56 protein-coding genes (1 of these 56 running past the window's edge) are annotated in these 57,671 nt (G+C 43.4%); 33 read left to right on the top strand and 23 right to left on the bottom strand.

Annotated elements, in window-relative coordinates; all coding sequences use genetic code 11:
* The 3 genes from F6J99_RS01060 to F6J99_RS01050 form a co-directional block, all read left to right on the top strand.
* Positions 1–412, top strand: partial view of a phage baseplate assembly protein V gene (locus F6J99_RS01060; protein WP_293111334.1) — the 3' portion only. 404 nt of this gene lie to the left of the window's left edge; 412 of the gene's 816 nt are visible here — the last part of the coding sequence; its start codon lies beyond the left edge, outside the window; it ends in the stop codon at positions 410–412.
* Positions 413–888: 476 nt separating this feature from the next.
* Positions 889–1,323 (top strand): hypothetical protein, encoded by a 435-nt coding sequence (locus F6J99_RS01055; protein WP_293111333.1) that lies wholly within the window; start codon positions 889–891, stop codon positions 1,321–1,323.
* The gene (locus tag F6J99_RS01050) at positions 1,323–2,054 is read left to right on the top strand and encodes a Uma2 family endonuclease (protein ID WP_365972382.1); all 732 of its coding nucleotides are present in this window, start codon (positions 1,323–1,325) and stop codon (positions 2,052–2,054) included. The genes F6J99_RS01055 and F6J99_RS01050 overlap by 1 nt, the downstream gene beginning before the upstream one ends.
* Before the next feature lie 328 nt (positions 2,055–2,382).
* On the opposite strand, the gene F6J99_RS01045 is transcribed toward F6J99_RS01050, so the two are convergent.
* Positions 2,383–4,380, bottom strand: a complete 1,998-nt coding sequence (locus tag F6J99_RS01045) for a DUF4157 domain-containing protein (protein ID WP_293111332.1) — start codon at positions 4,378–4,380, stop codon at positions 2,383–2,385.
* A 238-nt stretch (positions 4,381–4,618) separates the two neighbouring features.
* Here F6J99_RS01045 and F6J99_RS01040 point away from each other — a divergent pair, with 238 nt between their 5' ends.
* From F6J99_RS01040 to F6J99_RS01025, 4 genes are all read left to right on the top strand, one after another.
* Positions 4,619–6,040, top strand: a complete 1,422-nt coding sequence (locus F6J99_RS01040; RefSeq protein WP_293111331.1) for a DUF2252 family protein — start codon at positions 4,619–4,621, stop codon at positions 6,038–6,040.
* A 141-nt stretch (positions 6,041–6,181) separates the two neighbouring features.
* Entirely contained in the window at positions 6,182–6,499 is a 318-nt protein-coding gene (locus tag F6J99_RS01035; RefSeq protein ID WP_293111330.1) for a hypothetical protein, read from the top strand.
* A gap of 120 nt (positions 6,500–6,619) precedes the next feature.
* On the top strand, positions 6,620–7,465 hold the full coding sequence (locus F6J99_RS01030) for a YdcF family protein (protein WP_293111329.1): 846 nt from the start codon (positions 6,620–6,622) through the stop codon (positions 7,463–7,465).
* 43 nt (positions 7,466–7,508) lie between these two features.
* Complete coding sequence (locus F6J99_RS01025; protein ID WP_293111328.1) at positions 7,509–7,733, top strand: hypothetical protein; 225 nt, start codon at positions 7,509–7,511, stop codon at positions 7,731–7,733.
* A 166-nt stretch (positions 7,734–7,899) separates the two neighbouring features.
* Here the strand turns inward: F6J99_RS01025 and F6J99_RS01020 are convergent, their stop codons facing one another.
* Positions 7,900–8,127 (bottom strand): ferredoxin-thioredoxin reductase variable chain, encoded by a 228-nt coding sequence (locus tag F6J99_RS01020; RefSeq protein ID WP_070393314.1) that lies wholly within the window; start codon positions 8,125–8,127, stop codon positions 7,900–7,902.
* Positions 8,128–8,356: 229 nt separating this feature from the next.
* The gene (locus tag F6J99_RS01015) at positions 8,357–10,351 is read right to left on the bottom strand and encodes a protein phosphatase 2C domain-containing protein (protein WP_293111327.1); all 1,995 of its coding nucleotides are present in this window, start codon (positions 10,349–10,351) and stop codon (positions 8,357–8,359) included.
* Between the two features lie 230 nt (positions 10,352–10,581).
* Here F6J99_RS01015 and F6J99_RS01010 point away from each other — a divergent pair, with 230 nt between their 5' ends.
* Positions 10,582–11,013, top strand: coding sequence for an NfeD family protein (locus F6J99_RS01010; RefSeq protein ID WP_293111326.1), 432 nt, complete (start codon positions 10,582–10,584; stop codon positions 11,011–11,013).
* 306 nt (positions 11,014–11,319) lie between these two features.
* Positions 11,320–12,315 (top strand): SPFH domain-containing protein, encoded by a 996-nt coding sequence (locus tag F6J99_RS01005; protein WP_293111325.1) that lies wholly within the window; start codon positions 11,320–11,322, stop codon positions 12,313–12,315.
* A gap of 681 nt (positions 12,316–12,996) precedes the next feature.
* On the opposite strand, the gene F6J99_RS01000 is transcribed toward F6J99_RS01005, so the two are convergent.
* The gene (locus tag F6J99_RS01000; RefSeq protein ID WP_070393310.1) at positions 12,997–13,209 is read right to left on the bottom strand and encodes a hypothetical protein; all 213 of its coding nucleotides are present in this window, start codon (positions 13,207–13,209) and stop codon (positions 12,997–12,999) included.
* A 571-nt stretch (positions 13,210–13,780) separates the two neighbouring features.
* On the bottom strand, positions 13,781–14,191 hold the full coding sequence (locus F6J99_RS00995; RefSeq protein ID WP_070393309.1) for a Fur family transcriptional regulator: 411 nt from the start codon (positions 14,189–14,191) through the stop codon (positions 13,781–13,783).
* A 270-nt stretch (positions 14,192–14,461) separates the two neighbouring features.
* Between F6J99_RS00995 and purS the strand changes: the two genes are divergently transcribed.
* The 10 genes from purS (at position 14,462) to F6J99_RS00945 (ending at position 20,613) form a co-directional block, all read left to right on the top strand.
* On the top strand, positions 14,462–14,743 hold the full coding sequence (gene purS / locus F6J99_RS00990; protein ID WP_070393308.1) for a phosphoribosylformylglycinamidine synthase subunit PurS: 282 nt from the start codon (positions 14,462–14,464) through the stop codon (positions 14,741–14,743).
* Positions 14,740–15,435 carry a phosphoribosylformylglycinamidine synthase subunit PurQ gene (purQ, locus tag F6J99_RS00985; RefSeq protein ID WP_293111324.1) on the top strand — a complete coding sequence of 232 codons (696 nt, stop codon included), beginning with the start codon at positions 14,740–14,742 and terminating at the stop codon, positions 15,433–15,435. Before purS ends, purQ begins: the two co-directional genes overlap by 4 nt.
* 291 nt (positions 15,436–15,726) lie before the next feature.
* Positions 15,727–16,044 carry an MSMEG_0570 family nitrogen starvation response protein gene (locus F6J99_RS00980; protein WP_293111323.1) on the top strand — a complete coding sequence of 106 codons (318 nt, stop codon included), beginning with the start codon at positions 15,727–15,729 and terminating at the stop codon, positions 16,042–16,044.
* Positions 16,044–16,370: a metalloregulator ArsR/SmtB family transcription factor gene (locus F6J99_RS00975; RefSeq protein ID WP_008186524.1), complete on the top strand. Its 327-nt coding sequence runs from the start codon at positions 16,044–16,046 to the stop codon at positions 16,368–16,370. The genes F6J99_RS00980 and F6J99_RS00975 overlap by 1 nt, the downstream gene beginning before the upstream one ends.
* A 276-nt stretch (positions 16,371–16,646) precedes the next feature.
* Entirely contained in the window at positions 16,647–17,102 is a 456-nt protein-coding gene (locus F6J99_RS00970) for an ArsI/CadI family heavy metal resistance metalloenzyme (protein ID WP_293111322.1), read from the top strand.
* 16 nt (positions 17,103–17,118) lie between these two features.
* Positions 17,119–17,460: an aquaporin gene (locus F6J99_RS00965; RefSeq protein ID WP_293111321.1), complete on the top strand. Its 342-nt coding sequence runs from the start codon at positions 17,119–17,121 to the stop codon at positions 17,458–17,460.
* Between the two features lie 10 nt (positions 17,461–17,470).
* On the top strand, positions 17,471–17,623 hold the full coding sequence (locus F6J99_RS00960; protein ID WP_293111320.1) for a hypothetical protein: 153 nt from the start codon (positions 17,471–17,473) through the stop codon (positions 17,621–17,623).
* Between the two features lie 49 nt (positions 17,624–17,672).
* Positions 17,673–18,614, top strand: coding sequence for a formylglycine-generating enzyme family protein (locus F6J99_RS00955; protein ID WP_365972375.1), 942 nt, complete (start codon positions 17,673–17,675; stop codon positions 18,612–18,614).
* 458 nt (positions 18,615–19,072) lie between these two features.
* Positions 19,073–20,179 (top strand): exostosin family protein, encoded by a 1,107-nt coding sequence (locus tag F6J99_RS00950; protein ID WP_293111319.1) that lies wholly within the window; start codon positions 19,073–19,075, stop codon positions 20,177–20,179.
* Between the two features lie 101 nt (positions 20,180–20,280).
* A complete protein-coding gene (locus F6J99_RS00945; protein WP_293111318.1) occupies positions 20,281–20,613 on the top strand; it encodes a helix-turn-helix transcriptional regulator in 333 nt (110 codons plus the stop codon).
* Between the two features lie 289 nt (positions 20,614–20,902).
* Here the strand turns inward: F6J99_RS00945 and F6J99_RS00940 are convergent, their stop codons facing one another.
* Entirely contained in the window at positions 20,903–21,490 is a 588-nt protein-coding gene (locus tag F6J99_RS00940) for an NAD(P)H-dependent oxidoreductase (RefSeq protein ID WP_293111317.1), read from the bottom strand.
* Positions 21,491–22,580: 1,090 nt separating this feature from the next.
* Between F6J99_RS00940 and F6J99_RS00935 the strand changes: the two genes are divergently transcribed.
* Both F6J99_RS00935 and F6J99_RS00930 read left to right on the top strand, forming a co-directional pair.
* Positions 22,581–22,754, top strand: a complete 174-nt coding sequence (locus F6J99_RS00935; protein WP_293111316.1) for a helix-turn-helix domain-containing protein — start codon at positions 22,581–22,583, stop codon at positions 22,752–22,754.
* A 119-nt stretch (positions 22,755–22,873) separates the two neighbouring features.
* Positions 22,874–23,071 carry a hypothetical protein gene (locus F6J99_RS00930; RefSeq protein ID WP_293111315.1) on the top strand — a complete coding sequence of 66 codons (198 nt, stop codon included), beginning with the start codon at positions 22,874–22,876 and terminating at the stop codon, positions 23,069–23,071.
* Between the two features lie 12 nt (positions 23,072–23,083).
* Here F6J99_RS00930 and F6J99_RS00925 read toward each other — a convergent pair whose 3' ends face one another.
* From F6J99_RS00925 to F6J99_RS00905, 5 genes are all read right to left on the bottom strand, one after another.
* A complete protein-coding gene (locus tag F6J99_RS00925) occupies positions 23,084–24,988 on the bottom strand; it encodes a hypothetical protein (RefSeq protein ID WP_293111314.1) in 1,905 nt (634 codons plus the stop codon).
* A gap of 223 nt (positions 24,989–25,211) precedes the next feature.
* Positions 25,212–33,260: a LamG-like jellyroll fold domain-containing protein gene (locus F6J99_RS00920; protein ID WP_293111313.1), complete on the bottom strand. Its 8,049-nt coding sequence runs from the start codon at positions 33,258–33,260 to the stop codon at positions 25,212–25,214.
* 850 nt (positions 33,261–34,110) lie between these two features.
* Positions 34,111–34,329, bottom strand: a complete 219-nt coding sequence (locus F6J99_RS00915; RefSeq protein WP_293111312.1) for a hypothetical protein — start codon at positions 34,327–34,329, stop codon at positions 34,111–34,113.
* A gap of 23 nt (positions 34,330–34,352) precedes the next feature.
* Entirely contained in the window at positions 34,353–34,583 is a 231-nt protein-coding gene (locus F6J99_RS00910; RefSeq protein WP_293111311.1) for an addiction module protein, read from the bottom strand.
* A gap of 458 nt (positions 34,584–35,041) precedes the next feature.
* Entirely contained in the window at positions 35,042–35,179 is a 138-nt protein-coding gene (locus F6J99_RS00905) for a hypothetical protein (RefSeq protein ID WP_293111310.1), read from the bottom strand.
* Between the two features lie 30 nt (positions 35,180–35,209).
* Between F6J99_RS00905 and F6J99_RS00900 the strand changes: the two genes are divergently transcribed.
* On the top strand, positions 35,210–35,374 hold the full coding sequence (locus tag F6J99_RS00900; protein ID WP_293111309.1) for a helix-turn-helix transcriptional regulator: 165 nt from the start codon (positions 35,210–35,212) through the stop codon (positions 35,372–35,374).
* Positions 35,358–35,702, top strand: coding sequence for a hypothetical protein (locus tag F6J99_RS00895; protein WP_293111308.1), 345 nt, complete (start codon positions 35,358–35,360; stop codon positions 35,700–35,702). The genes F6J99_RS00900 and F6J99_RS00895 overlap by 17 nt, the downstream gene beginning before the upstream one ends.
* A gap of 123 nt (positions 35,703–35,825) precedes the next feature.
* Here the strand turns inward: F6J99_RS00895 and F6J99_RS00890 are convergent, their stop codons facing one another.
* From F6J99_RS00890 to F6J99_RS00845, 10 genes are all read right to left on the bottom strand, one after another.
* A complete protein-coding gene (locus tag F6J99_RS00890; protein ID WP_293111307.1) occupies positions 35,826–35,987 on the bottom strand; it encodes a hypothetical protein in 162 nt (53 codons plus the stop codon).
* A gap of 26 nt (positions 35,988–36,013) precedes the next feature.
* Positions 36,014–36,175 carry a hypothetical protein gene (locus F6J99_RS00885; protein ID WP_293111306.1) on the bottom strand — a complete coding sequence of 54 codons (162 nt, stop codon included), beginning with the start codon at positions 36,173–36,175 and terminating at the stop codon, positions 36,014–36,016.
* Positions 36,176–36,810: 635 nt separating this feature from the next.
* The gene (locus F6J99_RS00880; RefSeq protein ID WP_293111305.1) at positions 36,811–36,981 is read right to left on the bottom strand and encodes a hypothetical protein; all 171 of its coding nucleotides are present in this window, start codon (positions 36,979–36,981) and stop codon (positions 36,811–36,813) included.
* A 67-nt stretch (positions 36,982–37,048) separates the two neighbouring features.
* Complete coding sequence (locus tag F6J99_RS00875; protein WP_293111304.1) at positions 37,049–37,798, bottom strand: hypothetical protein; 750 nt, start codon at positions 37,796–37,798, stop codon at positions 37,049–37,051.
* Positions 37,799–37,877: 79 nt separating this feature from the next.
* Positions 37,878–38,867, bottom strand: a complete 990-nt coding sequence (locus F6J99_RS00870) for a sugar phosphate isomerase/epimerase family protein (RefSeq protein ID WP_293111303.1) — start codon at positions 38,865–38,867, stop codon at positions 37,878–37,880.
* Positions 38,868–39,069: 202 nt separating this feature from the next.
* Positions 39,070–40,200 (bottom strand): TIM barrel protein, encoded by a 1,131-nt coding sequence (locus F6J99_RS00865; protein WP_293111302.1) that lies wholly within the window; start codon positions 40,198–40,200, stop codon positions 39,070–39,072.
* A gap of 221 nt (positions 40,201–40,421) precedes the next feature.
* On the bottom strand, positions 40,422–41,117 hold the full coding sequence (locus F6J99_RS00860; protein WP_293111301.1) for a pentapeptide repeat-containing protein: 696 nt from the start codon (positions 41,115–41,117) through the stop codon (positions 40,422–40,424).
* Positions 41,118–41,252: 135 nt separating this feature from the next.
* Complete coding sequence (locus tag F6J99_RS00855; protein ID WP_293111300.1) at positions 41,253–41,744, bottom strand: hypothetical protein; 492 nt, start codon at positions 41,742–41,744, stop codon at positions 41,253–41,255.
* Between the two features lie 82 nt (positions 41,745–41,826).
* Complete coding sequence (locus tag F6J99_RS00850) at positions 41,827–42,924, bottom strand: ferritin-like protein (RefSeq protein WP_293111299.1); 1,098 nt, start codon at positions 42,922–42,924, stop codon at positions 41,827–41,829.
* A 59-nt stretch (positions 42,925–42,983) separates the two neighbouring features.
* Positions 42,984–44,867 (bottom strand): GMC family oxidoreductase, encoded by a 1,884-nt coding sequence (locus F6J99_RS00845; protein ID WP_293111298.1) that lies wholly within the window; start codon positions 44,865–44,867, stop codon positions 42,984–42,986.
* Positions 44,868–45,001: 134 nt separating this feature from the next.
* On the opposite strand from F6J99_RS00845, the gene F6J99_RS00840 reads away from it, so the two are divergent.
* Positions 45,002–45,163 carry a hypothetical protein gene (locus tag F6J99_RS00840; RefSeq protein ID WP_293111297.1) on the top strand — a complete coding sequence of 54 codons (162 nt, stop codon included), beginning with the start codon at positions 45,002–45,004 and terminating at the stop codon, positions 45,161–45,163.
* 1,454 nt (positions 45,164–46,617) lie between these two features.
* Here F6J99_RS00840 and F6J99_RS00835 read toward each other — a convergent pair.
* Complete coding sequence (locus F6J99_RS00835; protein WP_293111296.1) at positions 46,618–47,874, bottom strand: ATP-binding protein; 1,257 nt, start codon at positions 47,872–47,874, stop codon at positions 46,618–46,620.
* 203 nt (positions 47,875–48,077) lie between these two features.
* Here F6J99_RS00835 and F6J99_RS00830 point away from each other — a divergent pair, with 203 nt between their 5' ends.
* From F6J99_RS00830 to F6J99_RS00790, 9 genes are all read left to right on the top strand, one after another.
* Positions 48,078–48,413, top strand: coding sequence for a cation:proton antiporter subunit C (locus F6J99_RS00830; RefSeq protein ID WP_070391112.1), 336 nt, complete (start codon positions 48,078–48,080; stop codon positions 48,411–48,413).
* Positions 48,410–49,843: a cation:proton antiporter gene (locus tag F6J99_RS00825; RefSeq protein WP_293111295.1), complete on the top strand. Its 1,434-nt coding sequence runs from the start codon at positions 48,410–48,412 to the stop codon at positions 49,841–49,843. Before F6J99_RS00830 ends, F6J99_RS00825 begins: the two co-directional genes overlap by 4 nt.
* Positions 49,840–51,276, top strand: a complete 1,437-nt coding sequence (locus F6J99_RS00820) for a cation:proton antiporter (protein ID WP_293111294.1) — start codon at positions 49,840–49,842, stop codon at positions 51,274–51,276. The genes F6J99_RS00825 and F6J99_RS00820 overlap by 4 nt, the downstream gene beginning before the upstream one ends.
* On the top strand, positions 51,273–51,662 hold the full coding sequence (locus tag F6J99_RS00815; RefSeq protein ID WP_293040811.1) for a Na+/H+ antiporter subunit E: 390 nt from the start codon (positions 51,273–51,275) through the stop codon (positions 51,660–51,662). Before F6J99_RS00820 ends, F6J99_RS00815 begins: the two co-directional genes overlap by 4 nt.
* Complete coding sequence (locus F6J99_RS00810; RefSeq protein ID WP_070391116.1) at positions 51,659–51,910, top strand: hypothetical protein; 252 nt, start codon at positions 51,659–51,661, stop codon at positions 51,908–51,910. The genes F6J99_RS00815 and F6J99_RS00810 overlap by 4 nt, the downstream gene beginning before the upstream one ends.
* On the top strand, positions 51,907–52,185 hold the full coding sequence (locus F6J99_RS00805) for a monovalent cation/H(+) antiporter subunit G (protein WP_293111293.1): 279 nt from the start codon (positions 51,907–51,909) through the stop codon (positions 52,183–52,185). The genes F6J99_RS00810 and F6J99_RS00805 overlap by 4 nt, the downstream gene beginning before the upstream one ends.
* On the top strand, positions 52,178–52,849 hold the full coding sequence (locus tag F6J99_RS00800; RefSeq protein ID WP_293111292.1) for a DUF4040 domain-containing protein: 672 nt from the start codon (positions 52,178–52,180) through the stop codon (positions 52,847–52,849). The genes F6J99_RS00805 and F6J99_RS00800 overlap by 8 nt, the downstream gene beginning before the upstream one ends.
* The gene (locus tag F6J99_RS00795; RefSeq protein ID WP_293111291.1) at positions 52,850–53,512 is read left to right on the top strand and encodes a Na(+)/H(+) antiporter subunit B; all 663 of its coding nucleotides are present in this window, start codon (positions 52,850–52,852) and stop codon (positions 53,510–53,512) included.
* 469 nt (positions 53,513–53,981) lie between these two features.
* On the top strand, positions 53,982–55,640 hold the full coding sequence (locus F6J99_RS00790; protein WP_293111290.1) for a mucoidy inhibitor MuiA family protein: 1,659 nt from the start codon (positions 53,982–53,984) through the stop codon (positions 55,638–55,640).
* A 296-nt stretch (positions 55,641–55,936) separates the two neighbouring features.
* Here F6J99_RS00790 and iscB read toward each other — a convergent pair whose 3' ends face one another.
* Positions 55,937–57,199 carry an RNA-guided endonuclease IscB gene (gene iscB / locus F6J99_RS00785; protein WP_293111289.1) on the bottom strand — a complete coding sequence of 421 codons (1,263 nt, stop codon included), beginning with the start codon at positions 57,197–57,199 and terminating at the stop codon, positions 55,937–55,939.
* Between the last annotated feature and the right edge of the window lie 472 nt (positions 57,200–57,671).

The following is a 57,671-nucleotide window of genomic DNA, read 5'->3' as shown; positions in this document are numbered from 1 at the left end:
GCCCCTGAAGGTACTATTTGATGAAAATGGTATAGAAATCAACAATAATAATAAGACGACCGCTAAATTGACGGAAAAGGCGATCGAGTTGAAGAATGGAAAGGACTCTATAGTTACAATAACCGAGGAGAGTATTAAGCTGGCGGAAAAGCAGGTAGAAGTAGAACTGAATAAAGATAAGATTAGATTAAAGAAGAGTAAGTCAATTGCGGAGTTAACAGAAAGTGCGTTTAACTTAGAGAAGGATAAATCGAAAGTACAGCTATCAGACTCAGGGGTAAAAATGAGTAAGACCACATCGGCAGTGGTGGAAATAACATCTTCAGCAATTAACTTGAAGAAGGGTTCAGCTAGTGTCGAGTTGTCGGGTAATAAAGTGAATCTGAACAAGGGGAGTCATACGACAATGTGAGGGGAGTTCAAAATTCAAAATTCAAAATTCAAAATGCTTATAGCGTTTTTCGTAGCTATTAGGTACAAATTATTTTTTCCCTCTTGCTTGCCTCTTGCCTCTGGGAGCAGGTCAAATTTGCTGAAACATTAGTACTATTTTCCAGTAGAGCAAGCAATTACCCATGAGGGGGCTATAGATAATGTACAAATATTCATCCAGGACTAGCTCCCCTTCAGACCTATTACCTATTACCTATTACCTATTACCTATTACCTATTACCTATTACCTATTACCTATTACCTTAGTACAAATGTTCTGCATAAGTGACATGCTCCCCTTGCCTCTTGCCTCTTGCCTCTTGCCTCTTGCCTCTTGCCTCTTGCTTGCCTCTTGCCTCTTGCTTGCCTCTTGCCTGCTCCCTGCTCCCTAAAACCCAGAGATTTCTACTTCATAGAAATAAGAATTGCTAGAAATAGTTTTTTTGTAGTGCTTAATGGCTGATTTTATTCTAATTACAGGGGATAAAGCCATGTTTAACCCTACCTTTGGGGCAGCAACTGTGGTGCCCCAACCGGGTACCCTGGTGGGTTCTGGCAAGGACACGATTAATGGCAAGCCTGTGTGTGTGGATGGGGATGAGAAAAAAGTGATAGTACCGGGTTGCATGTATATGACTCCAGTGTACAGTATACCAGGGGTAGGTACTCTCACAATTCAATCCCTGGGAGGCAATCAAAAAGCTAAAAAAAATAAATCTGGTGGCAAACCAGTATTGCTCAAAGGCAGCACGTTCACTGCTAAATTTCAAGTAATGACCCCAGCGCAGCAACCACCAAAAGGTCCAACGCCACCAATTCCCGACGCTACTCCCCAATATTCGGGTACTGGCATGTTTATTACTACTAATCTCAAAGTTAAAGGTGCCTAATGATGTCTTCACAGCCCTTACCATTAAGCTCTGAGTTCCCACCCCCTCGACATTTGCCACCGCTAGAAAATGGCGATCGCTTAACTTCCCGGGAATTCGAGCGTCGTTACAATGCCATGCCAGAACTAAAAAAAGCCGAACTGATAGAAGGAATAGTTTACATGGCATCGCCCCTACGTTTTCAACCTCATGCCCAACCCCACGGACGTTTAATCACCTGGCTGGGAGTTTATCAAGCTGCTACACCCCAGGTACAAATGGGCATTGAACCCACAGTCCGTTTGGATAGGGACAACCAACCGCAACCCGATGGCGTATTGCTAATTAATCCAGAAAGTGGGGGTAACTCTACCCTAAGTGAAGATGGATACTTGGAAGGAGCGCCAGAATTATTGGTGGAAATAGCAGCTAGTAGTGCGGCGATCGATCTGGGAGATAAGAAGCGTGCTTATCGGCGCAATAGCGTACAGGAATACATTGTTTGGCAAGTCTTTGAACAAAAAATTGATTGGTTTAGTTTAAACGATGGTGATTATATTTCCTTGTTACCAGATCCTGATGGCCTGATTTGCTCTCAAGTTTTTCCCGGATTGTGGCTGGATGCGCCAGGGATGCTCCAAGGGGATCTGCAACGGGTTTTGCTTTCCTTGCAATCAGGAATTAATTCCCCAGAGCATCAAGCCTTTGTCCAACAGTTAATGGCACGGCAGCAACAACACGGGAATGGTTAATGAAATAAATCAATAATGTGACTCTAGATAACATCATCAATATCTCGTGGAACAGGAATCTTGCCTGTCATAATCTATTATGTATGTGTTTAAACCCTACAGGCGCACACCTATTCCATTATTTAAAATAATACCACAAAATCCTGATCTTAGGGTGGGCATTCTCGACAATCTTCCTCCGCAGCGATATCTCTCATCATCATGCCCACCATTATCTGTATGGTAAGCTGCTGTGGTGGGCAAAAACATCTCTACATATCTGTTCCTTTGTTGATGCTCGGAATTTTGCCCACCCTACAAACTTTCACCACGGCTATATTGCTTTCTTTCACCACGGCGACCAACCGCCATACCGTTTTCCATCATATATTCCTCCATGAATTACCTGTACATCAGTAGCCCACTTCTGTTGAAACGTCATCGCGACTGCGCTACATGAATTGCACGTTGCTCTATCGGTCTTCAAGCTTATTTTTCCTATTGACTGATAAGTGTTTATGCCTCGCTTTCGTAAATCCTTTGTTATGCTATAGTCTAGATGATTAAATATCGCTACCTCCGAATCATTGGCACGATCATGATGATCTATGAATGTTTGGAAGTTACCACTATACGTTTTCAATGTTGATGCCACTTGATGGATTACTTTTCCGCCGTTGTCTGGGACACTTATTTGATGCTCACTATTATATTCTCCACTCCTTCCTGCATAGCTTCCTTCATATAATAACCACCCTGGATTACGTCGTTTGGTATCAAACACTTTTATTTCGTATTTTAGGGTTGCGTAATTTCTTTTTTTGTCTTGATTATCGTCGTATAGTTTATTCTTTATTTGGTTTTGGTGCTTTCCGGAAACTTCTTCTCCGTAGGATACTGATGCCAAAGGTTGAAGGGTTTTTATATTATTTGCATGATAATATATGAGTTTTGGATCATATCGGTTATAATGCTTAGAATTGTATACGTGTTCCAAATTGTATACGTGTTCCCAGCGTAACTTGTTTTCCACGAGCTTTTGTAGTGCTGAATTATCTAAGGACTCATAAGCTTGTATTAACTTTATCCTCTTGTTTTCCACTGCTTTACGCCCCCTGGTATCCTCGGTCTTATCATATCCTAGATGATTGTACCTTTCGATAAGGTCGACATAATCATAAACTTCTCCAATATATTCCGCGAGCTTCTTTTCGGAGGGAAACTCTTTTTTTAGCTCCATTAGGGGTATTATCACCTCCGTTGCATTCACTAGTTTATTCAATATATTCTTTCCCGTTTCGCTACTCTCTTTGAAGAATCCTTCTAGATCTTCATATTGAATCACATCCTCGACATTACCTTTTGAATAAGTATTTCCTACCACTTGTTTTTGCAGTACCCCTTCATCACCCTTTCTTCTTGATTCTTTGGCTTTTCCCTCCTTAACCTCCTCCTCTACCTTTTTTGGCTTTTCTCCCTCCGCCTCCCTCTTATGCAATCCTCTTTTCCCCATCACTTCCGCCTCCCTCTCCAAACCCCGATCACCATTCACCCCAACCCCATTCACCTCCATCGTCGGTCTCACCCTTCCCTGCATCTGCTGCACCACATGCCACGCCTCGTGAGGCAGATGCCGCTTCTGTCCCGGTGCCACCTCTATCCCCAGACCTTGGGTATAAGCATGGGCATTGAGTTGGGCGGGTTTGGGAGAGTTGTAGTTTACGCGCACCCCTGAGAGGTCATAGCCAGACAGACTTTCTATCCCATCCTTAAGGCGATCGGGCAACCCGGTCTTGTTTTCTGGTTTCTTTTCTTCCTCCTGGCGCTGGATTGGGGTTTCGCGTCCGCTCATCCCTCCTTCTCGTGGGGCTACCGGTATTCCCTTTGTCCGTTGCTGTTGCACCAGCCCATGTCTTCCCATCGTCGGCGGATTCACCACCTTTTCCTCTCCTACTGCTTGTGTTGGGAGTTTCCCATGCAACGTCTGTGATTCGGTTTCCTCTTCTCGTCGATTGGGCTCTTTGGCTTTTGCCTGCCATGGGGAAGGATTAGTTGAGTAATTCCTGACGGGTATCTGCGTCAAGTCGATTTGATTAGTTCGCACTACCCAATCAGGTGTGTTGTTTTGGGGTGTCTTCGGTAATTCGGGTAGCTGTCGCACTCCACTTCTTTGGAGGATCCAGTCATCTTGATTTGTTCGTCGTACCCAATCAGGTGTGTTGTTTTGGGATGTCTTCGGTAATTCGGGTAGCTGTCGCACTCCACTTCTTTGGAGGATCCAGTCATCGGAACCCTTCTTTTGGGGGGACTCATTGCTTCGACGAACATCATATATTTTACGAGTCATTTTTTGTATTATTCTCTTATAATTCTATTTTTAGTGTACTAAGACTTACGGAACTGGAACAATTAATGGTGGGGCTAGACTATGGCGAAGGTATATAGAGGTTTGAAACCTAATGAGGTACACATAATTTTTTCCCTATTGCTAGCATGCCTATTGTCTATTCTCTGTAAAGCAAGTAAGTTCTAAACATAAAGAAATGTAAACGAAGATTAACGTAATTTTCAGTTGATTGAGTTGAATGATGAAGACTTGTAAACAACCAGTATATGTGAGTGCGATCGCAATCCTACTTTTACTGACTAACGTATCCTGTTCCTCCCCCGACCGACCGGAACCCCCAATGAAAACCAAGGATCGTGCAACGGTAGTCGTGAAAACGATTCAGGAGGCAAACACTGACATTTCCAAGCAAGATCGAGAAACTAAATATTGCAAAATGGCTTGTTCTGAATTTGTCTTCTACCGTGGCACTAACCAACTATTTTGGAAAGATTTCGCTGAGAATAGCCGCCTCAAGGATTTTGGAAATGCCAAAACCAAGATTTGGTTATCGGGAGATATGCATGCCGAGAACTTTGGGGCATATGAAAATAATCGAGGGGAAATCGTTTACGCACTCGATGACTTTGATGATGGCATTATCGCCGATTACCAATATGATGTCTGGCGCATGGCAGCTAGTTTAGCATTGGTCGGTCGTCAGAATGGTTTGTCTGCTGAGGAACAAAACAAGGGGATTGATGCCTTCAGTGAGTCCTATCTTGATACTATGGCCTCCTATCGCGGTAATGATCGTGAACTGGAGACTTACTTCACTAAAGACAATACTTATGGGAAGTTGGATGACTTCCTAGAAGAAGTGGAAGCCAGCGAAAGCCGCCAAAAAATGTTGAAAAAATGGACAGAACTGGATGGAAATCAGCGTCGCTTCAATCTATCCAAGGTTAAGTTAGGCAAACCTACTGCTTCCGAGCGACAGGATATTCAGAATGCGATCGCAGATTATAAGAAAACGTTGACAAAAAAGTTTAAATATGATAAAGACTACTTCCGAGTCAAAGATATTGCGCAACGTTTACTGGCTGGCACTGGTTCCTTAGGAATACCCCGGTATTATCTCCTGATTGAAGGCGAGACGTCTTCCCAGAAGGATGACCGGATCTTGGACATTAAATTCCAATCTTCCCCTACTGCCTATGATTACCTGAGTCAGGAGGAACGGGAAAAGTATGATAAAAATTTTAACAATGAGGGTCAACGTCATGCTTTAGCCTATCGAGCCTTAACCAAGCACACCGATAATCACCTGGGCTGGATGAAACTAGGGGATGGGTATTACTCAGTGCGAGAGCGATCGCCATTTAAGGAAACCTTTGATACCACTGAGCTAACTAAAGAGAAACGCTTTGTTAAGCTAGCTGAACAATGGGGTCAAGTATTGGCAACAGCTCATGCACGAGCTGACAAAGATTTTGATGCCACCTTAGTGCCTTATTCCATAGACAAACAGGTGGATGAGTTGACTGACGGTCGCCACAAGGAGTTTCGGCAATTGGTAAGGGAAGTGGCTTTGACTTATGCTGATCAAGTTGAGAAGGACTATGGTTACTTTCTCGAAAAGCTGAAACCCAATAGCTGCTCTAGGGACAATTGTGACTAATCGTTTTAGTTGAATTGGCTTTGGTAGAATGTAATGCGTTGAGATGGCAGAGGGGAAAGGTTCAATAACAGGATAAGCGGCAAAGGAACCTATAACCTGTAAACTACAAACAAAACAACTATATACCTTAGATTGAATCAGATGAATGGTAAGAAAGACGGTTTTTTAAGCGGGCTTCAAATTTTGGTGTTTTTTATCTTAGCCCTTGCCTTGCTGGGATACGACATCCAATTTAGCTTACTATTTGGTGGCATCGGCGCTTTAGCCGGTGGTTTGATAGTTGACTGGTGGCAGCACCCAGACAAACCCAGGGACTCACAACCTCAGCAAGCAGAGTATAGCGAGGAGCTTAGTTCTGACTTAACTGGCATCCGTTTAGCTGTACAGGAACGAAACGCTAGAGAAAAGAGGCGCTCAGAAGGGTCACTTAATCCTATTAGTAGATTTTTTAGACGTTAAGCAATAGGAATTAGTTATTGCTTATTGGTCAAAAGAAAATACCAAGATATTTAAGCTAGGGCTAATCTAGAAGAACTTGCTTTGGATTGAGTACTTTCTGACTTAGAACTAAAATCTAACATGTTTCTATTTCTCTCAAAGCTATTGCCACTCTTTCTGTACCCCTTGGGCCTGGCTTGTGTGCTACTGGTAGTAGCTTTGGTAATGTCCTGGCGCAACCCTCGCTGGGTACCGATACCCGTGGCTTTGGCATTAATTGTATTGTTGGTCTCAAGTAATACTTGGGTAACTAACAGCTTAATACGCTCCCTGGAGTGGCAATATCTTCCTAGGTCAGAATTACCTGAGGCTGATGTAATTGTGATCTTGGGGGGAGCGACCAAACCACCTTTTCCACCACGACCTACTCCAGAAGTGGATGAAGCAGGCGATCGCGTTCTCTATGGTGCTCAGCTATACCGTGAAGGGAAAGCTCCCTGGGTGATTCCTGCTGGTGGTCGGATTGTTTGGGGTTCCAGTAGTAATAACTCTAGCCAACGACTTTCTTCCCAAAGTGCTCAATCCTCACAACGGTTGGCCCCTGAATCAGAAGACATGGCACAGATATTAGAAGACTTGGGTGTTCCGAGAAGCGCTATCATCCAAGAGTCTAGGTCTTTAAACACTCACCAAAATGCGGTCAATGTGCGCAAAATCTTGGATCAGCGGGATTTGCGCAAGGTATTATTGGTAACTTCGGCCATGCATATGCCTCGTTCTGTTCTAGTATTCCGGCGTCAGGGTATTGATGTGATCCCAGCACCGACAGATTTTCTAGTGTCCCAACATGAACTGGATGAACCTAGCACCAGTACTCAAGCTGCGTTGCTACATTCTCTGCCAAATGCTGATCAATTGTCTAGGATTACCCGTGCTATCAAGGAATACATTGGAATAGTAGTTTATCGCATTCGCGGTTGGGTATGACATTATTGCTGAATTATTATGCTTGATGATTTTTATAGTTACTATGCCAGAAGAATACCAACGGATTGTCCCAGCACCACCACCAGCAGCCGATATGTTTGCTACTTACCAGCTAGCTTATGAGTTTAGCCAAGAAGTAGAGCATCGACAAGAATTTGAAGACTATTGCCAGTGGTATTATTTGACAGCACAAAGCAATCGAGAGGAATTAGAAAAAATGCGCGGTGACATCAACCTTTTTGGTTGGTTCAGTCGCCGCAAGTCCTAGATTAGAATAAAAGATGGTTTAAAAAATTCAATTCAACACGGATAGTAATAGATATCAATAGATACAGTAATAATCTAACTTTATCCTATCCGTGCAGACCTGTTTAAAAATCCCTGTGATGCCAATAATGATTGACTTTTATAGTATTAGTTAATAATATAACCGCCTACGGTATAATTTCTAGTTCATCTTCACGGAAGTGAACTTTTTTAAATTTTTTGTCAAACTTGACTTGTATTGGTAAATTAGCGCTGACTGGCCTACCTTGCCACTCAGTAATTATTCCGGTAACTTCCCCTTCGAGACCTTTAATATCAAAAGGTTTATTCCTGTGTTCGGGATGGGTATATACCACAACTGATTCTTTGACTCGGACGCGATCGCCAACTTTCATATGATAAGTAACTCTAACTATTATACAGACATCCCTTACCTAAGCTAGGGTTGGCTCAGGCAACCTTCTTATTGTCTCACAGAGTGGGTTGTTTACATTGAGCACAGTTGTGAGCATAAAAAAAATTTAGGTTTAATGGCATTAGTTCCCTGGTCTGATGCCGATGATTCTTGGTTAAAATTCTAAGAATAGATTATAATGTAAATTTTTTTCACCCTTAGTGTCACCCTTAGTTATCTGGGAGCTCCTGCTCGGTAGGTGAAGACTCTGGTAGATTTGGATCCGGTGATGGCAAAAAGCGATCGCGCATTTTTTGGAAGCCCTCAGGAGCGAGTACCCATTGAGTAGCCAGTAAAATAGCACCAGCCCCAACAAGTATACCGACTACCCCCAGCAGCCCAAACAAGGCTCTAATCCAATCCCGGTATGAGCGGGTGGTTTCAGGTTTCTTGTCATTGGTTGTAGTTATTTCCGCTGGTAGTGATGGAGTCAGAGCAGTTTGCTGTTCCAGATTAACCACCTGTAGTTCTTTGGAGCTAGAGATGTCTCCCAAATTTAGCACTGTCGGATATTGGGGAGAGACAGCACAGTATGTTAGCACCACCGAAATGTCATCTTGACCATTATGTTTAAACCCTAGCTCAATTAAAGACTCAGCTGCCGATTCGACGGAAATTCGGTGGCTATTGACTTTTTGCGGTAAATCTCGACCAAATTTTTCAATCAAGTTGTTGTTGCTCAAGCCATCGGAACACAGCAGCAGCAAACCATCTTCTTCCACAATAAACCGTTGCACAGTCGGACGAAGTAATTCAGCTTCCTTTGTCCCTAAGGCTTGAGTGAGTGCTTGTGCATCAGATCGCTGCAACGCTTGTCGATAAAGACTACGACCAAGCCTGACCTCCCGAGTAGCTACATCATCATCCACAGTTAGCTGCTGGCAATAGTCAGGAGTAAGCCAGTAAGCACGACTATCTCCTACACTAGCGATATATATTTCGTGACCATTGGTTTTCCCTTCTGGTGTATTCACCATTTGGGGAAGTTGTAGCGCTAGGGTTAAGGTCGTAGCCATGCGACGCCGGGATTCTCGTTCTTGTTGATCGTTACGAGAAGAAATCATATTATTGGCAACCCGGATAATTGCTGATAGATTTTCGGTTACGAGTTCTGGTGTCATCAGCTCCGGATCTTCGTTCAACTCAGCCAGTAATGCCCGAACCTGTAATTTAATCGACTGTAGTGCTAACTGACTAGCAATTTCCCCGCCTTCGTGACCACCAATACCATCACAAATAATCGACAGGTGGGGAATCAAGGGGTCTTGGGATTGCTCTGGGTCTTTAATCAAGTCAGCCTTAGTAGGATAGCAACTGTCTTCATTGTGGCTGTGACTTGAACCAGTTGCGGTGATACCAGCAATTTGTAAGCGTAACGGCTGGTGAGCAGCTTGCTCAAGTAATAGGTGGTTAAGTTGGGATGCGATCGCAGTTAAGGAGGGGTGTTGAGTTTGCAGGTGTTGGGCAATAGCTTGTAGCGGATCCGCCACAGACACTGATGCTGTGCGACACCAAGCTTCCCAGCACTCTCCTAGCTGTTTAAGACTAGCATCCACAGAGGGTTCACTTACAGAAGTCGGTTCCGCAGGGGAGTCTCGGGAAACCAATGTATCAAATCCCCTATCCTCTAGACCATTAGAACCTACAACTGGTGATATACTCGTATCAGCCATGGTATCCCGATATAATTCCCGTAGTCGCAGCCGCCACCCTTGAACTCGCAAATTAGTTGGCACTAACAGGCTAGAAGCCACACCCAATTCTGATAAGGGTATCCATAATTCCCAAATTTGCCAAAGCCAATAGACTTGACGCACTGCGGTAGCAGATGTCCACATCGACTCCATTGAGGGATATAAGTTGCCATTGGGATCAATCGGGGCATTTTCTAGCAAAATGACTACATCTTGACCAGGTGTAGAGATAAAATTCCGTTGCTGTGGCAACTGGCATATCCCATAAACCTCTGGCACATGGAGGCAGTGGGGATACAAGCGTAGGTAAGGAAGGATATGGCCGTTGAGTTGTTCAGGAAAATCCGGTGGCAGTTCTGGCTGCATATCCTGCCAAATTTGCGGGGCAACTACCTGGTAGCGGTCTGCCACTTGTTCTCCAACTGGTAGCTCTACGGCAGCAGAACCCACTGCCCAAAGATAACGATCCACGGCTAATACCTATGAAGTTAATTTACGGCTATACGGTCAAATTCTAGACGGCTGAGATAAATTAGAAAAAGGAGTGTTTGAGCTTTTAAACATTTTCTCTCAAAGTTGTCTAGTAGATTCAAGAAAATTAACATAACTCAGCAACGAGCGATCTTTGTCTGAGGTTAGACAAAATAAAGTAGAGTTACCTGCAACTACTCACCCCATACCCCGTATATTATGATGAGCCGATGGTAAGTTCCTCGATGCTTTGGCTAATTGCCGGGTCAATGCTGTGCTTAGTCGAGCTGTTTGTGCCAACAGCATTTGTTGCTTTCATGATGGGCATCAGTGCTTTGGTGGTAGGATTTTTGATCTCGATTTTGCCCATATCTTATACCCTACAAGTGGGGTTATGGTTGCTGCTTTCCACTGCCTCAGTCTTTTTATCCCGTCGCCTGATGCCTCCTGCTAGAGTGGGAAAAAATTTGGATGCGATGGAAGCTCAAACCTTGACAGAAATTCTGCCAGGGGAAACTGGACGGGTACTCTATGAAGGCAACTCATGGCGTGCCCGTTGTGAAGACTATGCAGATGCGATCGCACCCAACCAAAAAGTCTACGTAGTGCGCAGGGAAGGCACTACCCTGATTGTTGTGCCTCATCACCTATTGCACGACTGAAGCTGATCGACCATGGGTGCTCTGCCAGCTTCAGGGGATAGTGATGGGTTAATAGGGTGATGGAGTAATAGAGTCAACGTTAGATCTATTACCCCCCTAGTTACTAGTTGTTGGGAGTCTCCCTGCTCACCGGGTCCAGTATTTTTTGACAAAAGATACGTGGAACAGTCAGGTTGGACAGAGGGTCATAAAGTCAGCTTCAAGCACTTGAGAATCAGACTAAATTAGTTTTCTGCCCTACCCCACTCATCCGATCCCCCTCTAACAACAAATTTGTAAAACACTACCCGATAGGGAGGAAAGAGCGTGTCACAGTGGTTCTTGCTTGTCTTTTTGGCTTTGGGCGGTTCAAGTCTTCTCGGTTCCGTCAAGATTATTAATCAAGGAAACCAAGCTTTAGTGGAACGATTGGGAAAATATAGTGGCAAAAAACTCGAACCTGGGCTCAACTTTGTGATTCCGGTGATTGAGCGAGTGGTTTACCAGCAAACCATTCGGGAAAAAGTCCTTGATGTGCCACCTCAGCCTTGTATCACCTCCGACAATGTTTCCATTACCGTTGACGCTGTAGTTTACTGGCGGATCATGGATATGGAGAAAGCCTACTATAAGGTTGAAGACCTGCGCTCCGCCATGCAGAACTTGGTGCTAACCCAGATTCGAGCTGAAATGGGTAAACTGGAACTGGATCAAACCTTTACCGCTCGCTCTCAAATCAATGAAACCCTACTGCGGGAATTAGACATTTCCACTGATCCTTGGGGGGTTAAAGTCACGCGGGTTGAACTGCGGGATATTGTGCCGTCTCAGGCAGTGCAGGACTCAATGGAGTTACAGATGTCGGCAGAACGCCGTAAGCGGGCCGCAATCTTGACCTCTGAAGGGGAACGAGAATCTGCGGTTAACACTGCCAGAGGTAAAGCCGAGGCACTAGAGTTAGATGCTGGAGCCCGTAAAAAAGCTGCGATTATGGACGCTGAAGCCCAACAACAGGCAATCGTTCTCAAAGCGCAGGCAGAACGACAGCAGCAGGTTCTCAAGGCACAAGCCACTGCTGAGGCTCTGAAAATTGTGGCTAAGACTCTTAATAATGACCCCAATGCTCGTGATGCCCTCCAGTTTTTACTGGCTCAGAATTATATCGATATGGGTATGCAAGTTGGCACTAGCGAGAGTAGTAAAGTTATGTTTATGGATCCTCGCAGCATTCCGGCAACCATTGAAGGGATGCGTTCGATTGTCGGTGATGGAGACCAGGTTAACCCCAATTCCCTAGGCATGAATGTAAATCAAAGGGGCTAGCCACTGTTGACGATTTTCTCCAAATATCTTGCAGTATCTCCAAAAATACGTTAGACTTTGATTATGAATCTAGTGTCAAAGAAAACATTCTGGTTCCTTGAATTGAAGCCGAAAACCAAAGCTTTAATGATAGTGGTTGCGTTTTCTATTAAACACAGATTTATGCGCCAAGAGCGGAACAAAACCTATCTTGGCCTTGGGAGATACCCCCTGGCTGCGAGAGCAGCTTGCATTAGTGGGCTAAAATCTGCTTTGTAGATTTTGGTAGCTAAAAAGTATCGGTAGTTGAGAGTAAATCACCCATACCTAGACGGGTATCCCCGTTTAGGTAGGTTTTGTAGTTACGCTTAAAAAATATTTTAGCCCGAGGAGCGCCATCCCCGATGGCAGAGTTGCAAGCTCCTCGATTGTTTCTATGGTAAAATTATCGTAGTAGACAGTAATGGAAAATTAAGGATGATTCTTGGTTACCATTACTCCACCAGACCTAAACAATGTAACTCTTGATTGCTTTTGCCACCACCACACTAATCGATAGTATGACGGTTGAATGGTTAAATTAGAAGCAGAGTAAATCCACAGCTGTAGCTGTTAATACAGCCCAGGGATATAGGAGTCTGTTTACAGCGATTCTAGCCAACGCAGTTTTAACTGGTTGGCGCTGGTATAACCACAGGACACCTAAATCCCTTGAGAAAGTTCCTTGGAACAGAACATCTCACGAGATTCTTGCTTAACATAACCATTCATCACAGCTAGCTGTAGCTTCATGAAGGCATTTAAGTCTTCCAGTGGATATTTTCTGGTTAAAAGCTGCCGTAGCTTGTCTTCTTCTGTCACACTCAAATAGCCAGTTTTGAGTGCTTTTTGTACAACTTCCCTGATATTAGCCATCACACAAGCACCTATTAAAATAAAAATGTACCTTCGAGGTTGAAAGTCTAGCAAAAGCAAATGCTGAAAGTCTAGCAAAAGCAAATTTGGACTATGCCTCTAAAGTACTTATCACCGATACTTTTTAGCTACCAGAATCTAAAAAGGCAGATCCTAGCCCGCCAATGCAAGCTGATTACGAGCGCCAGGGGGTATCTCCCAAAGCTCTCAAGAATATCCTGCGAGCGCCATAAAAATGTCAAAAAAGTTATAACACCGGGATAGAGAGCGCAACTATATAAACCCTTGGTTTTCGGCTTTAATTTAAGTTACATAATAATCCCTGTCGGTGTTACCCTAATTTAATTCTAACAAATAATAAGAGTTTTTGGTAGACTCTGCCACATTTTATTGTGGTGTTTACTAACCTTTTTTTAAGCTTTTGATTATTTTGATGACACTGAATCCCTGTTCAATGTTCCATTGAAAATTGTACATTGTACTGGGATCGTGTCTTTGGCTAGCTAAGCCGCTAAGGGAGAATCACCAAGCTTCTGTTAGAATTGCTGTTGTAGGTGATTACGGTATTATCTCATTCTGACTCTTGATATTCTGTAGCATTGGTTACAGAACACTGTTCACATAATCCGAAAAATTCCAAGGTATGGTAGAAAATAGTGAATTGATAAGAATCTTGCAACTTCTTCTGTAATTGAGGTATAGGACATTCCTCAATGGGAATAGACATCTCACAATTGAGACAAGTGAGGTGATGTTGATCATTTTGTACACCACTGTAGAGGGATTCTCCACTACCAAGAGTCCGGACTTGCACCATTCCTTCTAGTTTTAAAGCATCCAAAGCGCGGTAAACTGTAGCTAAACCCATAGATTGCTTACGTTTGCGCAGCTCGACATAAAGATCTTGGGCCGACATAGCCCGATTCAAGGTTGTGAGCAGTTTCAGAATTCGCTCTTGGGAGCGTGTGCGTTGGCCTTTCATTAATCTTTTTTTAATATCCTAGAATTTTTTTGATGTTAATGGTGCTTGTTGGTTCAAACTGTAAAGAAGGATGAATGATAAACGGATCATGAGCAACAATGAGCGCGGCTGTGCCCAAATCCCAGGATTAGGCTATCGCTAGTTACGCGCTGTGGCAGCTAAAAAAAATACTAGCTCAAAAAATACTAGTTGCTGATAGACTTTTTTAATCCTTGATCGTTCATCATTTATATTATATCCATTATCATTATAGATTGAAAGGGGAGAGTTGTGATTAACAAATATCAGGCTTCTATTTATGTTACACTTAGAAACTCTGTATTGGATCCAGCCGGTGTAGCTGTTGAGTCAGGACTGAAGCAGCTAGGCTATGAGAGTATAGAACAGGTGCGTATTGGTAAATATATCGAACTTAGCCTGAGTGCTGCTAATGAAGATACGGCGCGAGAGCAATTGAATCAGATTTGTGACCAGCTCTTAGCCAACCCAGTTATTGAAAATTATCGCTTTGAATTGGTTGAGATTTCAGCAAAACTAGGAGTGGAAGCATGAAATTTGGGGTGGTGGTCTTTCCTGGGTCAAACTGCGATCGCGATTTGGCTTATGTTACAACTAGCTTACTCCAATGTCCAACCAGGATGGTTTGGCATCAGGAAACCGATATTTCTGACTTAGATGTGGTGGTACTCCCTGGGGGCTTTAGCTATGGGGATTACCTGCGCTGTGGCGCAATTGCTCAGTTTTCTCCGGTGATGCCAATGGTGGTAGACCATGCTAAACAGGGTAAGTTTGTCCTGGGCATTTGTAATGGTTTCCAGATGCTGACGGAAATGGGGCTGTTACCAGGGGCATTAGTCAGAAATCGGGACTTACATTTTATTTGCGATCGCGTTCCAGTTAAAGTAGAGCGCACTGATTTATATTGGACTACAGCTTATCACCCAGGAGAAATTATAACTCTACCTATTGCCCATGGTGAAGGGCGCTACTACGCTGATGCTGACACTCTTAAAGCTCTCGAAGATAATGGTCAAGTATTGTTTCGTTACGCTACTGTTTCAGGAGAGATAGAGACAACAGGTAATCCCAATGGTTCCCTAAATAACATTGCCGGAATTTGTGATAGCACTGGCAAAATTTTAGGTATGATGCCCCATCCAGAACGAGCAGCTGATCCGATGTTAGGCAATATCGATGGGATGAGATTGTTTCAGAGTTTGTTAAAGACTTTTGAAGATTGCTAGTGTTATCGATACCACTAATTACCGATAATCGCGACCGCTACATGGGTTTACTAAACCTTATCTGTCTGCAACAGATTCCAATTATACGGGATATGGTTGACTGATAAATATTGCCATAAACAGAAGTTTATACTTTTTAAAATTAGTGGCTGTTAATGCTCGAAAGAGTATTTTAAAAAGTAAAAATAAGCAGAGGTTAGTCGTTGAGTGGACAGCGAGTATTTGTTAAAAGTTATCGTTATAACTAGTAAAATAAAAAATTATAAATATAAAATCGAATAAGATAAAAAAATGCCTGAAACTCACTTTCAAATTGAATGGCCTGATGGTAATCAAGAACTTTGCTATTCCCCTTCTCTAGTGGTCAAGAAATATTTCAATGCTGACCAAGACTATTCCCTTTCGGAATTTGTGGCACTGTCTCGGACTGCGCTTCAGGATGGTAGTGATCGCGTCAAAGCTCAATTTGGTTTCCCTTGTAGCAAAGCACTAGGACAACTGAAGATAATAGAAGACAAAGCGAAGAAGTATAGTAATCTATCTGATCCAAAAGTGCGATTAGTTAAATTTATCGATGTCCAACCTAAAGAACAATTCAATAAAAATTGATGCAAGCCACTTCTGCTCCAGACTCCACTACTATCCTCGCTGGCTTCCATGCTCTCTCCGATCCCCTGCGCCTGGCAGTGATTGAGCTACTGCGATCGCAAGAGTTGTGTGTGTGTGATTTATGCGATCGCTTAAATGTCCAGCAATCAAAACTATCATTTCACCTGAAAACCCTTAAACAAGCTGGTCTGATTCGCCCCCGTCAACAGGGAAGGTGGATGTACTACAGCCTGAATTTGCCCCAGTTTGTGGTTTTAGAGCAATATTTGGCAGAATTTCGTCGCACAGCTGTGATGGTACCTACCCGTAGTTGTTGCTCAGACTAGTTTAAAGTCTAGGTTGAATGGCTCTAAGGCTCTGATCAGTTTGACCTGGTGGTGCGTTACGGGGCGGGCTATCCTAACGCTGGCCACGAGACGGAAAATCAGTGCAAGCCCTTCCCTAACGCACCCTACCCCACTTTTGCCTGTTGCCTGTTGCCTGTTGCCTTGCGCGTAGCGCTATACCATTAGCCAATTCAGCCGATGGCTTAACTATTAGCAATAAATCAATTTTTTTTGATATATTAGGATTAACTAATTAGTAAAACAGGAGGGATATCCATGGCTACTCTCAAAACTCATGTCTCCCTAAATGTCACTGACCTTCACAAATCTGTCACCTTTTACCAGACAATGTTTGGTGTGTCTCCAGTTAAATACAAAGCTGACTACGCCAAATTTGATTTGGTAAATCCGCCCCTCAATCTCACCCTAGAACTAAACCCCAACATGCACTCTGGTGGAACATTATCTCATCTAGGTGTACAGGTTGAAACGACAGAAGACGTACAAGCTCAGATCAAGCGTTTTCAAGCTGCAGGACTAGAGGTGTTAGAGGAAAAGAACACTCACTGTTGCTATGCCATCCAGGATAAGGTGTGGGTAAGTGACCCAGATGGTAACCGCTGGGAAGTATTTGTGGTCAACGTCGAAGATACTGCACCCGAAATGAATCTGAAGATTACCGACAATTCTGAGCAGGAATCCAATACTGTTAAATCCTCCTGCTGTGGATAAATTAGATCACCATTAAATGAGAATCCGCAAACTGATACCCAAACAAACTCTCTGGCCCTTAATATCCCATTGCTGGCGAGAGGCAGTAACTGAGGGCATGGCTACATTTATCTTAGTTTTTGTTGGCACTGGTGCTGTCATGGTTAATCACATCACTAGTGGAGCCTTAACTCATCTGGGCGTCAGTTTTGTGTTTGGAGCAGTGGTCGCTGCTTTAATCTATGCCACAGGACATATTAGCGATGCCCATATTAACCCAGCTGTGACTCTTGCTTTCTGGGCTAGTGGCTTTTTTCCCGCTCGCAAGGTGTTACCTTATATCCTGGCTCAATGCATTGGTGCGATCGCTGCTTCATAGTGTGAGAAGTGTGGGGAGATGGGGAGAGTGTGGGAAGTGTGGGGAGATGGGGAGATGGGGATATATCACTGGCAAGATGCCAGTTCCACAACTAATATATCACTGGCAAGATGCCAGTTCCACAACTAATATATCACTGGCAAGATGCCAGTTCCACAACTAATATATCACTGGCAAGATGCCAGTTCCACAACTAATATATCACTGGCAAGATGCCAGTTCTACACAAGATGCCAGTTCTACATCAGTTAAACCAAACAATCGTGATGGCACAAACAAGTAAAGAACAACAGCAATCAACACTTAATATCAAACGCCATCGGCGACAAATTCAGTACTTTGCTGAAGACTTGGGAAATGGTATCACCTTGGACATGGTTGCCATCCCCGGTGGCACTTTCCTCATGGGTTCCCCAGAAACAGAAGAGGGGCATAGAGACAGTGAAAGTCCCCAGCATCAAGTCACGGTTAAATCCTTCTTCATGGGTAAATACCCAGTGACCCAAGCCCAATGGCAAGCCGTGGCTGCCCTACCCCAAGTCAACAGAGAACTTAAACCCAATCCATCCTATTTTAAAGGGAAAGACCGACCTGTAGATACAGTCTCCTGGGATGATGCGGTGGAATTTTGTGAGCGGCTGTCCCAGTCTACGAAACGCCCTTATTGCTTGCCCAGTGAAGCCGAGTGGGAGTACGCCTGTAGAGCCAAAACAACCACCCCGTTTCATTTTGGAGAGACAATTACTACAGAATTTGCTAACTACAATGGAACAGATGATGAACACGGTGGTTGGAAAGGATCTTATGGTAATGGGCCATCAGGGATTTATCGTAGAGAAACAACCCCAGTGGGGAGTTTTGGGGTAGGGAATGACTTTGGACTCTACGATATGCATGGGAATGTGTGGGAGTGGTGTGCAGACCATTGGCATCATAACTATGAAGGTGCGCCGACAGATGGCACTGCCTGGCAAGATGAACCGGATAGCAATAATGAAAATGATAATAAATATCGGGTGTGGCGGGGTGGTTCCTGCTACACCTTGCCTAAAAACTGCCGTTCTGGGTCTCGCGGCGTCTTGAATCCGGGCTTGAGGCACCTCGTCGGCAATATTGGTTTTCGTGTGGTGTGTGCCCAGGAGTGGACTCAGTAACCCTTGACCCTTTTCCCCTTTGCCCTGTTTTACCTTTTTCCCTCTTCTCTCTGTAAAACTGGCATCAAGCCGCGTGATAGGCGAAGCAACCTTTAATTGTAGCAGTTGAAGTAAAGACATACTTCTAATCCGAAGCTCCGTTTCCGTTGGCGCAGGGTCGGGCAAAGCCCGAAAGCATAGGCCACGGCCTTAGTTCCCTAACAATTTTCAAAACTAAATAATTTGGCAAAACGGCATTGATATAGCCGAAAAGTGTTATTTAATGATTTCTAAAGTGTTATTTAACTGTAAGCTATCAGCTATAAGCTGTCAGCTATAAGCAGCTAGAAGCCTGTGCCACGGCTGACCGCTGACCACTGACCACTGTTCGCTTACATTTAACCACTTCTGTTCTCCCTTCCCGACTCCCTCGCCCAAACTAATGATTTAGCATCACAAGTACCAAAGAGGCTAACATTATGACTTTGAAAATTTTCTGTGACCAGAACTATCTCCCAGAGGGCATGACCTATGAGGCAATCCTATACCCCTTTTGGGGGAAGCCTCCAGAAAATCCTCAGGATCCCATTAGTAGTTGTTTTGACCACTATGTAGAAATTGGAAAGTCTCTATTTAAGATGTCGTCTCTGGAGGAAGCAGATTTTGCCATAGTACCAGTTAATTGGGCACTATGGAATTCTGAATTGGAACATAAAGCCAGAGAATTAGCAGAAAACGTTAAATCAGCAGGCAAGCCCTTAATCAGCTTTTTTGGTGGGGCTTCTTCCCATCTTAACTTACCGATTGAAAGTGATTTTGTATTCCGTAACTCCCTCTATCGCTCCCTGAGAAAAAACACCGATTTTACCCTACCTCAGTGGAGCGAAGACTTTGTTGAAAACTATCTGGACAACAAACTCAATATCCGCCAAAAACGCTTAAAACCTGTCGTTGGTTTCTGTGGGTATGCCGTCAAACCAAATACCAAAACCTACTTAAAATTTTTATGGTCTAGAGTCAAAAAGAATGTCTTGAACTTGAAAACTAGTATCCCTCCCTATAATTGGGGATATATGTTAAGACTTCAAGCCCTAGATATATTAGCAAAAGATCCTAACATAATCACCAACTTTATGATTAGAGAACGCCCAGTTTTCTTCAATCAACCGGATTTCAAGTTGAAGCAAAAGCATCGGCTGGAATTTGTCCATAACTTAATAGACAGTGACTATATCTTCTGTTGCCGTGGGTCAGGAAACAATTCCTTTCGTTTCTATGAAGCATTGTGCTGTGGCCGAATTCCAGTTCTTGTAGATACCGATTGTGTGCTTCCCTACGACTTTGACATTGATTGGAAGAAATACTGTGTTTGGATAAAGGAGAATGAAATTCATTTAATTGGCGAGAAAATTGCTGAATTTCACGACAATCTATCATCCCGAGAATTTGTAGATTTACAGTATGAGTGTCGCCGGATTTGGAAAGAACGAGTATCTCCAGAAGGGTTCTTTAGTAATTTCCACCGTCATCTGCCTATAGCAAAGGGAACAGGGAATAGGGAACAGGCAACAGTAGGGTGCATCTGATAGTTCTAAAAAATAAGGTAAGTCTGGGGCGGGGGCGCGGGAATTTTATTATAATTTTTGCCTAATTTAATAAACTAAAAAATATCAGGTGAGTTTGCACGATGAAAGTCACAACTAAACTAGCACAATTAAGAGCTGATTCCGGAAATATCAGTTACGAAGAAATTTCTGAATCTACGGGAATCAATCGGCAACAATTAAGGGAACTAGAAAATGGCGAAGCGAATGGGATAGCTTTTACTACCCTCGCTCAACTCTGTGTCTTCTTTCACTGTAGTCCCAACGATTTATTGATTGTAGACTGGGAGGGGGAAGAAATCGCCCCACCTACCGCCGAGGAAAGAGAACAATCTCCACAGATAATGAAACAGGAATTTACCCGTCCTGAGGCGATGCAACTCGGTTTTGCGGATGAAATTTGGGATACTTTTTAAGGAACTATCAAACGAATTTCATCGAGACAATTCACCCTTGATTTTCCAGGCTTTTAATTTAGCGCGAACGGCTTCTTGTCCTGGTAAGGGAGGTTTTTTAGCAATCTGCTCAAAACGACGAGGGATTTTTTTCTTCCCAATAGTCTCGAATCTCTTGAGCTATTTTCAAACATCCTCTGATAAAAATCCAGCCATCACTGGATTTTTATAGAATAGCCGTAATAATTCTATGGGAAGGTGGTACTGTTACTCCTGTATTCCTCCCATCCTAATCACTACTGGGATATCACTACTGCGATAATTTAGCTGTTACATCAACGAGTTTGGTGGCGATCGCCTGCACAGCCTTCAGCTGCTTCTCATCCTTGAGGTTACCCTGGTCATCAAAGGCCTGATAGGCTCTTGGAATCGCCTTTTGATCGGGAATCACCAAGACGCCAATCCCTTCTAAAATTGCGCGAACGTGAACTAATCCCCGCATTCCCCCTAAGCCACCTGGAGAGGTGGCTAATAGGGCTGCGACTTTGCCTTTAAAGCCACTGAGTGCCATCGATGGTTCCTCGGGATCTGGGCGCGAGGCCCAGTCAATGACATTTTTGAGCAGGGGCGTAATTGAGCCGTTGTACTCTGGACAGGAAATTAGGAATCCCTGATGGCTTTTCAGCAAAGCTTTGAACTGAAGAACTGTATCTGGCAGTCCCTCTTGAGCCTCCAAATCTTGGTTGAATATAGGCATGGGATAATCCAGCAGGTCTAGGTAGGTGACTTCGGCTCCAGCCACTTTAGCTTCCTCAGCAGCAATTTTGACCAGCTTTTTATTGAAAGATTCGATGCGGGCACTACCTGCAAAAGCCAGAATTTTTATGGGTTGAGACATAGTATCTGCTGATACTCCTATAGACTTGTATGGGCACGGTCACAGAAGAAATGGGCATTCCCTGTACCCTTGCACAGGCAAAGGGCAACTTTTTGCTTATGTGCAATTTCAAATGTGACTGGGGTGAACTCCGTTCCTTGGTAGGTACCATGGCAAAACGGTTCAACGGTCATCTTCTTAAATAATAGGCAAATTTCATATACCAAAGGGAACAGCGGATCTGGGAACAGCGGATCTGGGAACAGCGGATCTGGGAACAGGGAACAAAATTATCACAATTCATTTAGGATTGCTATAGATATTGCTTCCCAGCAAAAATTGAAGCAAATACTTTTGAATAAAATGCTGATTTATTCAATATAATGAGTATATTTTGCCTCTAGATTAGAGTTTAATAACCAACCAATTTATTAGTTATAATGTCCCTTACTAAGTATAGAGTTTGCTAACAGAGTTGATGCTATAAATCACTTCATGTTTTGACTCCATGGAAGCTTATATGAATAGCTTATGTAGTAATTTTAATTTTGTCTAATATAATTTTTGGAGGGACTTGATACCTCTAAAGGTATGATGATGCGATCGGGTGCATCTCATATAGCAAAGGGAACAGGGAACAGCGGATCTGGGAACAGGGAGCAGGGAGCAGGGAGCAGGGAGCAGGGAGCAGGGAACAAAGATTCTCTCAATTCCTACACGGATTGCTATTTTTGTAAAAAAGACTGGAAGTGTGGCGCAGGGAGTGTGGGGCGGGGGCGCGGGGAGTGTAGTGAAGCTGGTAGAGCGTTGGTGTTAGAGGTGCGAAGGATCCTCAAGCAGGTTGAGACAGCACGCGCGAAAATTGAAACAGGCAAGATGCCCGTTCCACGCAAGATGCCCGTTACAATTTTCAGGTCAAACAGCATGCATTGAAATGTACCCTGGAATTTTATAGCAATTCTATTTCCCATGAGGTACAAAGGGATCCCCCTAAATCCCCCTTAAAAAGGGGGACTTTGAGGTTGAGAAGTCTACCTCATAAATGCAATAACTGCTATATTATAATTTTTGCTAATTTAATAAAATAGAAAATAGTAGGTCAGTTTACAGGATGAGAGTCACAACTAAACTAGCACAATTAAGAGCTAATTCCGGAAATATCAGTTACGAAGAAATTTCTGAATCTACGGGAATCGATCGCCAACAATTAAGGGAACTTGAAAATGGTGAAGCGAATGCGATCGCTTTTATAGCACTACGCATTAAAGTTAGGACATTGATATAAGCTGAAACCCTTTTTTAGTAAACTTTTGCCTCTTGCCTCTTGCCTCTTGCCCTTGCGCGTAGCGCTATACTACCCTCCCTCAACTCTGTGCTTTCTTTCACTGTAGTCCCAACGATTTGTTGATTGTAGACTGGGAGGGGGAAGAAATAGCCCCACCTACCGCCGAGGAAATAGAGAAAGCTTCACAGATAATGAAACAAGCATTTGCCCGTGCTGAGGCGATGCCACCTGTGCGGAGGAAATTTGGGATAGTTTTGAAGGGACTATCGAAGGAATTTCATCGAGAAAATTCACCCTTGATTTTCCAGTTCATGTAGGGTGGGCAGTGCCTACTCGGGTAATAATTCCGAAACATCCGCGTCATCAAAGTTGATAACATCCCTCGCTACAATGTTGACCTCCTTGACTAGAGATAGGACTATATCTTCCAACTCCTCTGCTGTAATGATCTGATACATGTTCCAGACAGTGTCTCTGGCAAGTTCCATAGTTTCTTCAGGTGACAACCCAAATTTACCTTTGCGGGCGGGTAATAGTACTTCCCCTATGGCTTCATACAAATCCTTGGTACTACCATATTGACTTTCAAAGTCTAAATCACCAATCGCTCCCTTCTCTTTTAAAAGGTTGACTGCATCGAACAAGCGGTGCATATACTTGGAAGCGCGATAAAATGTTGTGCCATCATCAACTTCTTCAGCAGTGTAATGACGGATGTCTTTGAGGAAATCTCCTAATTGTTCATTGACAGAATCAAGGATTTGATTCGGTGTCAGTGCTGCTAGCACTTCTTGGTTTTTTCCTTGAATGCCCTCAACTACATGTAGAATTGTACCTTTACTGTGATAGGCTTCACTAGCAAAGAATAAAGCGTTACTAAGCTGTCGTTCCACCTTAGCTTTCAGGTTTTGGGCTTCTTCACTATTTTGGTCAGGGAGGGCTGCCACTTGTGCTTGCAGTTCCCTGACTTGTAACATCCGATTGTTATAAAGTTCGTTGCTTTTTTCTAATACTAGGTCGGAGTTTGATTCTTCTTGGGCACGGATTTTCTCGGAAAGTAAGAGTTGACTATGCAACAGTCCATGGCTTTCTACGGGGAGCATCTCATTTTTGGAAATAACACTTTCAATTATGCTTTGAAACCCTAGTATTCTCATTAGTTTGAGGAATGGATTTGCCAAATTGGGATGCTCCCTTTCTACGGGTTGCAATTCAATCAGACTTTCCTCCTTAGCAGTGAGTTGCACTGACGCTGAAGGTTCGCCAGTTGCTTCTAATAATTCCTGGAGGCTGATTTGGTAGATATCATTAGCTGTATCATACTGCCGTCTAGTTTCTGCCCGCTTGGTTGGATCAGTAATACTATTAGTCACCTCTTTCACATAGTCGTCCCATTGAATCTGATTCATGTAGCGCCGTTGTTTTAACAGTGCTAGCACATCTTGATCAGCAGTAGTAATGGGAGCGGTTGCTTCGTTAGGACTATCGGCTGGGGCTACCTCACCCACTGAACCTTCCGTGAGAATGTTTTCCTTTAACGTTAGAAAGTTGTTGGTGTAGAAATTGGTGTCAAAGACAGTACCGGGTTGTTTGCCAAAGATTTCCTTGAAGCGGGCGTTGAGTTCTTGGACGGCTTTGACATCATTAGTGCTGCCATCAGTCACTCCTAGGGTAATATCATAGTCAGAGGTGAGGTCGCTACTACCCACTGAACTGGCTACCAAACCCGGATACTTTTGCCGCATTTCATCGATTAAGCTATTTACTAGTTGTTTACGGAAATCAACTAATTTCTTTAGGGCTTCGGTATCTTTTTTGAGGGTAGTGTGAATGTGTTTCCAGTCGGAGTTAAGACCTTTGATGGCATTTTGACAGTCCTCATTACTCCATTCCTGAGGCTCCTGTGCGATACTGAGTTTATTAGTTAAACTTTCGCGGGAATGGTTAATCTCCTGCCTTTGATTATCTTGTTCCCGTCGTAGAAGTTTCTCAGCGATTTCTCTACCTCGGATCTTGACAGCGAGCTTAACCTGCTTCCATCGTACTGCTGCTTGAGATAGTTCTGGTGTTGGAGTAATACGACGGAGTCGAAACTTAAGTTCCCTAAGACTGACTTTTTGACCCCGTTTGAACTTAAGATCTCTGTATTTGTATCGCTCACCCCGTTTGAACTTGAGATCTTTGTATTTGTATCGCTTACCCCGTTTGAACTTGACCCGTGATCTTGTTGGCATGATTGCTTCCTTGTTATATCTTCTTGGTATTAGCTTTGAGGAGGGTGAGTGGAGATACAACCGCCACTCACCAGAGGATTTAATATCATGTCCGGATAATTAGTTATCACAAATCTTATTCGATGAAACCTTACTCCTTTGCTTCTGCCTTCTGCCTTCTGCCTTCTGCCCTCGATTTACCAAAGTGTAAGTATTCAACCGGACATGATATAACCTAATTGAATCAACTCTTGATATCTTTGAGCATTTTCAGAAGTTGATCGACCTTGCTTTCAAGAACTTTCTGCTTTTGAGATATATCTTGGAAGTAGTTGACAACTGCTATGGCAACTCCATCTTCAGTAGAAGTTTGATGGACATTCCGACCAAAGCCCATTAGTGCTGGACGTTCTACATAGGTGACTCGATGTAGTACCCGCCAGGTTTTATTTGCTTTACCTTTAGCTTGGCGCAAAGCACGGGCTTCTTCATCGTTACTCGCAAGCCACTCAGGATCGACAACATAGGTGAAAAAGTCATTAAAGTTTTGAGTGCTGCCTTCGAGGTAGAAACTCATAAAGCGGTAGCGGTCTACTTTTTCTCCGGGCTGTAGTGGATAATCGTTTTGATCTGTAATTGCCTTACTTTCAACCCCACTGAGATCGACATATAACTCTATACCTTTGCTACGAGCTTCAGTTTTACTCATGGTTTGGGTCATGTTTAGGGTAACCTGAGCAGTGAGTTCACCAGCAACTCCCCCTGCGGTAAACTCTCCCAAGAATCCTAACCCAGCGTTTAAGGTAAACGAGCCACCCACAGTATGTTCTGCGGTATTAGCAAAGCTTTGAGCTTCTGTTCGCATTCCGCCATCTGCATCCCAGATATAGGTGTTGACAATATTGCGTTTGCCTGCGCGAATTTGGATGTTTTCCATCTTCTTCTGCCAACCCGCAAAACTGTCTGTGGCGTGAACTCTTGTCTCTTGGTCGGTAATCTTGGTATCAATTTCTTTTTGCTTTTGCTGGGCTGCTTCTGATTGCTTTTCAGCCGCTGCTCCTGCTTCTTCCTCAAATTGTTCTTTTTGTCTTTCTTGGGCTGCTTGTTTTTCCTCCTCTGTCAACTCCTGATCTGGTTTGTCTTCCTCACGGGTAACTCCAATTGTTTGAGGAGCTTCGCCACTGTCTATTCTTCGGTTCAAAAAGATTTCATCCAAAAATAAACCCGATACACTCGCATTAAACTGGGCAAAATATGACTCTCGCCGCTTATCTTCATTCTCAATCTGCTGTTTGAGGTCGTAAGCTTCCTGGAGTCGATAGTAACTCGCGGGATAAAGTGAGCCATATTGGGCACGCATTTCTGGGACATGACGGAAAAAGCGATCGCTACTCGGACTACTGCCTGTCATCCCATCCAAACTACCGTTCATAGTATAAGCGGGATTGATTAAGAAGGTGATAGTATTAACATCTGGTGGAATACCATCTACAGGCTGTACCTGATAACCAATCATTTTCTTACTGCGTTGCAGGCGAGTGATAAATACATCTGCCAAACCAGAAACGACCAAAGCATAACCAACGTTTTTGGGAATAAACCGTTGCCCAAGATGAGGGAATTTTACGGTTGATTCTGGCGTACCCCGCAACTCTAAGAGATCGCTCATGCTTAGTGCAGAACTGGAAGTAATATTACTTTTGTTTTGCCACTGGTAGCTAGAGTCAAGGTTCCCTTTAAAACCCGCTTTCCATTCTCCGAGTTTTGTTTCAACTCCAATACCACCATAGACGTCACCAGCCGCACCGTAAAATAGCTCAAGATATGCTCCCAAACCTACATCCTGAGAGCGATTCCAGCTAAACTCCACATCTTCAGACATAGCTAATTCCACTGAAGTTGCACTGGTGTAATCAATCTCGACAGTTAGATTTTCGCTGGGAACTGGGGGCGCACCTTCAATATAACCGAGGAGGGTAGGAGCAAACTGAGCATTACCAATCCATTTGAGTTCTAGTGTTTCAATTCGCTTGTCTGGCAATAATTCCACACCATTGAGGGCAGGGCTGGCGAGGAAACGCCGCATAATGGCAGATTTCCGATTGGTAACTTTGTCTATGGTAATGGTGCTGTACTCTGCACTGACTAAAGTATTGCTGCCTATCGGCAAGGTATTGTCATCTTTGAGGGTTGCTCCCTTGACCGTGCCGTGATTGTTACCTGTGAGGTCACGAACTTTGAGCGTATCTCCTTCTGGTTCGATGTGATTTAAGGGCCAATAACCAACTAAACCTGACTCTTTACCGGTTAGGCGTTGGGACATATCCGCTTGGATTTCTTCAGCCGTGCGGGCGGTATTCCAGATACGGACTTCGGCCAGACTTCCATTTAAGTTTCGGGAATTTGAAGAACTTGATCTTGATAATGCACCAATGATTAGGTTATTGCTTAAAGCGAAAGAACCAGTTGTATCCCTGGAAATATCTAGTTCTCCATCCACGTAAATCTTCACTTTTGCTCCATTATAGGTTGTGGCGACATGATGCCACTGACCGTCGTCTACTACTTGGCTACCAGTTCTCCACGTGGGTGATACACCACCCCAACCGAATTCCAGGATACCAGGGTGAGTGTGATATGGTCCGAATACATTGAACAAAGGCTGATTTCCCAAATTAAAAATGACTTGATCGCTAGTGGCTCTTGACTCTATACTCTTGTGTCGCTTTATCCTAATCCAGCTTTCAATTGTAATGCTACTGGAAATATTCAAACTATTTACATTTACAATGGGAATTTCGACATAATCATCCACCCCATCAAACTGCATTACCTTATGTCCTAGATTACCAATGGGAGCCGCACAACCCCACCACATAGCACCAATAACAGTACCGTTATTACCGCTAATAGCATCAGTTACTGTACCACTATTGGCACTATCAGTATTGCTGCTAATAGGCAAGGTATTGTCATCAAAGAGGATTGCTCCCTTGACCGTGCCGTGATTGTTGTTACCTGTGAGGTCCAGAACCTTTTGTTGATCTCCTTCGGATTGGATTTCATTTAATTGCCAATAACCAACTAAACCTGACTCTTGACCCGTTAGGCGTTGGGACATATCCGCTTGGATTTCTTCAGCCGTGCGGGCTTTGTTCCAAATGCGGACTTCGGCCATTTGACCATTAAAGTAACGGTTAATAAAATCTGTACCAATTCTTACATCATCTCCACTAGCTGTATTGACCTGCGTTTCTAATTTAGTATTACTGGTATCTAGCTGACCATCAACATAGAGTTGGACACTGCTGATATTAGCCGGGTCGCTACTAGAAAAAGTACAAGCTACATGATGCCATTGACCATCATTAACTGCTGTATTGCCAACGATATAGCCACCACTAACTTCTGCTCTAATCGCGCCCTTAGTGCCATTGGAGTTTTGCACCCTAAATACCCATTTTTTTGTCTGACTATCTGTTCCCCATGAAACTATTACTGGATTGTTGATGGTTGTTTTGATCCAAGCTTCAACAGTCCTGGAATTATTACCTGTTATCCCTTTGTAGCCTGAGATCTCAATGTAATCATCTACCCCATCAAACTGCATCACCTGATGTCCCAGATTTTCAATGGTAGCCGCATCAGTATCTGTACTCTTGTTATCAGTATCTGTACTCTTGTTATCAGTATCTGTACTCTTGTTATCAGTATCTGTACTCTTGTTACCACTACCCGTTAGGTCTCTTACTTCAGTTCCTGTGGCTTCGTTCAAGGGATAGTAAGCTACTAATCCGGGTTCGTTACCACTGAGTCGAGTTTTGCTGTTAATCGCAATCTCTGCTTCACTTAAAGCCAAATTCCAAACTCGAATTTCTGCCAATTTGCCAAATTGCTCAGAACCGGTGGTACTATTACCAATGGTAGAGATACCAATATTAGTAGCTTGGCAGATTGTTGTTTTTCGTTGCTCAATGCTTGCATCATCAGTTGCTGCATCAATGAATGCTTGCTTAACATCAGCGACTTGACGACCATCGATATAGAAGATGGTGGTAGAATCTTTGCCAACAGCCGCTAGATGATGCCATCCGGGAGTTAATCGCTCCAGATTATAGCCGCTATCATAAAAGACTCCATCAACCCGTGTTCCCAGTTTTGACTTGTCTTCAATCACTACGGGAGAATCACCATCTGTGCTACCCATTAAAACTTGTCGTTCAGGCTCATATCCAAAGTAAAACCAGGTTTCTACTGTCCATGAATCGCCCAAAAAAACCGGATTTGCCAACTCAATTTTGTCGTTAGCACCAGCAAAGTTGAGAGCAACAGGAAGTTGATCGGGGAGCCACTGTTCAAAAGTAGTATTTTGACTATCGGAGGTAGCGTCATAATTTGTCAAGCGCATCCGACCTTGATTGTCAAAGTAGCTCAGTTGCACGTTACCTTCACAGCTTTCAATCGCTGCGATGCGCGTCGCAGGAGAGACAAATCCTAGTAATGCCCCTTTGGTAACTAAACCTTTTTGGGAACCTTTACTGACAGTATGGAGTGTTGGTAGGGTTTGGGGGGTTTGTTGAGTAGTTCTGATTGTGTTGATTACTGTTGTATTGGCAGTATTTAAATCACTTTGAAGTTGAGTCAGTTGATGGTTAACTTCTTGAAGACGAGCTTCCAGCGTCGGTTTTTCAGATAAACCTGCTGCAAGTAAATCTTGGAGTTGAGTTAGTTCATCTTGCTTTTCTATGAAATCTTCTTCTTTCTTTTCCCATGCTGTTTGAGCTGTTTGAATCCTGTTGTTGGTTGTTTGACTGGTTCTACTTATCTTAAATAAAGTTGGAGACGATCCAAATGGAGACGTACCATAGCCCAAAGTTCCATTACTTGTATTCCACTCCATCCATCCTACCAGATTACTGCTAACTGTTACTCTTTCCCAAGAACTGTCTACTTGGGTCTGTAAGTAGTAAAAATTGCGGTTTTTTTCAAATTTAAATAAATTTCCCTTGATGTTTTCATTGATGGCATCATCGTTCTGATAATATATATTATTGTATTTCCTATAAACTACTATCTTTTTCCACTTGTTTTTAACTTTGACTGACAGGTAGGCCTGACCAGGATTTTCTTGTTGCTGAAATCGGAATAAATTTCCATTTCCGCTCTTCCACACTATCACTCCCAGACCATCATTATCAGGTTGAGGCGGGTCACAATGTATTCCCAACCAAGACTTTTCTACTTGGACACTGAGATGACATTCATAATTAAAAGGATTGGCGACTTCTTGATCATATTCAGATCTGAGAGTTTGCTCTTGCTGTTGAAGGGATGCCACCTCTGTTTTTAATGCTGCTACTTGTTGTTGTAAGATAGGCAAATTATCTAGTAGGGCAATCTTGTCTTCCAGTTTCCGCTTTTCCTTTAGTAGTACCGCTTCTTCCCGTTCTTTCTGCTCTAATATCTTTAATTTTCCCGGTAACTCAGCATAGTTATCTGCCAAGGTCGATAAACTAACGCTATCTGTATAGTTAACCTCAGTAATGCTATCAGATAGTAACTGAATCCGATGCTTACGAATCTCCAACGTTGACCATGTACCTTTAACATTACCCAGTTCAAAGCTACGGATCATTGCCACCCCATCGGGTACGGTAAAACGACAGGTGGCTTTATACCAGTCATTGCCTAAAGACTGAAAGTCACTGGTTTCAATCGTAAAATGTTTGTAATCGATACGTTTTTTCGCACTACGGCTTGTTTTACCCCAATAGGAAAACGTAAATAACTTGCCGTTTTTACCATCAACATTATTCGGATTTACAGGGAGCATCTCATTTTTGTGCATAACACTTTCAAACCCTAGTATTTTCGTTAGTTTGAGCAATGGATTTGCCAAACTGGGATGCTCCCGATTTACGCTAGGGTCAGTTTTGAATTCAAACGTTTCGATATAGGTAGCCCGGGCACTCACCGCCACCAAATCATCATTGCTGTATTTAACAGCTTGGGTAGTTCCATCTCCTAAAGTGCGACTGAGAGTAATCGCACTCACAAAGGCATCCCCATAAACTGTCCCGTCGTTTCCGTAAACGGAGAAATCAACAACTTTTCTTTCCGTATCCCCAGTGATTGCACCCAGTCGCCAGTAGCCCACTAAATCTACTTCCCGTCCGGTAAGTTGGAGGTACATGCTGTCTTTGATTTCTTTAGCAGTCCGAACCTTATCCCAAACTTGTACATCAGCAATCTTGCCAGCAAAGGATTTCCCAATCAAAAATTCAGGCTGCCAATTCTCGGGAGGATCAAAGAGTGATGCCACTTCTGTCGGAGTTCCCACCTGCTGACCATTCTTACACAGAGTTAAGATGGTTTTGTCACTGGCTGCATCAGAGGAAATAATCCCGGCGTAGTGAACCCATTGACCTGTTGGAATCGTAGTTGTATCTGTGGTTTGACCCACACCATTGGCACACTTGACTTTCAACGCTACAGTGCCGTTATTAACCAGCAATTGAATGTGTTCGTCTTCTTCTCCAATAATTATCTGTTCGCCACTACCCGTAGCTGAGACATAAACCCACGCTGAACAAGTATATCCAAAGGAAAATTCTTCCGAAGGAGGGGTTAACTCTAGGGCTGGGGTTTTGATATACTCATCAACACCATTAAACATCACTCCGCGCCGCTTGCGGGATTCCAGTTTCAGGTTGACTGCTTCACCCGGTTTCCAGAAAAGATTATCAATGGTAAAGTTTTGATCATCAATTTTGGTAATTCCATAGATGCCGTTATAGTGAGTGGTATCGACAATTTGGACTTCATCACCCGCTTGTAAGCCATGATTGAGAGCCGTGATTTGCAGCTTCCCATCGGCTACTCTTTCCACCTCAGTAATGATGCCATCAAAGACTAAACCCGTTTCTGTTTTCGGCACCACTTCCCAACTGCCAATTTCACTGTTCACCCAATCGGCAGCAATTTCAAAAGTATCACCATCGATACTGATGACTTGATAATGACCGTTGTAATTTTGTGTGTTGGAAATTTTGACCGTATTGCCGGTTTTTAAACCCGATGATGGGGAAGAAACAATCTGAACTCTATCTTCATATCCTCTTTCTATACCCGTAATCTTCGCTTGGGGTGGTGGTGTCGAATCCCCAATCGCTTTAATTTCATCTAGGGTATTTAAGGGTAAAAGTAAGTCCCGACTCTGACTGCGTAGAATGTTAGTATTGTCGGGATTTTGATCAATCTGAGACAAAGTACCATCTGTTGCTACAGCAAAACTCAAGGCAGCCACATTTCCCTGTTTTGTGGGAATTGCGACCATGACCTTGGTGGAACCTTTGAGCAGTTGCATTCCATCTTTAGTTTGCTGCTCTTTCTGGATATCGTATTTGGTTGCTGACAAGCCATTAGCTACCTCAACACCATTGAGATCCAGCTTGCGCTTAATAATACCCGGAATAGAACGAGGGATTAAAGCATTCTTAGCTTCGGGTCTGGGTTCTAAAACGGTATAGTCTTTGAAATCAAACAATCCCTCTGCTGAAGCGCGAATGGAGGTTAATTCTACCTTCTGAGTTTGAGAGTTGTAAGCAAAAATGTGCCAACGGTATTTGTCGTGTTCATTGGTCGGTAACAGTACCACTGAAAACCAACCTTGGTGAAGGTTCTCAATCAGAGTGAGTTCAGTGGTCGGTTCATAGAAAGGCTTGCCATCAGCATCGCGAAAATCTAAAGAATCAATATTTGAGAGTCCACCGTTAGCATTTTTCTTCATACTGGCGATGGGTTGATACTTCTGACGCGATCGCTTAAACCGCACGTCTAGCTTCCGCACCAGTTGATTGGTCATGCCATCGAGGACAAAACGGTCTACCAATAAGGTATTGGGAGTCGTTTCGGTAGAATTTGCCTTAGATTGACGAAAAACATAGAGGTGACCTGTTGCCGAAACTAACTGTACCGGAAAAGCTGCTGATTCATTCTGGGTTCTGTAGCGCGTACGCAGAATAAATGTGCTGGTCTCAGCCTGATGGGTTAATTCCTTAGTTTCTTTGTCAATTACGGACTGGTCATCCTGTGCTTCATTAGGAAATTCCAGTTCTTGCCAATCTTCCCAACCTGTCCTTTGGTCTTCGGGGGTGTTGAGGTAGGAGTCTTCAAACCCATCCTGCTTGATGGTGTACCAAATCTTGCCGTCTGTATCGGTGGCAACAACCACAACTTTGCCTTCATGGGCAATAGTATTAACGAATTGAACCTTGTCCCGTAGTAGATACATAACCTAAGTAATTTTCACAAACCACTATTGACAATATCGTTAAGAATGCTATTCCCTCCAATAATTAACATTTTTTTTGTTTTTCGTTCCTGGCAGAAAAATGCCTAAATGTCACATTTACTTTACAATATTTTACACAATTCGGCACATTTTTATTTTCACTATTTATCGTTTATCACCAACGGCAACTTAGTCTTCGCGCATCAATAAATAGTCACGCGCCAGGCGATCAATTAATAAAAAAGTTTTATGTTGTGTTAGTAATAATGATTGCAATAACAAGATTTTATTCGCTAGTTTAAATGCCAAGGTAAAAGCTTTATTTGAAACTTTAGCAAGTATTATAAAAATTATCAAATTGTTACTGTGTTTTAATTTACTAAAATATAGCGGTTTTCAATTAGGTGAGATACATGTTTTTAGGGAGCTAAGGCCGTGGGCCACGGGAACGGAGCAGTGGCAAGAGCCCGTATTAAAAAAAAATTTTTTAGTTGAATAGCAGAAGTATCCTTGTACAGTAAGCTTTCTGAGTTTTTTAACTGTAAATTTATAATAAAAGGTACTGAAGAAGCAATGTCTTAACTTATAACCTTAGTGCTATAACGGCTTAGTTGTCCGAATCACGTACCAAACCTCAGATCATTTTATGCATCTGATGGTTTCTCCCTGACACGCTCTTTCCAATATCCTGGCTCACGACTACAGTGCATCACCGCCACAATTAAAATGTAATCTTCCTCAATAGTGTATAAAATCCCGTAGGGAAATTTACGGGGTGCATCTCATATTTGTAAAAAAGTTGCGTAGGGTGCGTTAGGGGGAGCCCTCATTTTCTGCCTCGTAGTCAGGTTTAGGAAAGCTCGTCCCGTAACGCACCACCCAAACAGCGAAAATGAGATGCACCCAATTTACCTGTCAGACATCGACGAATATCTTCATCAAGAACAGCCCAACGAGTTGGTGACGCAACAATTCGGAAAATTGCATCCTCAACTACATTGATAAATGCCTGTGCCAATTCAACTCTACGCTCTGCGTAAAACTCGACTGCTTCACCATATTCAGTCAAGGCTGCTGGGTGAAAGACCTATTTCATGGCTCTAGAAGTTCCCTCACTCTAGCTAACCCTTCCTCTCCAGGAATAGGCTGAACCATACCACTTCGGATTTCATCTCGACGCTTCTTAGCTTCACCTACCCAAAGTGTTTGCAGTTTCTCGTCTACATCAAACTCAAGACTTTCAACCAGCTTCTCTGCCAACAATGCTCTCCATGCACTGGGCAAAGATAAAGCTTCTTTGATTACTTGCTCAACAGAGACCATAACATTCGGGCATCATAGATAATACCCAGAGTCTAGCAAAAAAGTAGTAAATATAACACAGAATCAAAATGCGATTGACCGTAGGTCACGCGGGGCGCGTTCGCATCTGTTGCGATCGCTTCTTGGAGAGAACCCCCTCTCGATAGGTAATGCTTCTGAATGTAATCTCGAGTTTGTGGCTTGTCGGTAGCGTCGTGTTTGCCAGGGATTCTAACAGATGGGCTTGATTAGCTCGAAGCAGCATCAGTAATAAACTGTCTTTGCTACCTGGGCTAGACCATAAATTTCTGGTCCCGAAGGTGAGGCAACATGGCTCACGTTTTCAGGAATACGGATTATTCTTTCCTATCATCATTCACCCTGGAATTGGGTATTGGGTATTGGTCTTGGTCATACCATCGGTCGATGAGGAGGGTGAATGATTCGGGACTATAGTGGTTTGTTATCACCATTGGGGTCTACCAGTGTTCCTGTTGGGAATCGGGAATCGGGAATCGGAACCCACCCCTAACCCCTCCCAGGAGGGGAACGGGAATCGGGAATCGGGAAAAAATCCTGTGTACCTGATTTCTATGATAACCGGTATATAATTTCATAAAATCGAAACTAGCAGGTCAGTTTGCCAGATGAAAGTCACAACTAAACTAGCACAATTAAGAGTTAATTCCGGAAATATCAGTTACGAAGAAATTTCTGAATCTACGGGAATCGATCGGCAAGAATTAAGGGAACTAGAAAATGGGGAAGCGAATGGGAGTCACGCGTTCGCAAAGCGTGGCCTACGGCCTTAGCTTCCGCGCTTGTGCGATCAGCTTCGCTGCGCCAAAGGCGATCGCTTTTACTAACCTCGCTCAACTCTGTGCTTTCTTTCACTGTAGTCCCAACGATTTATTGATAGTAGACTGGGAGGGGGAAGAAATAGCCCCACCTACTGCTGAAGAAATAGAGAAAGCTTCACAGATAATCAAACAGGCATTTGCCCGTGCTGAGGCGATGCCACCTGTGCGGAGGAAATTTGGGATAGTTTTGAAGGGACTATCGAAGGAATTTCATCGAGAAAATTCACGCTTGATTTTCCAGGCTTTTAATTTAGCGCGAACCGCTTCTTGTCCTGGTTGAGGAGGCTTTTTAGGAATCTGCTCAAAACGACGTTAGTAAACCATTTTTATATTCAGCAACGCCAATTTTTTAGCTTTGCGTTGATCCCATTCAATTGGGTCGAACCAATTTGACTTCCGACTTCTACTGTTCGTCCGACCGATAAATCGGAGCACCATGACAGGCATCTTCGTTTCCGGGAATGAGCTTACGAATCAGACTATTAGCTAAATCCCTGAGTCGGAACATTTCCCCTACTCCAGGAACCAAGCTGTCAGGATGACCATTCAAAGAAAATTCGGTCAAATATTTGTAAGCATTCAGCTAAGGCACTACCTGCTGCTCAGGGGGTGACAACAAGGCATTAAACTAGACAGGGTGTGGGGTGTAGGGGGTAGGGGGTGGGGAAAATAGAAGCGATGCAGCTTCGGAACAGGGGAGGCAGTGCGGTCTTGGGGGTTCCCCCCATGAGCAACTGCCGTGGTTTCCCCCATGAGCGACTGCATCAAGACAGGGAATTTGGAGTGATCCGGTGGGATAACAATCGCTCCGAAACCTGATTAAACGATCCAATGCCACCTAGCCAGCTCCTGATCTTTCCCCTCCTGGGAGGGGTTAGGGGTGGGTTCCCGTTCGCCCTCACCCCACACCCGGTCACCCTGTAAGGCTTTGAACGCGCACGCGTGGCCTTAAGGCCCCCGGCTGTTTGTCACCCCGTCAGACCTGCTGACTGCTGAGTGCTAATAGCTGATTTCTAAGTATCTATAGACTTATCGGGGTAATCACCAATAGTTATGCAGAAAATTTTCAATACCAGTAAGCGGTCAGTGGTCAGTAGTCAGCTTACTTTATTCAAAAGTACTGTGGCACAGGCTGGAAACCTGTGACCTAACCCATAAGCTAATAACTAATAGCTGATAGCTGAATGCTTACAAATAATTTTAGTTATTTTAAGATTATATCAATAAATTAGCTATTATAGCGGTTATTGCATTTATGAGGTACACTTTTCAACCTCAAAGTCCCCCTTTTTAAGGGGGATTTAGGGGGATCCCTTTGTACCTCATGGGAAAGAGAATTGCTAGAGTTTAGCATAGAAAGTACGAAAGAAGCAAGTTTTTATCCTTTTTTAAGTTTCTAAAGCATTAGAATGACTGTATTTTACTGATGATTGATGCACAGATATAGCAATTCTACGAATTGTGAGGTACAAATTTCTGGTTTTTAGGGAGAAGGGAGCAGGGAGCAGGGAAGAGGGAAAAGGGAAAAGGGAAGAGGGAAAAAATAATGTGTACCTCATGAGTCCTAGAAACGGTATAGAGAAGTTTGGGAGAAAGCGGATAAAAAGCTAACCATCTTAAGACTCTCTATTTCAACTTAATATCGACTTTCTCGAAACTCGTCGATCCAATATTTTTCAATATGTATTTTGATGGGTCTGTATGCCAACAGATTTCTCCTGGCTTGAACTCTTTTGGTTGTGACTTCCCTTGTGGTGTTTCTACCTCTACTGTGCCTGGGGAAATTGCAACAGTAAGGAATGGGAAGTTGTGAGTCAATAGTTCTGTTGATTCACCTGGTTGGAGATTTAATCGATAAACACGCATTTCCTCGTTGTCAAGGATTATCTCATGTTCAGGCAAATTCTCGGTTGCCATATCGTCTTCCGATAATTCTAATGGTGATAGGATTTCAACATCTTTAAATCGTAATATTTCATTGTCTAGATTTGTAATTGTGTGTGTGTATGGTTCGTCTGAGGCACAAGCAAATAAAGCCTCTCCAACTCCAGGTTCGACGAGTTCTTCTGGAGGCTCACCACCCACTTTTTCTATTTTATGGAGTCCCCCATTAATAACAATGGCAACATTATCTTTTGCGTGAGTGTGAGGTAATGTCCTATAGCCTGGAGGAAAAATAACATCAAAAACTCGCAGATACTGGTTCTCGTACTCAAAGTGATGATAGGGTTCTTCCTCAATTGGCACCACTTCTTGCTCTGTCTCGATTGTTTCACAGGCGATCGCTTGTCCCTCCTGTAAAAATACCCAGCAAAAGCTAAGTATAAACACAATAAAGAGCGAAATAATTCTTTTATTATCTAATATTTTTTTCATGATCATAATTGCAATAAAAAATGTTTTTAATAATGGTAATAGTTAACTTTATTGACTTAACTATTACCCCCAATAGCAGTTAGGAACTGCCTAGAACTTTGGTAATTTCATTGTTGGTTGCTTTGATAGCTTTCTCGGCGATTTCATAAGCACTGGGATAGGAATTAGGGTCATCTTGTCCTGGTATCCAAAACTTGCGTCGAGACAAACGTAGGGAGTCAACAAAGGCAGGAATGGCATTGAAAATTTCTACAGCAATTGGTCCCTTATATACTTCTAAAACTGGTGTGAGAAATTCCTGCCAGGGTAGCCAACTGGTATGAATTGCGCCACGATCAGGAGGTGAAACTTGAATATAATGTAGCCGTTCTTGTTGCGCTAAATTGGCAACTTGTCGTGAGAATTTTTCTGGTCCATCTCCATCTAATATTTCGTGGGCGCTGTCAATTACAACTCCCACTTGTTTACTTGTAACACCTTCAAGAAATTCTATTAATTGAGATAATTTATTTGGTCCAGGAGTTTCCCAATGAGTAATAGGTTCTATGGCTAATTTTACATTTTTTTCTTGAGCATATTCGCCTAATTGGTTGAGAATAGGTTTTGCATTGTCATAGCGTTCTTTTAAATGTTCTTGCAGTTCATCGCTCCAGATACCAGGGAAAACACCATAGGGAATAACAATTGGCCCCATCATAATTTCACCCCCTAAAGCGGCTGTAATATCAACCCTTGATTTCAGATATTCCAGTGCTTTTTGCCGTTGTTGGGAATCAGAAGAACTAGGATCGAAAGTTTCGGTTGCTCCTACATTGGTGGATATCTTAACATCAGACAACTCTTTAGCGTCTATGTATTTCCTTAACTCCTGATAATTTTGGATATCTTGGCTGAAATCTTCTTCAGAAGTAGGAGCAATGGGAAACTCAAACCCACTATAACCATAACCTTTTAACTCTTTAATATGCCGTACTATTTCGTTCCTATATTCCTCATCATTAGGTTTCATATCAGTAGTAAACATAAAGAAACTGATGTAAATATCAGGTAAAGATGGGGAGTTGCTCATTTTATTTTCTGGGAATAGCTAGGTTTTAATGATGGGGAGTGGATTTTTATTGGTGTTAAACCCAGGAATCCACAAACCTGTCAACCATCTCTTGGTGCGCGTTCCCTAGGTGATTGCGAATCACCGGGGTCGCACCGCTTGCTGGGGTTAAGTTAGGCACCTACCCCAAAGCTTTAATCTGCTTTACTAGGGTTGAATAGAACTATAACCCGGTCTGTTCACAGAGATAGTCTCGCGCCATCAATGCATAATCCAAAGGAGTTTTTGATGGGTCGTATCCCATGGTTGTGTTGGGGTCTTGTTCCGCTTCAACTATCAACCATCCTTCATACTTAGCATCAGCAAGTGTTTTCAAGATAGGATTAAAATTAATCACCCCTTCAGAATCACCAGGAACAGTAAACACTCCTGCTCGAATGGAGTCTAGGAAACTCCATCCATTATTGATAGAGTCCCTTAACACTGATTCACGAATGTTTTTCAGGTGAACGTGCTTGATGTGAGAAGCATAGGTAGTGACAAGATTCTGTATGTCTGCAAGAATTTCAGTCGACGTTTTACTGGTATTTTGGGCAATTGCATAGTAAAGATGACCGGTATCGAGGAGTAATTCGAAATCGGTCGCACCATTCATTAATCTATCGATATCTGCCGGAGTTTCTACTCCCGTTCCCACATGGGGATGGTAAACTAACTGCATATTTTGATTAGATGCTTCTCCACCCAAGTAATTTAATCCCTCAATTAATTTTGTCCATTGGTCATTGTTAAAACTAGGTCGGTTTTTTAAGGGATCAATCGGTTGTTGATGAACAGCACCACCGAGTTCGGCAACAACAATAATGTTACTGTCAAAACCTTTCATGAATTGTATCTGATCATCAAAGATCCTTTCACTTTCTCGTTTGCCTTCATCGCCAAGGGTGAAGTAAGTCCCTACCCAAGGTTCAGAAATCGTTAAACCACGGAGGTCTAGTTCCGGTTTCAATTCCTCTTTGCTGGGAAATTTAGGTGAACCTTGAGTACCTTCAAATCCTGATAGCGCTATTTCACTGAGGATTTGTTGGTAGGGTATGGGAGGATTAGTATCAATAGTGAGGTCGTCACTATTACTCCAACCTGTGGGGGTAATGCCTAAACGAACGTTGTTGGCGTTTTCAAAAGTAACTGTAGCATTGGCATTGGCAGGAAGTGCGGTAGTTATCCCGATTAGGAGCGCCATAGCTAAGGCAATCAACAAACGGCTGATTTGTTTCAAAAAGGATTTTAGCTCCTTCGGTTCAGTATCAAAAGTTTGTACTTGTTGTTTCATTTTTGCTGGTTTCTGTGTCATGACAATTTCGTCGTTTTTACTAGTCTTGACAATGACTTTGTAATCTAGCGGTTTGGAGTTTTATTAAGTACATAGTTCTCGGTTTTTAGGGAATAGGAAATACTGAGGCAGTGCTACTTCCTACTCCCTAAAATCCAGAACTTGGAATTATACTTAACCTACAGGAAAACCACTATCTGTTTCTTGATTCGATTCTAGAAATCTTGACTCAATCTACGGTCTTAAGGGCAATCTAATGCCTCATAGCTGGACACATCTCCATTATACATAGTATTGTCAGGCATCGTTGCACCATATAGATCGGCGTTGCATAGGTTGGTGTTCTTAAGAGTAGCCCCTGATAAAAACACACTTTCCATCAGAGTATTAGAAAAATCACCACTGGATAAATCAGAGTCAGATAAATTGGCGTTTTTGAAATCTGCATCTTGGGCGATCGCATTGGACAAAACCGCATCAGAGATGATGGCATATTCTAGATCAGCTCCTGTTAGAGTGGCACCGGATAATTTTGCATTAATCATCTTGGCATTAATCAATTTTGCGTTGGAGAGATCGGCATTGATTAGAATGGCATCTTGTAACTTTATCCCCAGCATATATGCGTATGATAAATTTGCTTCGGTTAGATTTGATCCATTTAGCTTTGCTTCATTAAGCAATGCTCCCGATAAATTGGCTCCTGAAAGATTAGCGCCAAGGAGTGCGCTGCCATATAAATCTTTACCGGATAAATCTTCTCCCGATAGATCGCAGCCATTGCATTCATTTGTCGTCAGCAACTGCTCTAGAGCATTTTGGGTTGCAGTTGCACTATCTTGGCGGAAAGCTTTAGCTGGCAAACTAAATGCCGTCAAGCTAAGGAGAATCACTAATCCAAAAGCAGAGATTCGCGTAAACCAAGGTTTAATGTTCATGTTCTCTAACTAGAGTTGTATTCCAAGCAATAACGTCTCACAGCAGTGTTAAGATGGAGGCAGTAAACATCAATTTAAAACCTTCTGCCAAACTTGAGACCCATCCCACCCACCCCACATGAAAACTGCTCTTAATTAACTGAGGCTAACGGAAGGCTCTTCACTCCAAGTTCCATATCCTGGTGCTTTGGCCCCAGGGGGATTAACCCCAACTGCGCGCCACACCAGTCCTTCGGGATAGGCTTGGGGACTGGGAATACAGGTCTTATTATCTACTAGGGTTACACCAAAATCTTTCCCCGATTGATCGGGAAGTTCATACCAGGTAGCGGTATACCAGAGTTTGATGATGTTACGGGCAATAGGTCCTAGTTTCCAATAAGCCAGAATATCAGAATGTAGTCCCTCAGTTAAAATAGAAGGCTTATAGTTCTTTTGTGCCTTCAGGTCAAGATCATGAAAGGTGTCGAGTAATTCCTTCAATATTGGTTTACCAATTTTTGTCTCAACGGTTTGATAGTAAAGCTCCGCTTGTCCAGTTCCTAGCAGATCAAACCGAGAAAATCCGGTAACTACTACGGAGAAATCAAGGAAATGCTCTATCAACTCATCTTTCTCAATATCCACTTGTTATTTACCTCCAGAAAATTGTTAGCTTTGGGTTACTCCCATTAAATTTGGCTTTGAAAAATTTTACTTCCAATGCTCTTTAATCACACTTATAAATCGGACCAGCATGCAAGCCACCAGACCCTGGAATGGGATTACGAATCAGACTATTAGCCAATTCTTTGAGTCGGAACATTTTGCCCACCGCAGGAAGCAACTGTTGAGGATTACCATTAAAGGACTCTTCAATCTCTGCGAGGAAGTCACTGTAAGCTTCCTGGAACTCCTGGGCGTGAATATATAACTCTGAATCTGTCTCACAATATTGTCTGAGCTTACTCAGGGTAAGATTTTCCATGACGGGATAAACCTCTCCCCAATCAACGTTAAAGGTTTTACCGGTGGGATGATCGCGATCATCTTGATCTATCACATAGTATCGACCCAACTTTAGTTGTTGAAAACGATAGTAATGGCAAAGTTTCTTTTCAGAATCATAGATCGTTTCGCTTCCAGACCCTTCACCTTGGGTTTGAATAACGTATAAAGCCTTGAGGGCAGAATCAAGATCCGTTACCTTGACGATATCTCCTGCACCGTCATAGTAATATTCAGGAGTAATTTGCTTACAAGCATTACCACTGAAGAGATTATGACCTTCAGCCTTATACTCTTTATCTAGTTCATATAAGCCACGGATTATCTCTGTGTAGAACAACCCAATGCTGTAATAGCCCAGATCTTCTTCTTGGCCAAGAAGTTTCAAAATACTGTGCTTGAATGTTGGCCTGGGTCGAGCTGGGACTAATGGTTTGTCTTCAGACACATGCTTAGCACGTTCAATATTAAGAAACGTCTCCACTGCGTCTTGGGAAAACTTGCCTAAGTTAATGTCAAATGGATCTTCCTGGGGATTTGTAGGCATTCCAGCGGGATAGCTAGGAACAAATTCAGGGTCGGTCAAAACGCCTTCAATGTTTCCCCCAACTGCATTAAACACATTGGCTGCTAAGGTTAAATGAAGCATTTCTTCCACAGCAATGTCTCGAATAATGTGGAACGCTTCTAGATTTGAGCCTGGTTTGAGAGAGTAAAGGGCTGTCAAATAAGGGGGAAGAGTTGCATGTTCTATGACCATGGCCTGCTTGAGATAGTAATGCAGGTCTTCAACCGTTGTAATCAACTTATAATCAGTCATCAATAATACCTCTGCTGGCAATAGTTTCAAGGGTTGTGAAATCAGTGCGCTTGGTTGTTTTAAATCTCAAGGTTTTTCAAGTCCTTAAGCATTTGTTCAGAAGCTTTAAAACTTAACGCAGCCAGAGTCAATGTGGTATTGGAACTGCCAATAGAAGGCATACTTCCTGCACCAACCATGTAGAGATTCTCATGGTCCCAAGAACGCAGATTCTGATCAACAACAGAGTCAGATTTATTCGTTCCCATAACGTGGGTTCCCGCAAAGTGGTTTCCTCCTCGAGTCCAATAGCCGTTACCTTCATAAAAAAAATAAGCAGGGTCTTGGGGTTGCTCATCATAGTTAGTATGATCTTTGACTCCTAAACGCTCAAAGATCGTACGAGAGAGCTCTCGGGCGAAAACGATGGCGTTTTTGGTGTAATTAGGGATGTTAAAGTGAATAACTGGACGAGGAATACCTAGTTGATCCTTATATTGGTCATCAATAGTGACTCGGTTACTGGACTCGGCGGGTAATTCACACATGAAATCCAGCAGTAACTGCCGTGAGATCTTACTAATCAATTCCTGACGCAGTTGATTTCCATAGATATTTTGATCAACAGCATATCGCACCACCTTAGTGGGATCCGTACCAGACCATCCCCAACCATCGTTGTGGATAGACATGGCGAATACGGATTGATTGTGACGAAACTTACCTTTACGAAAGTGACTGATGCCTGATGTAACCTGAGGACCTCGCAGAGTACCAGTCACGTCAGGCATCAAGCCCCTTGCTAAGAGGTAGGGGTGATCCATTAGATACCAACCCATGAATCCACTACTGCTAGGTAGTCCAGAAATCAGCATTAACTTGGCATTTTCCACCGCATTAGCTGCTAAGACAAATAAAGTTCCTGTGGCAATTCCATCGGTATGGTTGGGAGAATCTTTATCCTGATAGTGCTTAAAGTGAATACCGGTGACACGACCGTTTTCCCCAACTTCAACTTTAAAAGCGACAGCCTTGGGAAGTAGATGCACGCGCTCGGGAAAGGCGATGGTATTTAGGGTTTTTCGGGCATCATACTTGGCTTGAACCGGACAGATGGGTACACAGTTAGCGTTTCCTTGGCACCGTTCCCCATACTCAACCGGATTGACACTGGCAACTCCCTTGGGAACAAAGTTATGGGGGCGCAACTCATTCGGTTTAAAACCAGGTCTTTTGTAATCAGGGTTAGGGATACTATTACGAGCCTGGGGGAAAGTACTAAGTCCTAAACTAAAGGTCTCGCCATAAAGGTCAACGGTAGCGTCACCAAGTCCCTCACTCACTTTCTGATCTAAATAAGAAGGGGGAAGCTCTTTCATGGGCAGGACATAGCCAGGGATAAAGGGGACACCTAGATTTGCTTGTTCTTCTGTGTTCCCAGAAACCCCAAGCTCATACTCTGCTTGACGGTAATAGGGTTGAAGATCTTCATAGCTAATTGGCCAGTCAAGACCTTGTCCGTAGTTGGTGCGTAACTTGAAATCGTCCGGTATCATCCGTATAGTTTTCCCTTCCCAGTGCATGGTTGTCCCACCCAAGACCCGCGTATAGGAACCACTCAGAGGGAGGGGACCTTCCTCCTTAAAATAGTGCCTCGGATCATCAGCCTCAGGGAATCGCAGAACATCATCAGTGGGGCTAAGGGCATTGGGATTTCTGGGATACGGAGAGTTGGAGTTTTTCTCCACAGCGCCGTAGAAGGTTTCGACGTGACTTTGAAAGCCCTCAAGGGTTAAAGCCTGACCAGTTCCCGCCTCAAGGATTAAGACAGTCTTGCCCTGTTGGCTCAATTGTTTGGCGACAATGGCTCCAGCTACTCCCGCTCCCACGATTACAGCATCGTAATCTTTATCACGGACAATCTCGGGAGTGACAAATTTAATGCTCGTTTGACTTTTGCTCATATTTTGACTCCTGTCCACTCTTTGGTGTTATGTTCCAGTTGCATGTTGTATTTGGTCGCCGAAAAACCATGGGCAACCTCAACGCCATTAATATCTAAACTGCGCTGAATAATCCAGCCTTGCTTAATAATGGAATGATTTTAAGAGTAAGGTGGAACGGGCATCTTGCTGTGGAATGGGCATCTTGCGTGGAATGGGCATCTTGCCCGTTCCTTAGATTTTCGGGCAGGCAGGATGCCCACCCCACTCATATTCATTCCTTGATTCAGCAATGCCGTATTCGCATCCTATTTTGAAATACCTACTGGATCTGACAATTCATAGGATAAGTATTTTGGCTGATGAATTTTGAAATTTTGTCTGACGTAAGGCTTTTAGACTGTAGATGCATTTTCCCTATTAAAAATTGCTTTACTATTGCTTTACTTTGGAACGAAAATTTGCATACTATCCCCACTATAATCCTGGAGATTATTTGAAGGGGAATTATCTCTATCGGGTATTAGTTGGAGTTACCCATACCTATACTCGAGATAATCGAGTATAGGAATAATCCAAGAAATTATGGAGTGTTAAGCACCGTGTTTAACTTAGCTACTTCAAACTTTGGAAGTAATGGCTCCGTAAATAAAGCCAATACAGCTATCTGAATGATGGGAACATAATTCAATTTGCTACCCATGTATTTTTTTCTACGCTCCGGATATAAAGGTAATTCATTTACTGGAAAATATCAAGTCCTATGAAGCCTGAAGGGGCAACGAAACAGGCTGAAATGTTGTTTATCAAAAATAACTCTTATTTGTGGTATAAAAATTTACGTCTATGAGGGGGTAATCAGGAAGCTATAAAGCATACTGAATAATAATCATGGCTTGTTGCCCCCTGTAAAAACTAAGTCACTTATTCATATTTATTTTTATTAAAAATTTTGCTAAATTAGACCAACACTCCATTGCCCCTATCCAGAAAAGTCCATATAGCAGAAGTCAGAAGTCAGAAGTCAGAAGTCAGAAGTCAGAAGTCAGAAGTCAGAAGTCAAACTCTTGCGCTTACTTAGGTTTGAGACTTTTGTCATGTCCTAACTGCCCTGGCAACTGCTATATAAAGTTATCCAAAAATTACTGTGTCCTTCCCTCCCTTGAGTTCTTGGCAGCGCCCAATATCTGAGGGGGGTGAGCAGGAAGCTATAAGCCAGACTGAATAAGAATCATGGCTTGTTGACCCCTCTAAAAAAAATATGTGTTATTAAAAATAATTATTATTAAATGAGTGGCTAAAGGGTAAGCTAATCTAAATTTTTTTTAAAATGTAGTTGACAAAAATACAAAACTATAGTGACAAAAATAAAACTAAAGTAAAACTATAGCATTTATATTTAATAGGTGAACAAACTCGCCTTTGGGAAAGGTAAGAGGCAAGGGTAAGCTGATGTAAAGTTTATTTAAAATGTACTTGACAAAAATCCCAAACTATCATTAAAGCCAGAAAACTAAAATCAAACTATAGCATTTATATTTGAGTTGTGAACAAACTCGCCCTTGGAAAAAGCAAGAGGCAAGAGGCAAGAGGTAATACTTAATCAAGTATATAGGGATTTTTGGTAATGTCAAAAACTGTAATGCTTGTTTACATTTCATTTATAAAAACTATAGTGGATTGCATAAATAGGGATTGTTGCCTCAGGTTCCGCTAAAAGCGATTAGCCCGAAGGGCTACGCTACTTGAGGTGCATCTACTGAATTTGATATCAACTCAGCCGCTTGCAAAGCCACAAAGCAAACAGAGGTAAAGCGAGTCGGTAGCCTTGCCCGGAGCCATAAATTAAACCTTTGTGCTGCAATCCAGCGATCGCTCCTTGGAGAGAACCCCCTCTTGATAGGTAATGCTTTTGAATATAATCTCGACTTTGTGGCTTGTCCGTAGGGTCTAGGGCGAGGGATTCTAAAAGATGGGCTTGATTAGCTGGAAGCAGCATCAGTAATGACTCGAAGACCATGGATAAGTCCCCTAGCAGTTCTTGGATGGCCTGCTGAACATGGCCATCACGAATTAGCCCATCAGACACTCGTACGGACTTGAGGCGTCGCACCAGTGCCGAAGCATCACCGAAGTGTCCTTGCACCGCATTGACAAAGATTTCCAGTGCTTGCGATCGCGGATCGAAGGTCAGCCGTTGCGTATGCAAAACTTCAGTGACCCAAGCCGCAACCACATCATCAGCTAAAGGAGCCAGCTGCACGATTTCCAAATTATTCCCCGGTTCATGGGGATAAATGCTGGTTTCTGCGATTGTTGCTACTAGCACATAACTTACCTGAGTCTGACCCTCGATCTGTTTCCGCAAAAATTCTTCCCACACCCCATGACGATCCCAAGAGCGGATGTGGGGGAAGCTTTCCAAAATCAACACTACCCGTTCCCCCTCAGATTCAGCTAACCTTTGCAGCAGATCGAGTAATACTTCAAATGCTTTCCGTTGCAGCTCTTTGCTCTGGATCCGAACCGGTTTAAGTCCCTCTGTGCCAATGCCTTCATCCTTCAGGACAAATAATTCCGCTGCCTGACCTTCAATCCAATCTGCCATTAGAGCTTGAACTGTTGCCATTGGAAACGTCTGGTTTATGCTCTCCCACAGCAGTTGCACGAAGCGCTGACCATCCGTAACCCGGATGCAGTCAACCTCCAGGATTTTAACTCCAACTTCCCGTGCCGCCCGCCTTACCAAAGTCCGCCGTCCGCTTCCCGGCACTCCCACAATCAGCAGGTTGCCATCACGGGCTAAAACGTGAGTGATGCGCTGGAATTGTGCTTGCCGCCCAACCAATTCAAATGGTACTGATAAATCCAAAAGATTCACGGCTAATGCATCCCGATCCCAAGTGTAGAAATCCTTCGGCGGCACACCTTCACTAGTTGGCAAGCTTCCAACTGTATTGCTAACTGTATCCCTGGCATCCTCAGGGCTGAGATTAACCATTGATTTGCCATGAGTCGATTCTGTCATCTGCTCTTGCCCGTATTTTTCCCAATCCCAAGCTCAAACCAAAACCTTGGTGTGGCATGAGTCTATGGTTTCCCTAGGCACTTATCAATAGTGTCAATCGTTCCTAGCACTATTAAAACGTGCTATATATTTTATAGCACTGTTCGACAGTATTATTGTATAAAGATAATTACCACCAACCCTTACCCAATAGGCAAAAACCCGTGTTAGAAGCATTCATATTTGCCACAATATTGTGCGGATTTTTCGGCATCATCCTTAAAAAGAACCTGGTTATGAAAATCATCTCTATGGATATCATGAGCACGGGGGTGATTGCCTATTACGTGTTGGTGGCATCCCGAGATGGTTTATTCACACCTATTCTTTCCAACGTCGAAAATAGGGCTTACGCAGATCCGGTGCCCCAGGCAGTGATCTTGACAGCAATTGTGATCGGCTTTTCGATTCAAGCCTTGATGCTAGTAGGTGTTATGAAACTGGCACGGGACAATCCCACCCTGGAAAGCAACGAGATCGAGAAGAATAACACCCCATGAGTACCATTACGATTCCCTGGATTGCCCTACCGCTATTTGTGGGATTCAGCATTTATCTATTCCCCAAATTTGACCGATACCTCGCCCTAGGGGTTGCCATGGTTTCGGTTGAATATGGGACACAGCTATTTCTCACAAAATCGCCATTAAGCCTAAAGCTGCTGGATAATTTCGGTGTCACATTACTAGTAGATCAATTAAGCGCCTTTTTTATCTTGACCAATGGGCTGGTAACCGCAGCAGTCATTCTCTACTGTTGGCAAAGTGGTAAAACAGCTTTTTTTTATACCCAAACCATTATCTTACATGGCAGTGTCAATGCCGTATTTATCTGTGCAGATTTGATCAGTTTATACGTAGCATTAGAGGTAATTAGTATTGCTGCGTTTCTGTTGATTGCCTATCCCCGAACCGACCGCTCAATTTGGGTAGCCTTGCGCTATCTTTTGATCAGCAATACAGCCATGCTGTTTTATCTGATCGGCGCAATTTTAGTCTATCAGGCCAATCATTCCTTTGCCTTTGAAGGGTTGCGGGGAGCAACTCCAGAAGCTCTTGCCCTGATCTTTCTGGCACTGTTAGTCAAGGGGGGAATATTTGTCTCAGGATTGTGGTTACCCTTGACCCACTCCGAATCTGAGAGCCCAGTGTCGGCATTGCTATCGGGAGCTGTGGTCAAAACGGGAGTCTTTCCACTGTTGCGTTTTGCTCTGATTGTGGAGGAACTTGATCCCATCGTCAGGATATTTGGAGTGGGGACAGCGCTTCTGGGAGTAGGCTATGCCGTGTTTGAAAAAGATACCAAGCGTATGCTGGCGTTTCATACCATTTCCCAGTTAGGCTTTATCCTAGCCGCACCAGAAGTCGGTGGCTTTTATGCCCTGACCCACGGCCTGGTGAAAGGGGCGCTCTTTTTAATCGCGGGTGTTTTGCCCAGCCGCAACCTCAAGGAACTGCAACATAAGCCGATTAATACCCAAATCTGGATTGCCCTGGCTATAGCTAGCTTCTCAATTTCCGGCTTTCCCTTATTGTCTGGCTTTGGGGCGAAGGTGTTGACCATGAAGAATCTAATGCCCTGGGAAGTTATCGGTATGAATATTGCTGCCCTAGGAACAGCAATATCTTTTGCGAAATTCATCTTTCTGCCCCATGGGGATAGCAGCCAAGGGCAGGTAAAGCTCGATTTTTGGTTAGCGATGATACTGTTGCTCGGTGGGCTGATTGCCGTCAATAGTGTGTACTACCAAGCATATAATTTTGCCAATATTATCAAACCCCTGGCAACCATTGCCCTGGGGTGGTTGGCATATTTTTTGATTTTCAAACGATCTGTAATCAAGCTGCCCCGTGTGCTTGAAGAATTTGACCATCTCATTGGGATGATGAGTCTGATGTTAATCCTACTGTTCTGGATGGTGTTTCCATGAGTACCATTACCATTGCCTGGATTGCCCTACCGCTATTTGTGGGATTCAGCATTTATCTGCTCCCCAAATTTGACCGATACCTCGCCCTAGGGGTTGCCCTTTTTTCGGTTGAATATGGCACACAGCTATTGCTTACGGCAAAATCGCCCTTAACTATACAGCTGCTGGATAATTTCGGTGTCACATTACTAGTTGATCAATTAAGCGCCTTTTTTATATTAACCAATGGGCTGGTAACGGCAGCAGTCATCCTCTACTGTTGGCAAAGTGGTAAAACAGCTTTTTTTTATACCCAGACCATTATCTTACATGGCAGTGTCAATGCCGTATTTATCTGTGCAGATTTCATCAGTTTATACGTAGCATTAGAAGTAATCAGTATTGCTGCGTTTCTGTTGATTGCCTATCCCCGAACCGACCGCTCAATTTGGGTAGCCTTGCGCTATCTTTTTGTCAGCAATACAGCCATGCTGTTTTATCTGGTCGGCGCAATTTTAGTCTATAAGGCCAATAATTCCTTTGCCTTTGAAGGGTTGCGGGGAGCACCTCCAGAAGCCCTTGCCCTGATCTTTGTGGGACTATTAGTCAAGGGGGGAATATTTGTATCAGGATTGTGGTTACCCTTAACCCACTCCGAATCTCAGAGCCCAGTGTCGGCGTTGCTATCGGGAGTTGTGATCAAAACGGGAGTCTTTCCACTGTTGCGTTTTGCTCTGATTGTGGAGGAACTTGATCCCATCGTCAGGATATTTGGAGTGGGGACAGCGCTTCTGGGCATAACCTATGCCTTATTTGAAAAGGATACCAAGCGTATTCTCGCCTTTAGCACGATTTCCCAGTTAGGCTTTATCCTCGCCTCACCAGAAGTGGGGGGCTTTTATGCCCTGACCCATGGTTTGGTCAAATCAGCGCTCTTTTTGATCGCGGGTGTTTTGCCCAGCCGTAACCTCAATGAACTGCAACATAAGCCGATTAATACCCCAATTTGGATTGCCCTGGCTATAGCTAGCTTCTCAATTTCCGGCTTTCCCTTATTGTCTGGCTTTGGGGCGAAAGTATTGACTCTGAAGAATATAGTGCCCTGGCAAGTTATCGGTATGAATGTTGCTGCCCTAGGAACGGCAACATGCTTTGGTAAATTCATCTTTCTGCCCCATGGGGATGGCAGCCAAGGGCAGGTAAAGGCCAATTTTTGGTTAGCGATGATACTGTTGCTCGGTGGGGTGATTGCCGTCAATGGTGTGTATTACCAGGCATATAATTTTGCCAATATTATCAAACCCCTGGCAACCATTGGCCTGGGATGGTTCGCATATTTGTTGATTTTCAAACGATCTGTACTCAAGCTGCCCCGTGTGCTTGAGGAATTTGACCATCTAATTGGGGTGATGAGTTTGATGTTAGTGTTATTGTTCTGGATGGTGTTTCCATGATTGGGCATCTAAATCTAATCTTACGACTGGTTATCTGGTTTTTGCTGACTGCCAATCTGAGTCTGCCAAATATCATCATTGGGATTGCGATCGCATTTTTATTACCGGGACGCCCCAAAACCCCAGAAGCCTTAAAGGATTGGCTGCGGGTGCTCGGTGAAGTGATAGTAGCGATTCCCCAGGCATATATTGAGGCATTTGAAATCATGCTTCGTCCTCATAAGCACGAAGATGTAATCATGGAAGGAGTCAAACCCCAACGGACTCCTGGGCTGATATTCCTGGATATATTCCTGATCACCTTTACACCAAAAACCATTGTGTTGAAATACCACCAAGATGGCAGGTACGAAGTTCACCGGGTTAGACGGAGGAGAAAGCGATGACACTGATCCTGATTGCCATGATTCTGGCTCTGCTCATCCCCATTTATGAGGCTTGGCAAGATGATGATATTTGGCAAAAAATGTTGGCATTTGGCAGTATTGCCACCAAGACATCCATCATGATCCTGATGGTATCTGTCTTGCGCGATGATTGGATGATCGGTGTTGTCGGAGTGATCATCTTGAGTGTGGGGAATGCTGGATTAATGTTACTGGCACACGTAATTAAACGAATGAGTGATGTATGATTAATGCACTGAGTTACACTTGCATAGGTGTCGGAATCCTATTCTGGTTTTGGGGAACCTTTCCCCTAATCGGTGAGCGATCAGTATTATTCAAGCTACATAGTCTTTCAGTGGCAGATACCCTCGGCTCGATGAGTATCATCGTCGGGCTGCTCCTGAAGATACCCAGTGAATGGCCGCTGTTGATTCTCGCCATTATCTCCTTAGCGATCTGGAATACAGTGCTGGGATATGTGTTGGCTTACTGTTCCAGTAGTGGGGGTGACAATGACTGATAACTATATCTATGTGATAACCGCCCTGCTGCCTTTGTCAGCCTTGATGCTGGTATTTCAGGTCAATCCATACCATGCTCTGGTGATCCGAGGCATACTCGGAGCGGTGGCGGCTTTGGTCTATGCCATGTTTGGGGCAGCGGATGTGGCTTTGACCGAAGCGTTGGTGGGTACAATGCTAGCCATTACCCTCTATGCGGTTGCGGTGCGTTCATCCTTAACCATGCGTCTTGGAGTGATCCCAGACAGGCCAGTGGAGGCAGATGGAGAGTCTTTAGCAGACAGCAAGACCAAACCGGATTTTGGGGAACTGATCAATGACTTACGCACAATTCTGAACAAACACTATATGCGCCTTGAGCTGGTAACCTACACAGATAGGGATAGCTTGCAGCGGGCGCTGTTGGCAAAAGAAGTCCATGGGACCTGTACCGAAGATGAGGGATGGCTCTTTGAGCAAGACCAGAGGGGATTCGCTCCAGGGGCTACCCAGAAGGAATCACCAGAGGATGAGCAAGAGCAGGTAGCGCAAGAGTATGAAACCCTACCTTATCACACCCAGACCAGGGTTCAACGCCTCTATGAAATCATGCAAAGTGAACTTTCATTATCGGCGACAAGCCTAACTTATGTAAATATACCAGAGGCAGGGAAAGATCATTAGATGAAATGGATTTACATTGCAGCAGGGATAGCGCTGTACGTCAAATTTATGGTTTTGCCCAATCCAGCGGCAGACTTATCAGATCTCTCTATCGTCGAATCCATTGTACAAGATACTGGGGTGCCCAATGCCGTTTCGGGTATCATTTTCCGGAATCGGCTCTATGACACCATCTTTGAAGTGGTGGTATTTACGATCGCGATCATGGGAGCTAAATTTCTACTGGCCGATGAAAAGCCCTTCTGCACGATCTATCAATTTACCGATAAACCATCCATTGTTCTAGCGCGTCTGGGAGCGACGATTGCGGCGTTGGTAGGTATCGAGCTGGCGATTCGGGGGCATCTGAGTCCAGGAGGTGGTTTTGCGGCTGGGGTGGCGGGGGGAACCGCAATCGGTCTGGTTGCCATTACCTCATCATTCCAGTGGATGCAGGCAATCTACAAACGCTGGCAAGCTGCTAGGTGGGAAAAGGTTTCAGTTTTGATTTTTATTGTACTAGCGGTTATAACGTTGACGGGAGTAGAATTACCCCACGGGGAGTTGCAGACACTGGTCAGCGGTATCGTCATCCCCTTACTCAACATCCTGGTGGCAGTAAAAGTTGCCTTGGGTTCGTGGGCAGTTATTTTGGTTTTCATTCATCATCGGGGATTGCTATGATCGATTACAGCAGTTTTAAATTTGATGAGGTACAAAATTATGGGTTTTAGGGAGCAGCGATCCCCCCTAAACACCCTTAATAAGGGGGGAAAAGAGCAGGGAACAGAACAAAAATCCTGTGTACCTTATAGTTATGAAAAACGCTGTCTTTTTACCTACAGCCATTCGCCCACACCCAGTAAGCCTAAAAATCCTCCTTGTCACTCCCTCACCAGAACTGCTATAGTGTACCGGCTTTCAAGCTAGTAAGGTACAAAAATGATGATACCTCAGATAATTCTATTATAGCAGTTTTTAGTTTAATGAGGTACATGGTATTTTTTCCATCTTACCTATTGACTATTATCTCTTCCCTTTTACGTATTATCTATTCCCTGTTCCCAGATCCGCTGTTCCCAGATCCGCTGTTCCCTGTTCCCTAAAAAAATATTTGTACCTCACATAATTAAAAACTGCTATACATATCATCATGGTAAACACAGACACGACCTTAGAAGATACCAGCCTGACAGTAGAAAGTCGAATCTCCCAAGTGACCGTCTACTCCAACCAGGCAAGGGTGACGCGGGGCACTAAGGTGTCACTGACTGGGCAAGAGCAAGAACTGGTAATCCCTCGGCTACCGATGACCATCGAAACTGAGTCGGTGCGAGCAACAGGGACTGGTACAGGGGTTGTGCGATTATTGGGAGTACGGACAGAAAAAGTCTTTGACTCTGAACCAGTGGTGGAACAAGTTGCTCAATTGAGTGGGCAAATCAAAGAGTTAGAAAAACAAAAACGCCAGCTCCAAGACCAGCTGGCGTCAAAGGAGCTAGCACAGAATTTTGTGGAGGCTTTGAGTGATAAAGCTGTCCAACACTTTTCCCGCAGTATTGCCCAACAACAGATTGGCGTGCAGGAAACAGGTGAATTTCTCAACTTTCTGGAGCAGCGTCACCATGCAGATGCGATCGCTATCGCTCAACAAGAAGAACAACAGCAAGAGTTACAAAAGCAAATAAATGCTCTGAAAGCTAAGCTACAACAGTTGAAAACGCCCCGTCCCCAGGAGAGCTTGAGCATTATTGTTACCTTAGCAGCAGAGGGGGCGGTGGATTTTGACCTAGAAGTCTCCTATGTAGTGAATCGTGCCAGTTGGATACCACTTTACGACTTGCGCAGCAACAGCAGTAGCGATCGCATAAATCTGAGCTACCTGGCACAAGTAAAACAAAACACTGGGGAAGATTGGTCTAACGTTAGCCTGACTCTTTCGACGGCTAAGCCTGGACTGGGAACCCTACCCCCTAAGCTGGAACCATGGTACATTCAGGCACTAGACCAACAACCTATCCGAGCTTTGCGAAGGGAAAAGAGTAGGGCAATGTCTAGCTCAATGTCAGAATCATCTCCAGATCAAGACTATGAGGATGAGTCGGAAGCATTGACAACTCGTAGTGCTCCCCAAGCCATGTTAGCAACGGCAGCAGTTGCTGCCCAAGCAGTGGTAGCAGTAGTATCGACAGAAGGAGGTGTGGTTACCTTTGAGTTAGATGGTAATAGCAATATTCCTAGTGATGGTTCCCCGCACAAAGTAACTATTTTCAGTGATGAATATCCTAGTAATCCTGAGTATCTTGCCATTCCTCGGCTAGTTAGCTTCGCCTACCTACAAACTGTTGTTACGAATCCTGTTACTGGTGCAACCTTGTTACCAGGAAAAGCGAATATCTTTCGTGATCAAACCTTTGTTGGTACAACTAACTTAGAGAATATTGCACCAGGACAAGAATTCAGGCTCAACTTAGGAATAGATGAGGGAATCAAAATTGAGCGGGATTTAGTGGAGCGTCAAGTTGATAAGAAATTAATTGGCAATCAGCGCCGCACGACTTATGCCTATCGACTCGTAATTACTAATTTGCAAAGTGAGCAAAAAACGTTGGTAGTAAAAGAACAGTTGCCAGTGAGCCGTGATGAAAAAATCAAAGTGCGGCTGACTCAGACTAATCCCAAAATACAGACCGGTGAGATGGGATTGTTAGAATGGAAACTTGATTTATCACCCCAGGATAAGCAAGAGCTATATTATCAGTTTATCATAGAGCATTCCCCTGACTTAAAAGTAATTGGTTTGGATATTTAGCTGGGATACTGATTTTTCTGGGTTGTCTTATTACAGGATAATTTTAGTATTTCAAAAGTAATTTGATACAGCGTTTTTAATAGCTATTAGGTACACAGTATTTTTTACCTATTACCTATTACCTATTACCTATTACCTATTACCTATTACCTATTACCTATTACCTATTACCTATTACCTATTCCCTGCTCCCTGCTCCCTGCTCCCTATTCCCTAAAACGAAGGTACCCGATCGGGTACTACTAATAGTCTGACTGAATGTAATAGGAAGACTATTTCCAGGTAGTTTCTGGTATTTACTGGCAAAATCCGTAAGTATAACCATCTTTCCTGTGAATCCTAACTAAGTTTTTGACGTGCAAGCTTATTGCCTTTTCCCCTGGAACCGTGTAATTAAATGAATTACTTTTGCTCCTAGGGTTAACTCTCCCAAACTTTCCGGTCAAGATGTTTTTAGCTATGTCTCCACTACACCAACCTTTGATGGGCCTCAACGGATTATGTCTGATCGGGTAGCCGTACTTATTGAGTGCTGCTTTTTGTCTGCCCCCTTGTCCTTTACAAGTAACCAGAAGCGGTTGGGAGGTTTTCAATGTCAACATCTCAATATCCCCGACACAGGCAGCGTCAATCCAATGTTCTTTAGGAAAACCCAGCTTAGTTCGGTTGTACTTGGTTTGCGCTCCCGTTCCAGTGACTATGGGTTTGATTCTTTTAAGTACCTTAACTAATTTGTTGCGAGTTGAATTAACCGCTGCTGCATCTCTTAATGGCTGCTTAGCCTTAGATTTGATTTTTTGTAGTAGACTCGGTTTCTTTTTTAAGAAGTCTTCTATAGACTTGTTCCCTTTGCGTTGGTTGCATTTATCGCAGGCTAAACAAAGATTACTTATTCGATCACTTCCACCTTTAGATTTTGGATAAATATGTTCAATTTGTAACGGGACGGACTGCTTGCCACAATAGGCACATTCCCTTCCCCATTTTTCAAGTAGGTACTCTCTAACCTCATATCCAACTAGCTCGCCTTGCTGGTACTCAACACCATTGATTTCAGGGTTCTGCATTTTCTGGGTATCAAACTTAACTCTTTCAACCCAAAACTCATTGATTGGACAGAACTTAATTAATCGTTTAACCCAAGTTTCAATAGTCAAAACCCGGTGCTCTAAGCTAGGGGCAAGCCAGCCTTCTTTTCGTCTACGGTTAAGGAATCTGGGTTTTCTGTAGCGGGTGTTGCGGTTACGCCTTCCGCGCCTTACAGCTCTTCTAGATTCTAGTTTTCTCTTGATCAGCCCTCCCCTGTGTTCTAATTCCATTCCCCAAATAACTTGATTGTTTTGAACTAAGGCAAATCCAGTTACCTTACTACCAGGGTCGATTTTTATCTGACAAGGTGAGATGGTTGGATTATTGATCGCAGTTTTCAAGATGATTGTAAACGGGTACATCCTAAAAACCGCAGCTTTCCCTTTGTCTAGTAACCGGCGAGCTTTCTTTGGTGGAATGGGGTTTAATGGTTGAAATTTTGTGTCAATGACAAATACATAATTTTGCATTTTTAGTGCTCTCAATTCGGTAATGTGTTCCTCGACAATGTTGGAATGGCTTGTTGAGCTAACCACACATTTGCCTTTGTCTTAATGATTAGCGACAGAGCCAGAAGCTGGAGATCACCTCTGGGTGTCATGACCAAACCAACGTAGGAAGCTAATCCTGAGTCTGCAACCCAGTGGGCAATTCCAGAAATTACCGGGAATTGCCTAGGCTTTCACTAGGTGATGAGCCACACTAGAAGTAGGGAGTATGAAGGGAGGATCGCATTTATGACATTTCAGGCAACTTTCTGCGCAGCTATTGCATCATATAGCATCAGGATTAGGAATAATGTTACGTTTTGTTGCAATTAAGGGAAAATGTCCATTGCATAATGTGTAGCTATTAAGTCGATATATATAGAGGCTGTATATCCGTTTGCAGCCTCTAGTTGTCAGCTATGTCGATCTGGCACCGCGATATCTGCCAGATCGA

This window comes from Moorena sp. SIO4G3, from assembly GCF_010692305.1.
In the GTDB taxonomy this organism is placed as follows: Bacteria; Cyanobacteriota; Cyanobacteriia; order Cyanobacteriales; family Coleofasciculaceae; genus Moorena; species Moorena producens_A.
Note: the sequence above shows the minus strand (reverse complement) of the source record. Positions and strands in the feature narration are given on the sequence as shown.

What these genes read in the sequence shown, in the direction of transcription:
- F6J99_RS01055 (WP_293111333.1), top strand. Translation starts at nt 889, where the DNA reads ATGGCTGATTTTATTCTAATTACAGGGGATAAAGCCATGTTTAACCCT.
- F6J99_RS01050 (WP_365972382.1), top strand. Translation starts at nt 1,323, where the DNA reads ATGATGTCTTCACAGCCCTTACCATTAAGCTCTGAGTTCCCACCCCCT.
- F6J99_RS01045 (WP_293111332.1), bottom strand. Translation starts at nt 4,380, where the DNA reads ATGACTCGTAAAATATATGATGTTCGTCGAAGCAATGAGTCCCCCCAA.
- F6J99_RS01040 (WP_293111331.1), top strand. Translation starts at nt 4,619, where the DNA reads ATGATGAAGACTTGTAAACAACCAGTATATGTGAGTGCGATCGCAATC.
- F6J99_RS01035 (WP_293111330.1), top strand. Translation starts at nt 6,182, where the DNA reads ATGAATGGTAAGAAAGACGGTTTTTTAAGCGGGCTTCAAATTTTGGTG.
- F6J99_RS01030 (WP_293111329.1), top strand. Translation starts at nt 6,620, where the DNA reads ATGTTTCTATTTCTCTCAAAGCTATTGCCACTCTTTCTGTACCCCTTG.
- F6J99_RS01025 (WP_293111328.1), top strand. Translation starts at nt 7,509, where the DNA reads ATGCCAGAAGAATACCAACGGATTGTCCCAGCACCACCACCAGCAGCC.
- F6J99_RS01020 (WP_070393314.1), bottom strand. Translation starts at nt 8,127, where the DNA reads ATGAAAGTTGGCGATCGCGTCCGAGTCAAAGAATCAGTTGTGGTATAT.
- F6J99_RS01010 (WP_293111326.1), top strand. Translation starts at nt 10,582, where the DNA reads ATGGTAAGTTCCTCGATGCTTTGGCTAATTGCCGGGTCAATGCTGTGC.
- F6J99_RS01000 (WP_070393310.1), bottom strand. Translation starts at nt 13,209, where the DNA reads ATGGCTAATATCAGGGAAGTTGTACAAAAAGCACTCAAAACTGGCTAT.
- F6J99_RS00995 (WP_070393309.1), bottom strand. Translation starts at nt 14,191, where the DNA reads ATGAAAGGCCAACGCACACGCTCCCAAGAGCGAATTCTGAAACTGCTC.
- purQ (WP_293111324.1), top strand. Translation starts at nt 14,740, where the DNA reads ATGAAATTTGGGGTGGTGGTCTTTCCTGGGTCAAACTGCGATCGCGAT.
- F6J99_RS00980 (WP_293111323.1), top strand. Translation starts at nt 15,727, where the DNA reads ATGCCTGAAACTCACTTTCAAATTGAATGGCCTGATGGTAATCAAGAA.
- F6J99_RS00975 (WP_008186524.1), top strand. Translation starts at nt 16,044, where the DNA reads ATGCAAGCCACTTCTGCTCCAGACTCCACTACTATCCTCGCTGGCTTC.
- F6J99_RS00970 (WP_293111322.1), top strand. Translation starts at nt 16,647, where the DNA reads ATGGCTACTCTCAAAACTCATGTCTCCCTAAATGTCACTGACCTTCAC.
- F6J99_RS00965 (WP_293111321.1), top strand. Translation starts at nt 17,119, where the DNA reads ATGAGAATCCGCAAACTGATACCCAAACAAACTCTCTGGCCCTTAATA.
- F6J99_RS00955 (WP_365972375.1), top strand. Translation starts at nt 17,673, where the DNA reads ATGCCAGTTCTACACAAGATGCCAGTTCTACATCAGTTAAACCAAACA.
- F6J99_RS00950 (WP_293111319.1), top strand. Translation starts at nt 19,073, where the DNA reads ATGACTTTGAAAATTTTCTGTGACCAGAACTATCTCCCAGAGGGCATG.
- F6J99_RS00945 (WP_293111318.1), top strand. Translation starts at nt 20,281, where the DNA reads ATGAAAGTCACAACTAAACTAGCACAATTAAGAGCTGATTCCGGAAAT.
- F6J99_RS00940 (WP_293111317.1), bottom strand. Translation starts at nt 21,490, where the DNA reads ATGTCTCAACCCATAAAAATTCTGGCTTTTGCAGGTAGTGCCCGCATC.
- F6J99_RS00935 (WP_293111316.1), top strand. Translation starts at nt 22,581, where the DNA reads ATGAGAGTCACAACTAAACTAGCACAATTAAGAGCTAATTCCGGAAAT.
- F6J99_RS00925 (WP_293111314.1), bottom strand. Translation starts at nt 24,988, where the DNA reads ATGCCAACAAGATCACGGGTCAAGTTCAAACGGGGTAAGCGATACAAA.
- F6J99_RS00920 (WP_293111313.1), bottom strand. Translation starts at nt 33,260, where the DNA reads ATGTATCTACTACGGGACAAGGTTCAATTCGTTAATACTATTGCCCAT.
- F6J99_RS00910 (WP_293111311.1), bottom strand. Translation starts at nt 34,583, where the DNA reads ATGGTCTCTGTTGAGCAAGTAATCAAAGAAGCTTTATCTTTGCCCAGT.
- F6J99_RS00905 (WP_293111310.1), bottom strand. Translation starts at nt 35,179, where the DNA reads ATGAAATTATATACCGGTTATCATAGAAATCAGGTACACAGGATTTTT.
- F6J99_RS00900 (WP_293111309.1), top strand. Translation starts at nt 35,210, where the DNA reads ATGAAAGTCACAACTAAACTAGCACAATTAAGAGTTAATTCCGGAAAT.
- F6J99_RS00885 (WP_293111306.1), bottom strand. Translation starts at nt 36,175, where the DNA reads ATGGGGGAAACCACGGCAGTTGCTCATGGGGGGAACCCCCAAGACCGC.
- F6J99_RS00880 (WP_293111305.1), bottom strand. Translation starts at nt 36,981, where the DNA reads ATGAGGTACACATTATTTTTTCCCTCTTCCCTTTTCCCTTTTCCCTCT.
- F6J99_RS00875 (WP_293111304.1), bottom strand. Translation starts at nt 37,798, where the DNA reads ATGAAAAAAATATTAGATAATAAAAGAATTATTTCGCTCTTTATTGTG.
- F6J99_RS00870 (WP_293111303.1), bottom strand. Translation starts at nt 38,867, where the DNA reads ATGAGCAACTCCCCATCTTTACCTGATATTTACATCAGTTTCTTTATG.
- F6J99_RS00865 (WP_293111302.1), bottom strand. Translation starts at nt 40,200, where the DNA reads ATGACACAGAAACCAGCAAAAATGAAACAACAAGTACAAACTTTTGAT.
- F6J99_RS00860 (WP_293111301.1), bottom strand. Translation starts at nt 41,117, where the DNA reads ATGAACATTAAACCTTGGTTTACGCGAATCTCTGCTTTTGGATTAGTG.
- F6J99_RS00850 (WP_293111299.1), bottom strand. Translation starts at nt 42,924, where the DNA reads ATGACTGATTATAAGTTGATTACAACGGTTGAAGACCTGCATTACTAT.
- F6J99_RS00845 (WP_293111298.1), bottom strand. Translation starts at nt 44,867, where the DNA reads ATGAGCAAAAGTCAAACGAGCATTAAATTTGTCACTCCCGAGATTGTC.
- F6J99_RS00840 (WP_293111297.1), top strand. Translation starts at nt 45,002, where the DNA reads ATGATTTTAAGAGTAAGGTGGAACGGGCATCTTGCTGTGGAATGGGCA.
- F6J99_RS00835 (WP_293111296.1), bottom strand. Translation starts at nt 47,874, where the DNA reads ATGACAGAATCGACTCATGGCAAATCAATGGTTAATCTCAGCCCTGAG.
- F6J99_RS00825 (WP_293111295.1), top strand. Translation starts at nt 48,410, where the DNA reads ATGAGTACCATTACGATTCCCTGGATTGCCCTACCGCTATTTGTGGGA.
- F6J99_RS00820 (WP_293111294.1), top strand. Translation starts at nt 49,840, where the DNA reads ATGAGTACCATTACCATTGCCTGGATTGCCCTACCGCTATTTGTGGGA.
- F6J99_RS00815 (WP_293040811.1), top strand. Translation starts at nt 51,273, where the DNA reads ATGATTGGGCATCTAAATCTAATCTTACGACTGGTTATCTGGTTTTTG.
- F6J99_RS00810 (WP_070391116.1), top strand. Translation starts at nt 51,659, where the DNA reads ATGACACTGATCCTGATTGCCATGATTCTGGCTCTGCTCATCCCCATT.
- F6J99_RS00805 (WP_293111293.1), top strand. Translation starts at nt 51,907, where the DNA reads ATGATTAATGCACTGAGTTACACTTGCATAGGTGTCGGAATCCTATTC.
- F6J99_RS00800 (WP_293111292.1), top strand. Translation starts at nt 52,178, where the DNA reads ATGACTGATAACTATATCTATGTGATAACCGCCCTGCTGCCTTTGTCA.
- F6J99_RS00795 (WP_293111291.1), top strand. Translation starts at nt 52,850, where the DNA reads ATGAAATGGATTTACATTGCAGCAGGGATAGCGCTGTACGTCAAATTT.
- F6J99_RS00790 (WP_293111290.1), top strand. Translation starts at nt 53,982, where the DNA reads ATGGTAAACACAGACACGACCTTAGAAGATACCAGCCTGACAGTAGAA.
- iscB (WP_293111289.1), bottom strand. Translation starts at nt 57,199, where the DNA reads ATGCAAAATTATGTATTTGTCATTGACACAAAATTTCAACCATTAAAC.